Origin of the sequence: Proteus sp. G2675 (assembly GCF_963886535.1) — a bacterium.
GTDB lineage: Bacteria > Pseudomonadota > Gammaproteobacteria > Enterobacterales > Enterobacteriaceae > Proteus > Proteus mirabilis.
Genome location: NZ_CAWPCB010000015.1, coordinates 1 through 57,671 on the forward strand (window position 1 = coordinate 1; position 57,671 = coordinate 57,671).

Below are 57,671 nucleotides of genomic sequence, written 5' to 3' on the forward strand. Positions count from 1 at the left end.
CGCCGTGGCAGACATTGTGTATTCCTGATGCACGTCCATTTGGTCTTTGTCACAAAATACCGGTGAAAAATATTTGATCAGGATGCAATTGAAAAATTGCGGGGCTACTTTGCCAGTGTTTGTGCTGATTTTGATGTTGAACTGGTTGAAATGGATGGGGAACGGGAGCACGTTCATTTACTGATTAATTACCCGCCAAAACTGGCGATATCTAATCTGGTTAACAGCCTTAAAGGGGTATCGAGTCGATTACTTCGACGTGATCGTCCTGATATTGCCCAACGTGATTACTACAAGGGGGTTCTTTGGTCGCCGAGTTATTTCGCGGGGAGTTGTGGTGGCGCACCAATATCCATTATCCGCCAGTACATAGAGCAACAGGAAACACCTAGTTAGTTAAAAAACCGCGCCTTATATCCCCGACCTGAAGGACGGGGTTTTACGGTGCTTTGGATAAAGAATAATTGTGTAATATTAACTAATAACGGATAAGTAATAAATGCTTATCCGTTATTACTATTAGTTTATTATGGCTGGATCAATTACTGACTATTTTGGCGAATAAGCGCAGCTAATTGCGCTAATTCCTCATCATTTGCGCGCTCAAAATCATGAGATGAAAGATAGCCAGGGTAGTTATCAAAGAAAACCTTTTGTTTGTTTTCAATGGGCGCCCATTTTGTCATATCACCCGTGCCGTGCATTGGGCTGAGTTTGCTATGAACATGATCAACGCCAAAACCTTCAAAAAACATTCCCGTGCGTGACACATCTGGGAATGTTTTATCTAGGATTTTTGCCACTTTTTTAGTGGCGATGATCAATAACGCTAAGGCTTCATCGCTTAAATCAAAAGCATAACTTGGATAGTGTTTTTTCGGAATAACAACCGTAAAACCCTTGGTATTAGGGAAGATTGAAAGAAACGCAAGATGATGTTCATCCTCCCAAATTTTATGGCAAGGTGCTTTTCCCGCTACAATTTGACAGAAAATACAGTTATCCATAGTCGCCTCATAATATAGGGTGAAAAATACTTCAAATTATCGTTATAACTTGAAGTATTTAGCGTATCTAACCGCCATGTTTTTAGTGGTGGGGTTAGTCATATACTGAAGATTCCTAGTGATCTATTCACTTGTCATCTAGATACAAGGGTGATTAAAGTAGATTTCTTTCTGCTAAATCAAGCGCAAAGTAAGAGAGAATTAAATCAGCACCTGCGCGTTTAATGGAGCCTAGTGTTTCCATTACCACGCGATCTTCATCGATAGCACCCGCTAATGCAGCAAATTTGATTTGCGCATACTCCCCACTAATTTGGTAGGCTGCTAACGGTAATAGTGTACGTTCACGAACATCACGAATAATATCTAAATAAGCACCAGCAGGCTTAACCATTAACATATCCGCACCTTCTTGCTCATCAATCAATGATTCGCGGATAGCTTCCCGACGATTCATCGGATTCATTTGATATGTTTTACGATCACCAATTAAGCGAGAGCCAGCAGCATCACGGAATGGACCATATAATGCAGAGGCAAATTTAGTTGAGTAGGAAACAATACCGGTATCGGTAAATCCTGCTTGATCTAAGGCAGCACGAATAGCGGCAACTTGACCATCCATTGCGGCAGAGGGAGCAATAAAATCAGCACCAGCTTGTGCGGCGGCAACCGCCTGTAGACCTAAATTATGGATAGTTTCATCATTATCGACATGTTCACCATGTAAAACGCCACAGTGTCCGTGTGAAGTATATTCACAGAAACAAGTATCTGACATAACAATCATTTCTGGTACAGCATCTTTACAAATACGAGACATGCGAGAAACTAGACCGTCGCTTTTCCAAGCATCGCTACCTGTTTCATCAAGATGGTGTGAGACACCAAAGGTCATGACCGTTTTGATACCCGCTTTAGCGATACGCTCAATTTCATAAGCAAGGCGTTTTTCAGGAATACGTACCACACCTGGCATACTTTTGATCGGCTGATAATCCTCTAAGCCTTCTTCAACGAAAATAGGTAGTGCTAGATCATTTTTGCTGAGTGTCGTTTCTTGAAACAGCGCGCGCAGGTTCTCTGACTGGCGTAGTCTTCTTAATCGCTGGATGGATTGTTCGTTGCTCACAATATCTCCTTGTTATGGCCAGTTCTAATGATTATTTACTAAAGTATTATAAACCTTAATCGCAATAGATGGATACTATCATGCACAATAAATAGCGGCAGGGAAAAGTTAGCAGGGTTAAACGTAAGAAATGAAATAGGGGGGTTAATAAAAAAAGAGCAGGATTATTTCTGCTCCTTGGACTCTGCGCTTAATCATTTAAGGCAGTCAATGGATTATTTTTTCTGCTCTTGTAAAACAGAATCCATTTGAATTTTACATGCCGCAACAATTTGCGTTAAGCCTTCTTGGAACTCTTCACGTGAACCAATTTCTGCTTTTGCATCACGTAAAGATTTAACAACTTCAACGGTGCCATTAGAAAAATCAGCTTCCGTTGCATCTAGTTTTGCAAAATCAAAGTTTTGAGATTTCAATGTTGCTAATGCGTCTTTGGCGATTTTCTCAGGCACTTCATTAGTATCATAAGCTTTTACTGAGATATCTTTGAATGTATTGCAATAATCTTCAGCCATTTTACTTGGGTTAGCAAATGCAACAGCAGGAAGTAAAAGCAGGGATAACAGAAGTGGTTTCATTATAAGCCTCATGGTTTATTTTGGTGCGTACACTGTAAGTGTAACATATAAACCCATATAGCGTTAAATCAGAATAGGATTAACATTAGTTATTTATTACAGATAAAAAAATCCCCTCTATAACAATAGAGGGGCAGTTAAATGAATAAAGAATGGTTTATTTCGGAATTAAGTATATAGACTTTTCAGATTTACTTTTTGCTTATTTGTGCAGCACAAAAAGAAGCGACAATAAATTAAAATCATGCGCAATTGCACTTTGATGACGTCAATATCATTATTGACGATAAGCTGTTTTAATTTGGTTTAATGTGTTGCGGAAGGTTTCTGCTTGTTGTTCATCAGCAACTTCGGAAATAGCTCGCTCAATATTTAAGATAACGCGTCCAGCATCTGCTTGACCTAATGCTTTTAACATATAAGTCACAAGCGTTTTTAGGCATGCAACTTCTTGCGCTAATGTTTCAACATCTGCTTGTGTTTTAAACTTCTCATTCATGGTGAATTTCCCTTTATATCGTTTGTTTATTAACCTAAAAATAATGCCTAGTAACAGAATAACATTGTATTCATCTGGTATGAATAGCTTTTCTTATCGCCCATAAAAGAAATAAATGAATAAAACGAATAAACAAATAGTAGATAAGAAATCATTTCCGCTAGCACACTCTTATTATGATTATGTCATCGATATCACGCTATACTTTAAATTACCCATTACCGTTTCATGCGGTTTGATATAAAAATAAACACTCAGCAATAAAAGGTGAGGAATATGAGGAATAATAGATGAACAGAGAGCAACTATTACAAGCAATATCTCACTATCCTGCACTCGCTCAGCGAAATATGGGAAATACACATAAAGGCACTTTTGGTACATTAGCCATTATCGGCAGCTCAGAAGGCATGAGTGGTGCGATTGTTTTGGCGGGAAAAAGTGCGCTTAAAGCAGGGTGTGGTAAAGTCTTTTTGGGCTTTGCACAACCACAATTGCCACTGCCTTTTATTGATAGTGCACCCGAACTGATGCTACAAACAGCCATAACATTATTAGAGCAACCACAAATATCAGCATGGGCGATTGGCTGCGGTTTAGGGCTCTCCTCTGATTCGGAACAATTGCTGACTACAGTACTAGCACAACGTAACGAGAAAATACCTTATGTTTTTGATGCCGATGCGCTGGTGTTATTGGCTCAATTAAACTTATCGCATATTAACACTAAGTTAACCGCTAATTGTGTATTAACACCCCATCCGAAAGAGGCCGCAACTTTACTTCATTGTGATGTTGCTGATATTCAAAATAACCGTCAACAAGCTGCAATAGAAATTACACGCCAATATCATTGCTGGGCCATAGTGAAAGGACAAGGAACGGTGATTGCTTCACCTCAAGGAGATATCACAGTAAATACAACAGGGAACAGTGGATTATCGACAGCAGGGAGCGGTGATGTATTAACCGGTGTCATGGCAAGTTTTTTAGCACAAGGTATGCCAATCGCAGAGGCTGTGCCGAGTGCCGTATGGATACATGGTATAGCCGCAGACCAATTAATAAAACAAGGAATAGGGCCAATAGGATTAACCGCATCAGAGCTTATTGATACCATCCGTGCGGTTCGCAACCAAATGTGGGCAACCCACCAACAGCACAGCACTGATTTATTTTAACTGAGTAGTTTATTTTTTGTAGTAACTCATTAATACTTAAAGCCGATTGATAATTGATATTAGGTTGGTTTTAGTTAATTGACTCACAGTAATCTTGAGGTTATTGCGATACTATTAAGGCAAATGGAGAGTTGAGAGGAGTTATTATGTATAAAACAATTTTAGTGCCTATCGATATTGTAGAAGAAGAGTTAACCAGTAAAGCAGTACGCCATGCGGTTTATTTAGCCAAAGAAACAGGAGCTAATTTACATCTTATCCATGTGCTTCCTATCTCTTCAGCCATTATTAATGCTTATTCACTGGGTTATCCCGAAATTAAAGACAAAGCGACAGTAAAAGCCGAAAATGATATGCAAATGCTGGTGGATTCGGTGGATCTGCCTGCTGAAAAAGTGGCTTACACTGTCACTTTTGGCTCTCCCCGTGATGAAATTTTAACGACAGCAAAAGATATTCAAGCAGATTTAATTGTTATCGGCTCTCGTAGACCCAACATTAGCACACATTTATTAGGCTCTACGGCCGCAGGCGTTGTTCGTTATGCAGATATTTCTGTGTTAGTGGTTCGTTAATTGACACATGCTAATAGGTTATGAGGTTTCATAACCTATTTTTTCTCTTTTAAATTATCTATTTTACCATTATTAAATTATTTTCATTGGGTTGCGCATTAATAGAGTCAATGGGATGGAAAAATTTACACAAGAACTTTTAAGGCTCGACCATTTTATTCTACGTATTCTACGCTACTATATAATAGGTACTGTATTCTTTTTTTTAGGATTATTACCGGGCGTGCTAGGGTTCTATTTTATTGAAGGACATACTTTTATGGAGTCCTCATTAAACGCAATATCAATGTTAAGTGGTCAACCGGTAGAGCCTGCGCCTGCAACACCAACAGGGCGTTTTTTTATTGCGATTTATGGTTTGTTTCTTCAGTGTGTTTTTATTTTATCGATTGGATTAGTGGTGACCCCTTTTATTCATCGACAATTACATAAATGGCATCTTGAAGAGGATTAGCAATCATACTGTTGGTTGAAAAAATCAAAATAACAAACAGACGATAATTAATAATGAGGAGTTGCTATGTATAAGACAATTCTAGTGCCCGTGGATATTTCAGAAGATGAATTAACCGAAAAGGCTTTACAACACGCTGTTTATATTGCAAAGCTTGAAGGGGCTAAGATCCATTTGTTTCATGCTATTCCTGATGTTTCACGTTTTTCAATTAGTTATAGCTACCATTATGATATGTTAAGCTCTTTTGCTAATAAAGCGATTGAACGAGTTCAAGAACAACTGCAAGAATTAGCTAATTCTGTAGATTTACCTAAAGAGCAAGTTGATTTCTCTGCCGCATTTGGCTCAGCAAGAGATAAAGTGTTAGAGCTGGCAGAAAAAATTAAAGCGGATTTAATTGTCGTTGGCTCTCGTCGTCCTAGCATTTCAACTCATTTATTAGGCTCTAATGCATCAGGAATTGTGGCTTACGCCAAACAATCTGTGTTAGTTGTGCGTTAATCCTATAAGCGATGAAATAGGCTAACATCATAGTATAATATGGTATAAAAGGAGATAGAGATAACGCTATCTCCTTATTAATCAAACTAGAATATTTAGTGTTTGATAATAAATTATTTTATCGATACTACTTGCTTAGTATTGGGATCATCAGCAATTGTAAAGGAGATGTGACTATATCTAGCGCCAAAGTAACGGGTAATAATATTCTTGGTGTGCTGGCACCAATAAGATTTTCTTTGTATTGGTAGAATTCAACATTAAAGGGATGGTTAAAAGGTAGTAAATACTCATTTTTTTGTTCTTTATTTTTTTGATGAACTGTTCCAAGTAAATTATCTATTTTTAGTGAACAGGTGTTTATATCTTTTTTACATATAAAACCGTAAGTTAGTGCTGCTTCTTTATCGGTTTGAGTTATCCAGTTATAATTTATTTTAATTTTCCCATTAAATTGCTTCTTTTGATTATCAATAATAAATTCAACTGGATTTTCTACGCTCAATTTATCATGGTGGATAAGCGGATCTCTTAAAATATTTACTGCGTTATCTCCACCTCTTATTAATAAATAATCAAAATGATCACCAATAAATACCCATCCGCTAGTACCGTTACTATCTTTTGCTAGAGAGAGTGCGGTAATTGAATCTCCTTTCCAATGAGAACGATGATAGCCATTATCATTTTTAGTTGATAACATTAACCCGAATGAAAAACAGCCTGATAATAAAAAGAAAATAGGAAAAATAACTATTGATAATAAGACAGCGGACTTTGTTCTCAAAAAACTTACCATATTAATTTTCTCTTAGTTATAAATTAATGAATTCTGTCATGATAATCTTTAAATGACTTTAAATATATTTTCAAATTTATAAAGTGGTCATTTTATGAATAGCTTATTTATTAAAAATAAAATAATTATAAAGAATATATAAAATAATTATAGTGTTTTATATATTAAAAGAATAAATATAATATAAGTCGATAGAAATTTATTGCTGACAAAAATTGTCTATTAATGCGATCAGTGCACTAATAAAGAGCCTTTTTATTGAATGTAAATGATAATTATTCTAATCTAAAGTGAAGATAATAACTGAGAGATAACAATATGTTGAATAATAACAATTTTACAATAATGTCTGTTGACCAATTTCCCATTATTACCATGCAGGTTTTCCCAGAAACGTTAGAGCATGCTAATAACTGGATTGCTGAAATGGACTTAGTGCTTGCTCAAAAACAAAACTTTGTATTGGTTTACCCACCTATCAACAAGAAAAATGAACAAGAGGATATGGAGGGCATGAAAGCCGTTAGACGCTGGCTGAAAACAGGGAAAATGCCATTAAGTCAATATTGTGCTGGAATGATCATGACCGTCAATCAACAAACAAATGATAAAGAGCAACTGATGCAGTTATCTCCCGTTGTTTCTGCGGTGTACGGTGTACCTATCTTTGTTGAAGAAACCCTTGATGGGGCTTATGCTCAAGCTAATAAACTTCTGGGCAATAAATAATAAATAAAGGATTATGAATAATTTAAGTTAGGTATAAAAGCATCCTAAGGTGCTTTTATACTAATTTGAAAGCGTAATAGTCATATTGATGATGTAAGTTAACAATAGAAAGAGAATATTTTATCGTTGTGTGAAAGAGGTAAAGACGCGAGAATAAAGAGATGGTATTTTAGCTATTAAAGTAAACATTTCAGGGCATTCCAATGAGAATTAGTTCAATTTATACACAATCTGTAGGACCATTAGCTGATGGTGTTATTAAGTTAGAAGATGATTGGTCTAATGAGATTGAAGCTCAAGTTTTATTTACCGGTAATAATGGTTGTGGTAAATCGACTTTATTACGGGGCATAGCTATTTTATGGGAAGCATTAGGTATTTGGCTAAGTACTGAACAACCGTTAGCTCCAGCGAGCAATACACGAAAATGGTTAGAACGTTGGGGAGGGATCGCTATTATTTTTGAAGATTTTAATCTTTCTTCTGATGATAAGATTAAAATTGGACTTTTTTATGGTTCAGATGATTTTTTTTCCCAAGTAGTAACAAACTATTTAGATGTAATGTGGATAGGTGAAATTTCAAATAATAAAAAGAAAAATAAATTATATTTTCCATCTAGTGAAAATAAACATAATGATAATCTGATTGAGACCTATAAATATTTAGGGAAAAGACGTATTCAATCACTTTATAATGAATTGGATCCAGAATTATCTATTCCTAATATTGTCTATTTAGATGCAGAAGCGCGTAAATGGGTAAATCCAACAGCAACGAGAAAATCATTATACCCAGACGATCTTAACCAAGCATGGCTCGCGACTTATACGGTGACTAATGATTGGAATGGGCAAATAGAAACTTCACTGTTTAATTTAAAAGCGACACTGCCTAATGAATACCCTAACATGATAAAGAGTTTAAATTACTTTTTTTCAGATAAAAGAATTGATAGTGAAATTCTTCCAGGTACACGTCAACAGATTATTTTATCAAATGGAAGGCAACATACGTTTGATGAGTTAAGTTCTGGCGAACATCAAATACTTATTATGTTATTTACAATCCAACGTTGGCTAAAACCAGGAGGAATTGTATTAATAGATGAACCTGATCTACATCTACATCCTTCTGTTATAGCACCTCTCTTAGCGGCTATCGAAAATATTGTGGCTAATAAGAAAGGGCAGTTAATTTTAACGTCACACTCAACAGAAGTTTGGCAACGCTATGAAAATTTTGGTTCACGTATTGATCTTACTTTGCTAAAAGGATCGGTGAATGTCGAAAATTGATGGAACAATTAATCGAATAAAAGATCAACAAGTAGGTAGCTCAACTAAAAAAGTATTATTAGTTGAAGGCAGTGATGATGAGTTAGCTTTTGGCGCTTTTTTAAGAAAAAAGTTTCCTAGTTGGGAACAGTATTGGGTTATTGCTAGCACGGGCAAGAAACAAAATGTGTTGGATATTTTAGCCCAAGAACAAGATTGGCTTGGTATTGTCGATAGAGATGAATGGGATAATGCTAAAATTGAGGAAAAACAAGAACAATTACCCAATTTATTCATTCTTCCTCGTTTTTGTATTGAGAACTATCTTGTTCTTCCTGATGAAATTTGGTCTGCATTACCTGAAAATAAGAAAAATAGCATAGAAAATGGATGTGAAACATTAAGGAAAGATATCGAGACTCAGCTTGAAAATTGGCGAAATCATGCTGCGGTATGGGCAATCATTAATCCTTTATGGGAAGGATTAAGAAGTTTGGGATTTAAAGAATCGTTATTAGAACTTAATACAAGCAATGATACAGTAAAAATTGAACAAATTTTACAAAAGTGGCATCAATATCTTGAGCCTTCTCAATTATTAGAAAAACTCAAGCATAAAAAGCAAGAAATAAATGCATGCACAGTAGATCAACAATTAAAACAATATATACACGGGAAACATTTTTTTAAAAATGTAGTTTATCCTGTGCTTATTTCTCATATTGGTAATATAAAAGAAAAAGAACTTAAAAAACAGTTATTTAATTCACAACCTATTCCGGAAGATCTTGATTTCCTTTGGCAACATATGATGACTAATATCAATACTATTTGAGAAATATAATCACTATATTTTATATTTATTACAATCATATGATAGTAAGAGAAAACTTTGATCTACTTTCAGCCTTAAATATTTTAATTATTCATAATAGTATAGAAAGACGATAGCGTCATGATTGAACTATACTGATAAGCTTTCAATTGGTTATGGCGCGTTTTTTGATAAATACTAAGGCGTAGTATGGATAATCAGATAATGGCTGAAGAATATGCCATTTCACAAGATAAACAGCGTGAAATTACGAAATTATGTATTCAAACGGCGCTATTGTTGTTACAACATGGTGCTGAAAGTATGTTGGTTGAACAGCTCTCAACGCGACTTGGGCTGGCTTTAGGCGTTCATCAAGTTGAAACGGCCATTTCAGCCAATGCGGTGGTATTAACGACAATAGTTAATGGTCATTGCCAAACCTCAACACGAAAAATTGTTGATCGTGGTATCAATATGCATGTTGTTACCGAAGTTCAGCACATTGTTATTTTAGTTGAGCATCATCTCGCGGATATTGATGAAGCAAGGAAACGTTTTGAACATATCAAACCACTACGTTATCCACGTTGGATAATTATTGTTATGGTTGCACTTTCTTGTGGATGTTTTTCCAAATTGAATGGCGGTGATTGGGATGGCTTTTTAGTCTCTGCTTTGGGGGGAGGAATGGGAATGTGGGTTCGTCAGCTCCTCACTCATCGTCAAGTAAATCCTTTAATCAACTTTTGTATTACGGCATTTGTTGCGACATCAGTATCAGGTTTATTGCTAAAACTCCCTTATTTTCAAGTTACTGCCACTATATCAATGGCCGCGAGCGTTCTATTATTAGTTCCTGGATTTCCTTTAATTAATGCTGTTGCTGATATGTTTAAAGGTCATGTTAATACAGGACTCGCACGCTGGGCGATGGCGACGATGTTAACACTTGCTACCTGCTTAGGGGTTATTTTAGCGATGGCAGTATGGGAGTTAAGAGATTGGGCATAATCAACATTATTCTAACGCTAATTGAAGATATGATTTTAGCGGCAATACCTGCGGTGGGGTTTGCAATGGTATTTAATGTACCGTTACGTGCATTAAAGTATTGTGCGTTATTAGGTGCAATAGGGCATGGCTCTCGTACGGTATTAATGATCAGTGGTATGAATATTGAGTGGGCAAGCTTTTGTGCCGCTATTCTAGTCGGTTGTATAGGTATTCAATGGTCACGCTGGTGGTTAGCTCATCCAAAAGTTTTCACTGTTGCAGCAATTATTCCTATGTTTCCTGGGATCAATGCTTATGTTGCGATGATCTCCGTGGTGAAGTTGACTCAAATAGGCTATAGCGAAGAAATTTTTGAAGCTTTAGTGACTAATTTTCTTAAAGCTTCATTTATTGTGGGTGCTCTTTCTATTGGGCTATCTTTACCAGGATTGTGGTTATATCGTAAACGTCCCAGTGTATAAATGCTTTATACCGCATGTTGTAGCGAATTTAATGTAATATCCAGTTCGTTTTTACCAGAAATAATAATTTGAATTCTTAATTTATTTTCTGACTCTAAATTAGCATGCGCTTTAACATCTTCATTGTTCGCATGCTTTTTGGTTATTTCGACGAGCTCATTCATTAAATTCAGCATATTCTCATTCATTTTATCTATTCCATTAAAATACCAATCTTTAAACCATAGCAAAGATGTTTTTACACAATGACATGAATAGCGCCTTTTTCTAGCACTTTTCATTTGTATTGTTTTAGTAAATCCATCAAAAAATGAATTAAAAAGATATCTTCAAATAAATAAAAAAGGTATGGTAAGCGCAAATAAAAATAAGATTATTAGTTGGTTATTTAATAATAAATCTTATTAGGTTTAATAAAAGAGAGTATAAGGTAGATAGCACTTTGAGAAAAATATTACACTATATTGTTTTAGCGTTAGGTTTATTTATTATTACGCTACATGTATCCGCACAGGCACCGGAAAATTTCACTAAAGCAAAACAGCTAGCCAGAGAACGCATTTATTATGATCAAAATCAAAACAATCAAGGTACGCTGTATTGTGGTTGTCATTGGGAGTGGGTAGGAAAATCGGGGGGACGTGTTAATTTAGCCAGTTGTGGTTATCAAGTGAGGGCACAAGCCACCCGAGCTTCACGCATTGAATGGGAACATATCGTCCCTGCTTGGGTTTTTGGTCATCAACGTCAATGCTGGCAAAATGGTGGGCGAGCTAACTGTGTTAAAAACGATCCTATTTTTGGCAAAATTGAGGCTGATTTACATAATCTAGCGCCTTCGATTGGAGAGGTGAATGGTGATCGCAGTAATTTTAGCTTTGGTCAATTATCATCTCAAGCGCCTTATCAATATGGCCAGTGTCGCAGTCGGGTCGATTTTGCTTCTCGCACCTTTGAGCCTCGTAATGAGGTGAAAGGCCAAGTTGCACGTGTCTATTTCTACTTACATGATCGTTATAACCTCTCAATGTCACGTCAACAACAACAGCTTTTTATGGCATGGGATAAAGCTTACCCACCAACACCGTGGGAAAGAGAGCGAGATAATCGAATTGCTAACATTGTTGGGCATCATAATCCCTTTGTTACGGGACAAATGAAGTGGCAGTTAGGACATAAAAATAGTGGTGCAGGATTAACTGCAACATATCGTCCTACAACTGACAAAATAGAAATGCCTAAAGCGCCCACAGTCTCCCAAGATGAGCAGATCAAAGGTAATCTAAATAGTAAAATTTATCATTTTTCACACTGTACTGGTTATAGAACCATGTCAGATAAAAATGCGGTATATTTTAAAACCGAAAATGAAGCAACTAAAGCGGGTTACCGATTAGCAAATAACTGTAAAGCGCTTTAGTCTACATCTGTTATATCCAGCGTCGAACGTGGCGGCAATATTGTCGCCACGCTTGTGGAAACCGCTCACTTAATATTTTCTCTTCTTGCACAATAGTATAGCGATCGGTAATAAAGTAGAAGGCAAGCGCAGCCCCTAAAAATCCCCAGTTACCAAAAATAAAAAACAGCCCAATACTAATATCGAGAAAGCCAAGATACATAGGATTTCTACTTATTTTATATGGACCTGTGGTGACTAAATGGCGCGGTGTCTGGTGAGGGTTAGGAGATGTATTATGTTTGATAAAAAAGTAAAGGCAGAAAAATAGCCAAATCCCTGAAGTGATGATCGTTAGAGCACCTAAATAGAAAAAAACACCGGGTTTTATATTGCCTGAGTGTAGTTCAAAGCCAATAAATGGGATGCAATTGAGTAGCAGCCAATAAATAAAAGGTAATTTTAAAAAACGCATTTTATTCCCCTCAATAGCGCTCTTTGTTAGCAAAATGTTAACTTAATCGCGTTATTAATGACTTAAATATTGAAAAAATTTTTGTTCTGTCATTATACTGTCATAAAGCTTCGTTAATTTTCACTCTAACTCCATGATGGGGAATATGAATGACAGAAGCAATCAAAATTTTAAATCACCAAGACAAAGCTGGTAGCAACTGTGCATTGATGTTTAATGCTCAAGTTTGTGACCGGCTTTTTTGTTTTCTACAGCGCAATAGAGTCTGAGGGAGGCTCACCTTATTTTCTAGTCAAACAATGATTGTTCTGATGACTTTTTGAGACTAACAAAGGTAAATACCATTATGAGTAGACAAAAAGTAGCAACACGTTTACGTAGAGAAAATAAACGTACATTACGTAAAGAGCAACGTAATGCCGCCCATCGAGATAATGTTATGGTTTTACCAGGATTTGGGGATCTAGAAACAATTGGTATGGCGAGAGAGAAACGTGATCAACGAACACTCTCTCCTCGCAATGAAGTTCAACGCCAATATATGAACGCTATTAAACATCAAAATTTGGTTTTTGCAACAGGGGAAGCGGGGTGTGGTAAAACGTTTTTAAGTGCAGCAATGGCTGCTGATGCCCTTATTAATAAAGAGATAGAGCGAATTATTGTTACTCGGCCTGTATTACAAGCTGATGAAGATTTAGGTTTTCTTCCTGGCGATATAGCAGAAAAATTCGCGCCTTATTTTCGTCCTGTCTATGATGTATTAGTTAAACGTTTAGGCGCCTCTTTTTTACAATATTGTTTACGGCCTGAAATAGGCAAAGTTGAAATAGCCCCATTTGCCTATATGCGAGGACGTACTTTTGAAAATGCATTTGTCATATTGGATGAAGCGCAAAATGTCACCATTAATCAAATGAAATTATTTTTAACGCGAATGGGAGAAAATGTGACAGTGATTGTTAACGGTGATATTACTCAATGCGATTTACCTGCCAATGTAAATTCAGGATTAGCAGATGCACTAAGTCGTTTTCAAGCTAATGAGCGTGTTGGTGTCATTAAATTTAATGAAGAAGATTGTGTGCGTTCTAGTCTATGTCAGCATGTATTAGCAGCATATAGTGATTAAAATATTTCTTTAGCATAGCAATAAAAAAGGCAGCATATTAAATAAGAGTATTAATATGCTGCCGATAAAAAACATTCATGTTATTTAAATTACTATATGGCATACATGAGCATAATAGTATGTGGATAATATTACTTAAAATAATCAGGTATAAAATCCTATGCTAATAGGGGATAAGAGAAGTAACTGTAAGAGAAAGGAGAATCAACACAGTAAGTAAATTATATAAATAGTTTACTCACTGTATTAAGATAGAAATTAATTAGCTATTAGGCTTTAGGATCAAGACCAAATCTATTTTCACCTCTAGTACCATCTAAACACATAAAAATAAACAGGATCAGTCCGCCAACGAAAGGAATAAATGATAATAAAACCATCCAACCAGATCTATCTTGGTCATGAAAACGGCGCACTGTCACGGCAATATTAGGAATAATAGTTGCTAAAGAGTAGATACCGATAATAATCAAAGCAGCAAAGCCTGTGCCACTCATTTCACCAGTATAACTGTCGATAGAAGAGAACATGATCCCATATAACACAGCTAAAATAATGGTATTTACCACTATAAACATCCAATATTCTTTTCGACGCGCACGACCTGAAAAATTAGCATAATTATTTTTAATAACCTCTAAGTACCAATTCATTTTTCATCCTTAATTCAATAGTAAAAATACATAGATTTAGGTTAATCTCTATTATTTTTTGACTCAGTCAAATCCTAATAATCAATTGAAGATAATAAAATTATTATTTGCTATTGTTTTTGAACTCTTCACTCTAAAAATATAAATAAATTAAGTTCAATATGTTATTTTTAGCTAATAAAGAGTAACGTCAAGCTGCGGTATAATAATTAAATTACTGTTCTGTTTCAATAATAATTAAATATTATTTTAGTGAAAACTTTTGATTGGCTTAATGGTTTATATTTTTTTGTTTAAATTGACTGTGTAAATTGGGTTTTATTTCTGTTATTTATTTAATTTTGATGAGTTGATAGTTTTTTTGTTTGTTTTGTCAGGAGTTGTGTTAGGTGAATTATTGTTTATATAAGTTAAATATTAAAGATTTCTTCGCTATTATCATTCCTATAAAAAGGCAGCATATTAAATGAGGGTCTTAATATGCTGCCGGTACAGCCAACTCGTTTTATCTAAAATACGCTTAGCTTACATCTTCATTATCCATAACATGATGACGCTCTGCATGATAACCTTCTTCATTAAAGCCAAAACGCCAATAAGGGATAGCATAAATCTGTCCGCGCTCATAGCCTTTATCACGACGAATATAACGTCTTAGTGCACGGATAATTTTATCTTCTCCGGCGATCCAAAATGCCACATCTTCCTTTGGTAACGACCAAGAGATAAATTCATCAATCAGAGGCTGAGTTTGTGTTTCAACAGAGCCGACTAACCAAACAATTTCTAGTCCCTGAGGAGCATCAATAATTTGGCGATCGGATTCATTTTCTATGCGGATCACCGCTTTACCCTGTACATCGGGTGACATTGTTTCAATTAATGCCATTAAAGCGGGTAATGAGCTGGGATCGGCTGCCATATAGTAATGAGAGGCGGGAGCCAATAGGGGATCAGGCCCTCCAGGATTAGTAATGCCAATATAATCACCTACCTTGGCATTTAAAGCAAAATTAATGGCTGGACCTGCATCTTCATGAACCGCAAATTCAATATCAAGCTCTTTTAATTCAGGACGAATAGCTCGCACACTGTAAGTTCGTACTATCGCTCTTGGTTGGTTTTCGGGCCAACTAGGGCCTTTGTCAGTGAGTGTTGGAATTGTTGGTTTAGTTTGGCCTTCTACAGGTAAAAATATTTTTAAATGGGCACCCCCTGTGTGACTTGGATAATTGTCCAAGTCATCGCTAGTAAAGGTAATAGAGCGCATGCCCGGCGTGATATCTACTATACGTTTTACTTGCACCAAACGAGGTGGTGCAGGACGATAAATATTCTTTTGTTGCGTGCTGTCTTGATTACTCACGTTTATCCAACCCATCTAAGCTATTTATTACTTGTTATATATTATCATTTACAATCAATAATGATAGTCATTATCACTATTAACACTAATTTAGTAAAGCCATGAATAAGATTGACTTGTCGAAGCGTGATGTAGTTCAAATAAGATGTAAATAAAGAAAATAAAAATCAACAAATTAAAGCGCTTGTATTTTTATGAGGGGAGAGTCACTAACAGTAACGCGAGTTAAAAAGAGGAATTTTTTTAACTAAAATAAAGCGGGAATTTATCCCGCTTTATTTTTGTATTACCTGATTGATTTTTTACTTTACTTTCATTCCCGCTGCCGTCATTAAAAAACGAAATAGCGAAGAAACGGCAAATAGCGCTAAAACACTACAAAACCAAATAGTAATTAACCAACCCCATTTTTTCAGTAATGAGGGTTTTGTTTCAGGGTTCGGATCAGTGATAGCCTTCTTCATAATTGGTTTTTCCTCTGAATACGTAATAACTCCAGAATGTATAAACGAGAATAATGGGAATGATAAATAGCGCACCAACGAGCATAAAACCTTGGCTTTCCGGTGGTGCTGATGCATCGATAAAACTAATTGCCGGCGGTATAATATTTGGCCAGATACTAATCCCTAGCCCAGTAAAACCAAGAAATATAATCGCTAGAGAAGCAAAGAAAGGTAAGTAATGACCTTTTTTCTTTACTGCGCGAATAATCAACCAAGCGCTATATAACACTAGCAGTGGTACAGGTAAGAAAAAGAAAATATTGGGTAGTGAAAACCAACGTTCAGCAATCGCCGGTTGTGCTAATGGTGTCCATAAACTGACTATGGCTATCACTGCTAGCATAACGAACGTTAATGGCAAGATCACTTTATACAAACTCTGTTGTAAATGGCCTTGAGTTTTCATAATGAGCCAGCCACACCCTAACAGTGAGTAGGCAATGACTAGACCAAAGCCACAAAACAGGGCAAAGGGTGATAGCCAATCAAAATAGCTTCCAGCAAAAGTACGGTCAATAATGGGTAAACCTTGAACAATACTACCGACGACTATACCTTGCATAAAGGTGGTTAATAGAGAGCCGACAATAAAGGCGTTATCCCAAAAAAATTTATGAGTGTCATCGGCTTTAAAGCGAAATTCAAAAGCAACGCCCCTGAAAATAAGCGCAACTAGCATGATAGTTAAAGGCATGGCTAAAGCATCAAGGATCACTGAATACGCTAAAGGAAACGCACCAAAGAGCGCTGCACCACCTAAAACTAGCCATGTTTCATTGCCGTCCCATACCGGGGCGACAGTATTCATCATTAAATCGCGATCTTCTCTCTCTTTTATAAAAGGATAGAGCATGCCGATGCCGAGATCGAAGCCATCCATCACAATATACATTAATGTGCTAAATACGATGATGATGAACCAAATAACGGGTAAATCAATTCCCATCTTGAACCTCCGGCGCACCTTTCCGGATAAGTTTTAACATATAGGCATATCCAATTCCGAATACAGATCCATAAACGATAAAGAAAATCAGTAGGCTAATGCTCATATGCATTTCACCATGAGCAGATACCGCATCTCGTGTTCGTTGTATCCCATACACAACCCAAGGTTGTCGACCTACTTCTGTAGTAAACCAACCCGCTAAAATGGCAATTAATCCTGAAGGTGCCATTAGAAAAGTGAATCGCAAGAAGAGGTTAGATTGATATAATTTTTTCTTATAACGTAACCATGTGCCCCATACACCCACTAAAATCATCAGCATGCCAAGGCCGACCATAATACGAAATGACCAAAAAACAATCAGTGAATTTGGCCTATCATCTTTAGGAAATTCTTTTAGTGCTGGTACTTGTTTATCTAAACTATGAGTTAATATCAGGCTACCTAAATAAGGAATTTGAAGGGCATATTTGGTTTTTTCTTCATCCATATCCGGTATACCAAATAGAATTAACGGTGTAGCCTCACCAGGATTATTTTGCCAATGCCCTTCAATCGCGGCAATTTTGGCGGGTTGATGTTTTAACGTGTTTAAACCATGCATATCACCAATAAGTGCTTGAATAGGCGCTAAGATTAAGATAATCCATATAGACATCGAGAGCATCTTCTTCATTGCAGATGTCTTGTTGCCTTTTAATAAATGCCATGAAGCCGAGGCGGCAATAAAGAATGCCGAAGCAAGAAATGCAGCAACGCCCATATGAGCAAGACGATAAGGGAAGGAAGGATTAAAAATAACCGCTAGCCAATCAACGGGAACTACTTGATTGTTGACGATTTCGAATCCCTGTGGTGTTTGCATCCAACTGTTGGAGGCTAAAATCCAAAATGTTGACATTAATGTACCCAATGCCACCATGCAAGTGGCGAAAAAGTGTAATTTTTCACCTACTTTGTTCCAGCCAAATAACATCACACCTAGAAATCCAGCTTCTAAGAAGAATGCTGTAAGTACTTCATAAGTCAATAGAGGGCCGGTGATAGAGCCGGCAAAATCGGAGAAAAAGCTCCAATTAGTACCGAACTGATATGCCATAACGAGACCAGAGACGACGCCCATAGCAAAGTTAACAGCGAATATTTTTGACCAAAAATGGAATAGCGCTAAGTAATCCTTATTGCGAGTTTTTAGCCATAAGCCTTCCAAGACAGCTAAGAAGCTGGCTAGCCCTATAGTAATTGCGGGGAAGATAATATGGAAAGAAACGGTAAACGCAAATTGGATACGCGCCAAATCAAAGGCACTTAACCCAAACATAAACAACCTCATTATTTTGATATACAAATCGCGCTGATCTGTAAATAGCAGGTAAATCGTGTGGATAAGTAGACCATATGACAGTAAACTATAATAGTGACAATAAGTTTAAAAATGACTATAACAGTTTGAGGGTGAATAGGTGAATATGACTCGATATGAACAGCTTGCGGCACAGATACGCCAACAAATTGAAGATAATATTTGGCAATCAGGCGATCGTTTACCCTCATTACGGGATACGGTTAAACAATCAGGTTTGAGTTTAATGACCGTTTTACAATCTTATCAACTGTTAGAAAGTCAAGGGTGGATCACCGCTCGTCCGCAATCAGGTTATTATGTTGCACATCGCAATACCGGTTTTGCTCAAGTAACTGCCAGCAAAGGGCTACATATGAGTGAAAATGTTGAGATAAGCGCCTCTATATTCAATGTTCTTCAAGCCTGTAAAGATCCCAATATCATTCCGTTCGGTTCCGCCTTTCCAGACCCCAGTTTATTCATTCAACCTAAATTAAGCCGAGCATTAGCCTCTGCCGCTAGACATTTAGCCCCTCAAAGTTCAGTGATTAATTTACCTCCTGGTAATGAAAAACTACGTCGTAATATAGCCCAACGCTATGCACTGCAAGGTATTCATGTATCGCCTGACGATATTGTGATCACCGCAGGTGCGATGGAATCATTAAGTTTTAGTTTACAAGCTGTTACTGAGCCAGGAGATTGGGTTGTCATAGAATCTCCTGCTTTTTATGGCGCATTACAGGCGATAGAGCGTTTACGATTAAAAGCGATTGCCATCAAAACCGATCCGGTGACAGGCATTTGTTTAGATGAGTTAGAGAAGGTGGTAGAACAATACGACATTAAAGCGTGTTGGTTGATGAGTCATTGCCAAAATCCATTAGGTGGCACTATGCCTGATGAAAATAAAATCAGACTAGTAGAAATTTTAGCGGCAAAACAGATAACCTTAATTGAAGATGATGTCTATGGTGAACTGTATAATAGTCCAAAGGCGCCAATGCCTGTGAAAGGCTTTGATAAATCCAATAGCGTATTGCACTGCGCTTCTTTTTCTAAATGTTTAGCGCCAGGATTTCGAGTCGGGTGGGTCGCAGCCGGAAAACATGCGACTAAAATACAGCAGTTACAAATGATGAGTACTGTATCAGCGAGTATGCCAACACAACAAGCTATCGCTGACTATTTATCACAAGGGGGGTATGACGGGCACCTACGTCGCTTAAGATTATTATTAGAGCAGAGACGTTATCGTATGTTACAGGCCATACAAACGCATTTACCTAAAGATGTTAAAGTGAATATTCCTGTCGGAGGCTATTTCCTATGGTTAGAATTCGAGCCAAGCTTTGATGCTAATACATTGTACCATTTTGCTCTCGAAAGAGGGGTGAGTATTGCACCAGGTGCTATGTTTTCGACCAGTTCACAGTTTAATCATGCTTTTCGTTTAAACTCTTCTTTTCAATGGAATGGTCAGACTGAAAAAGGAATGCAAATTATTGGTGAAGGGTGTCGAAAATTACGTCGTAAATAGAACATTAGCGTACGTATTCATCAGTTAAATGGTCATATTGCACGGCATTGAGCAAATATCACTATAAAGTGATGCTAGCCCTCTAATTAAGGGCTAAATTAACGGCTGCAAAGGTAAGTAAACTGCCGGCAATGCCATCATTATAACGGCGTCCTTTATCACTTAATCCGCCTTTTAAACCAATATAAGCGAAAATCGTACCTAAAAAGCCATAGATAAATAGACAAATAGTGATAAATATCCCAGATAAAAGCAGAGATTGCATAGCGATATCATTCTGGTTATTGATAAAATTTGGTAAAATAGCCAGATAGACGAGTAAGCCTTTCGGATTAAGAAAACTCGTTAAAAAGCCCTTGCGAAAGAGATGTGTTTTTTTATCTGCATGTAGTGTGAGTTGGCCTTTTTGGCAGGCAGATATCAGCATTTTGATTGCTAAGTAGGTAATATAAATCACACCTAGCCACTTTAGTAGATAAAAGAAAATGGGAGAAGTTGCCATTATCGTTGCAAGACCCAAAGCACTAAGAATAGCATGTGTGATATAACCTGAAATGACACCGATATTGGCAAACCACGCTGATTTTATTCCTCCCGCTAATCCTTGTGAGGAGATAAAAAGAATATCGGGGCCAGGTGTGCAAATTAAAGGCAGTACTGTAAGGGCAAAGAATAACAAAGTGTTAAATTCCATATTTTTCACCTGATTGAGCAATTGAAGAAAATATCGTTTTTGCTGTGCAATTTAGCTGAAAAATTATATGATATTTTCGTAAAAATCGGGTTGCTTTGTTGCTAACAAAAATAATTAATTGGCAATAAAATTCCACAAATAGAACTAAGGTTAATCTTTGATGTCAATAAAATTGGATAAGATAGACAAGCATATTTTGCAAGTGTTACAGCGCGATGGCAAAATTCAAAACATCGAACTGGCAAAAGAAGTGGGACTCTCACCATCTCCTTGTTTACGTCGTGTACGTTTACTTGAAGAGTCAGGTGTGATCACGCGTTATGTTGCCGTATTAGATGGTAGTAAAGTTGATGCAGGATTATCTTTATTTGCGCGAATTTGGTTCAGAGCACAAGATGCTGAAACTATTGAAGAATTTGTAAAGGCGATAAAAGTATTACCCGAAGTGGTTGAATGCCATTTAATGGCGGGAGAATGTGATGCACTTATTCGCATTGTGACAAAAGATCTCGCCACTTATCGCCGTTTTCACGCTGATTATTTAACACAAATTCCTAGCATTCAAAGCATAAAAACAGAAGTACCCATGGAGACGGTAAAAGTGAGTTTTGCTTTACCATTGCAGTAATACTCTATTTGGTGAAGGTAATAATCATCCAATAGAAATTATATTATTAAGCGTCTTTTAAGGACTGAGCTCTGTATTCAACAGGGCTCAGCCCTTTCTCTTTTATTATTTATGGGCGTAAAAAAACTTGAGGTTGAGATAACTCAGGATGAGTATTAATACTGACCTCGGCGCCATACCATTTTTCAATATTCTCAGCGGTGAGCACATCTTGAGGTGTACCTTCGCAAACTAATTTTCCCTGATGCAGTAATAAAATACGATCAGCATAAAGGGAGGCGAGGTTGAGATCGTGCAGAACACAACACACCATCAAATTTTGCGTTTTGACCAGTTGCTTTAATAAACGCAAACTTTGTTGCTGGTGGTAGAGGTCAAGTGCCGATGTGGGTTCATCAAGAAATAGCGCAACATTCTCAGGTGTCGGTTGCCAAAGTTGAGCAAGCACTCTAGCAAGTTGCACTCTTTGTTGTTCTCCACCTGATAATTGACGGTAATCTCTTGTTTTGAGCTTTAAACAATTGGTTTGTAATAGCGCGGTTTCTATTGCGATTTGTTTATGTTTTTGCCCATGTGGTGCTCTTCCCATAGCGACGACTTCTTCTACAGAAAAAGAGAATGATAGCTGGCTGTTTTGTCGCATAACAGCACGGTTTTGCGCTAATAATTGACTATTCCACTGTGAGTAAGTTTTCCCTTTAAAAAAACATTCTCCTTGTGTCGGAGGCGTATAGCCGGTCAATAAACGTAATAATGATGATTTCCCAGCACCATTCGGACCAATGATTGTGACAAGCTCACCGGTATTAAGTGCAATAGAAACATCCTCAAGAATAGTTTTATTGCCGATTTTATAGCTCAAGTTATTGCCATATAATAATGGAGTGTGTTGATTTTCCATCATGACATGCGTCCTGCTGGTTGTCGTAAAATAAGCCAAAGAAAATAAGGTCCACCAAGAAGTCCGGTAATAAGTCCTACAGGAATTTCCGCAGGGGATACCAAGGTTCTTGACAGGGTATCTGCGGCTAATAAGAGTATTGCTCCCCCTAATAGGGTGGCCGGTAATAACCAAATATGGTTACTGCCTAATCGCATACGAATAAGGTGGGGCACCACAAGACCAACAAACCCAATAACACCACTTAATGCAACGGCACAACCGATTAAAATGGCACTGAGTAGTAGTAAAATAAATTTTGTTTTTCTTACATTTAACCCTAAATAATGTGCTTCTTCATCACCGAGTTGTAATAGGTTAAGTTTATGACCTTGCCAACAGGCTAATGCACTAATGGGAATAATCACGAGAGTTGCAATCGCCAAGGTGTTCCAGTCTATTTTACTTAAAGAGCCCATCATCCATAGTGAAAATTGGCGCAGTTGCTGATCTGTGCTGATATAGCTCAATACACCAATAAAAGACATACAAAGTGCATTAATGGCAATTCCCGCTAGGAGCAATCTTGCCAAGTTACCATCACTTAATTGATGCAATGAAAAAATAATCATTGCCACTATTAAGCCGCCAATAAAGGCGGCAATAATATGACTGTAGAAAGAAAATACGGATAAAAAAGAGAAGGGTAAAATAATCACAATAGCGACCATTAGCGCAGCACCACTGCTAATACCTAGTAATCCAGGATCGGCAAGTGAGTTTCTAAATAATCCTTGCATGATGGTGCCTGATATGGCTAAAGCGCCACCGACGAGAATAGCTAATAGTACTCGAGGTAAACGAATATCAAGCCAAATTTGCCACTCTATATCATCAAAAGAGCGATCCCATAAAGTACTAAATGAGAGTGCTAGCGGGCCGCTATTAACAGAAATAAGCGTAATGATGGTAAATAAGATGAGTAAAATGGCAATACTCATCCACGGTGAGCGAAAACGAGACATTATTGCTCCAATGCTTGACGAATTTGTTGCATAACTTTGGGGGTTGATAAGGTAAAGCCTAATAAACCCATATCATCAACAACGATATAGCGCTTATTTTTACCTGCGGGGGTGTACTTTATGCCGGGCAAGTCCCACAGTTTTTCGATACCTCCAATACCTTTTATTCCCTCTTTAGTGACCAACAAAATATCAGGCTGGCTGGCAATAACCCCTTCTTGTGACAGTAAGCGGTAACTACTAAAACCTTGCATAGCATTTTTTCCGCCTACCAGTGTGATAATCGTATCTGCAGCAGTATTTTGACCGGCAGCCATAGGGGCAACACCACCATGGCTCATGATATAAATAATTTTTTTATCAATAGGCGTCGTGGCAATTTGATTAATAGATTGAGTGAGCTTTTCTTTTAATTGCTGACTCTCTGTTTCTTTTTGTAAGAGGGTTGCAATGGCATCGATTTTTTCATTAATGGCTTCTAATGAACGTGTACCCGTAATAGTTTCAACAGGTACACCTGCTTTTTCGATACGACGTAATGCAAAAGAAGGGCGAGCTAATTCGCTAGCAATAATCAGCGTCGGTTTAACCGAAAGAATACCTTCAGGATTGAGCATGCGCATATAACCCACATCGGGTAATGATTTAACTTGCTCTGGTACTAAACTCGTACTATCTCTAGCAATGACCTGATCACCTGCACCTAATGCAAAAACAATTTCAGTAATATCACCACCAATAGTGACAATACGTTGTTTAGCGAGGCTGGTGAATGTCATCAAACTACACAGGATCAAAAGAAGCCATTTTTTCATTGAGCTATCCTTCTATTAAGCTATTTTAGCAAGAGCGTTGAGTTGCTCACGCCATTGTTGTTGTTCTTTTGTTCCCTCAGTGCGTTGTCCATAGAGCTGAGCAATCTGTTGACCTTTGCTATCAAATAGTTCAAGACTTGTGACAAAACCATCTTGGGTTGGCTTACGAGTGATCCAGCTTTCCACAATTTCACTCTCAATTAAATGCAGTGTAAATGCAGGATTAAAAATGTTAATCCATACTTGTTCACTATTTTCAAATTGATGAGGTACTAAACGATCAATTTTACCGGTAAAGATCTGTACACAACCTCGATTTCCCACGAAAATCATAATTTCATTTTGTACTTCTTTCGCCAGTGCTAATAATGTTTTTAAGGCACTATTATCTACTTGATAAGCTAAATCATCACTGACCGCTTTGAACGCTTGCTGGCGACTGAGATTATTTTCTTGCAGGATTTTAAAGAATTGATGAACGTCAGTCATCGATCGCCATTGCTGTTCTAACTGTTGTGCTAATGCCGTTGTTACCGGTGCATCAGTAAAAGATTTAGCGGGGGTAATCTCTAATACGGGATTTTCTGGTGATAAATAAGTATCGATTAAGGTATTCCATGCGTCCATATGAGTATTATCAGTGGTATACACTTTATGGAGAGAATCACCATGAAGATCAAAGAATTGAATACTATGACGAATGCCACGAGCCGTCTCTTCGGTTAATGCAAAGATACTTGCCCAATGAGAGAAGAAAAAGCGTAAATCGAGGGCTCGAGGGTTTAAGATCAATCCTGCATGATCGTTAAAACGAGCATTGGTATATTCACCAAGATGTTCATGAACCGCAATTTCATTACGAGTAATGGCTTTCACTTCGCCTACGGTTGCGAGAGCGGTTAAAATATCACGAACATCACCATGTAAGCGTTTAGCATCGTGCCCAACACGCGCGTGAGTAAGCTCAGCTTCACTTACATTAAGGTAAGTTGCTAAATCACGCGCATAAGATGCTTTTTTTTCATTTTTTGCTTGCAGGTAGCTCTCATAAAGAGGTTTAGTCACGGAAACTCCTATTGTTTCGTTTATTTTATTGTTAATTACCATTGATAACTCACCAGTACTTTTGCATTGCGCCCCTCTTGAGGAATACCCGCAGAAGAGTAGTATTTTTTATCAAATGCATTACCCAGTACCAGTGAGGTTGTTAGCCCTGTTAATGAAGCACTACCTTCATAACGGAGGTAGAAATCATTGACACCATAACCCGCTTGTTGGCGATTGGTCGGGCGATTAAAGCGATCATGTTTTGTAAAATCTGTTTTTTTAGTGAATTGTCCCACCCAACCTACAGAAAAATCACTATTGGGTACGGGAATATCGAGGCGACTGGTTAATGTATCTGGCTCAATAGAGGTAATAGAGGCATTACTGGCATTATCTTTTCCTTTTGTATGGTTATAAGCCAAATCCCAACTAAAGAACTTCGATTGATAATTCATCTCGATATCCCAACCCCAAATAGTTGCTCTTGGAATATTCGTCGATTGTGTATATCCCTGAAAAATAGCGACATCTGTATCAATATAATCTTTTGCACGCGTATTGAAATGGGCAGCTTTAATTTTCAGATTATCATTATTAGATAATAAGTCGTCGAATTGAAAACCGAACCCGTATTCAGTTGTTGAATTGGTTTCGGGCTTTAAATTAGGGTTAGGGCGCCAGTAATTGGTTGGTGCTCCGGGGAATGGGGCATCAAAATGTTTAGCATCGTTATACATCTCGCCAATTGTTGGTGCTCTAAAAGCTTGAGCATAAGAGGTATAAAGCATTAACCAATCTGTGGGTGTAATACTAACAGCTCCTTTTGATGACCATTTATCAGCGCTGATGTCATCATAACGATCATTTTGACTGCTATATTTATCAAACCTTGTACCGACGATGAATGAAATGGGTACATCACGTAAAGTCATTTCATCTTGTAACCAGCCTGACATAAAACGAATATCTGCTTTAGGGAAGCTTTCGGCATTTGCACTGGGTGATTGCTTTTGCTTATAGATCTCACCGCCATAAGTTAAAGCGTGAGCAGCAAAGGGGTAGGTGGCTAATTGAGTACGATTTTCAAGTTTAATGCCATAGGTTTTTTGCTCTCTACCTTCAAATCCTTTTTGTTGTGTTTTCGCATTAATATCTACCTCGCTGTAATAGGCTTGTGTTTTTAGGTTAATCCATGACATATCACTAGGATGATATTGATAGGTTAACTGTGCATCTTTTTGTGTTGTAGTACGATTTGTCGCTACATTAGCCGGTGTTGGGTTATTGGCGAGTTGTGGATCCTTAGGCTGTTGTGCGTTGTTATGATAATAGCGTAATTGGCCACTTAACGTATTGCTATCATCAATAAACCAACGTCCTTTAGATAATAAGTTAATGATTGTTTCATCGTTTTGCGCACGATAACCGCCTCCATAGCGAGTTGTACCTTTATCACGAGCGGAGAGGGCGAGTAATCCATCGAAATTGTCTTGTTGACCAAAAGCGGTAATGCCAAATCCTTGACTCTGTTGTGCCGTATTACCAAGGGCGGTAACACGCACACCACCATGTTCATTTTTTGCAAGCAAGTCGCTGGCATCAACGGTATCATATGCCACAACCCCACCGAGGGCACCGCTTCCATATAAAAGTGCTGAAGGGCCACGAACCACTTCAACTTGTTTAATGAGTAGAGGATCGACAAAAATACTGTCAATATGACCTGTATCAGTACCTTGGCGTATGCCATCTACTAGTGTCAAAACACCGTTACTACTGTAGCCACGCATACTGATAGTTTCACCGTTTGTGCGGCCAGCTCCTGATATTGAAATGCCCGGTATATGACGCAACAACTCCGTGGCACTTCCAGCCGTTTCTGTCAAAGCACTGTTATTTTTTATGACGGTCGACATCATTGGTAATGTAAAGCTATCTCGCTCGTTACCTGTTGCATAAACCGTTATTATTTGTGTGTTTCTCTCCCCGCTATTTTTTTCTCCATAGATTTGATTTTTATTTTCAGCGAATGCACTGCTAATCGCTGTTGCAACAACTAAAACACTCACCTTTATGCATCGCGATGATTGAGACATACAGGTCGATCTCCGTTATTAAAATGGGCTGCTAAACTCAACAGCCCGTTATGATAAAAATCATTGCTCTTTTTATTGTTTACCAGCGATAACTGACAGACATTTTGATATTTCTAGCTTCTTGAGGCACACCTACCGTTGAGTAATACACTTTGTTGAATGCATTATCGAGTACCAATGAGGCTTGTATATCTTTATTATTGGATTGATAGTTGACTGCAAAACTATGCACACCATAGCCAGGGTATTGCTGAAGATCTTCTTTTAATCGAGTAGTCACTTCCTCTGAACCAGGGTATTTATGTGTGCCTTTTTTGGCCGTTGGACCGGCAAACTTTCCTGACCAAGCAACAGAAAATGGTGTTTTGATAATGGGTACATTTATAAAAGCGGTTAATGTTTCAGGACGCACCATTGAAATAGTCTCTAGAGACGACAGTTCCAAGGTTTTAGTTTGATTGTAATTTACCCCCATAGCGATGTATGGATGAGAATATAGCAATCTTAAATCAAAGCCGTGAATAAGCGCTTTAGGCAAGTTAACTGATTGAAATAATAAAGGTTCACGAGCATCTTTAATGGGAGATAACGCAATATGACTATTTTTTAATTGGATAGGCTTACGACTATGATACCACTGTTGATAAGTAATGTGGTCAATTGATTCAGTGCTGTAATATGAAGCTTTAATGTTTAGCTGGTCATTGGTAAAAAGCAACGCATTTTTTTGTAAATTGATACCATGTTCCCATGTTCTATTCGTCTCTGGTTCTAATGTGGAATTTGGAACCCAACGAGCATCATAGCTTTTCTTATTAAAAGGGGAAATTATAGTGAAATGTACTGAGTCATTATACATTTCGCTTAAAGTCGGCGCCCTAAAGGCAACAGAATAAGAAGAATAGATCTGTAACCATTTGGTCAGTGTGAGACGTAACGCAATATTTTTAGAAATATTTTGATATGTTTCTTGATATTTGTCGGCGGAGGTCATGTCTCCTTTTTTATTTAAGTCTTTGTAGTAATCTAAAGTTTTACTGTTATCAGGGACATTTTGATAATAGTTGTAACGAAGACCCGCAATTAAAGTAATGGGTAATAGAGGGGTATTGAACGTGTTATGAACCCAACCTGAGGCATTATCCATATGTGATAAAGGGAAATTTTTAGCCTTATTATTCGATACCATCTTCTGTTTTTCAGCATCAATGCCGATAATCACAGATTGAGTCAACCTATCTTGAAAGTAATTTAAATTAAAGGCGTTTTCTACTTTCATACCATAGGTATATTGGGTACGTTTTTCAGAATTACCTAGCACACTTTCTATGTCTGGATATATTTCTTTGCGTGTATCCGTCAGAAACGTATGCGCAATTTTAAACTGAGAATAATAAAGTTGAGTGCTCAGATCGAGCCAATCATAATTATTTGGATTTAAATGATAGGTGAGTGAGATATCATTTTGTTTGGTGGCTCGATACATATTATTACTGTCTCTTTTTCCAAACCCTCCCATTCGATTTAAAACTTCTCTTTGCTCTCCTGCATTATTATATTGACGGGCAGAAAAAATAACGGTTTGTTCCTCTGTAGGGTAAACATAGGCTTTTGCAAAATAATTTTTGATACGTTCGTGGTTATTTAATATTGAGTCATCAGCAATACGTATCGGGCCACGCTCTCTTTGGCTATAAGCCAATAACCCTTCCACTAACTGATGTCTACCTGCGATCACACCACCATAAGAAAAATGTTTATCCGCAGAAGAGAATGAGCTAAATAATTTAGCACCAAGGTTTTTATTGGCGTCTAATAATTCATTTGGATGGAGAGTTGAGAACGATACAACGCCACCTAGCGCGCCACTTCCATGTTTAACCGAAGAGCCACCATGTTTGACTTTAACGCGCGAAATAAGTGAAGGTTCAATAAAAAGGCCACCAAGCTTGTTCATAGTATTATCAATAGGTTGATGAATACCATCCACAAAGATTTTGACACCTCTTTGATCGTAACCACGCATCATAATATTGCCACCATTGGTGATCCCCGTTCCTGATACGGTGATCCCCGGGATTTGTTTTAACAATTGCCCCGTGGTAGATGCGGTTTGAGCTTGTGCTGAACGGGTATCGACGACAGATTGAAAATCCGTTATTTGATTGTCTTGTTGCCCAATAACAGTCAATGTATCTGTCTCTACTTTTTCAATATGAGCAAAAGTAGTCGGCGCGTATAACAGACAAATTGCTGTAGCTAATGTGGAGTATTTGAAATTTCTTTTCAGCATAGACATACCATTAATATCCATAAAAGTCCTTGTATATGGAGTGAATTAGCTGGCTGCCTAGCAAAATAGGTGGCTTGCGAAAAGGGATTAAATATTTATTTTGTTAGGATAAGTTTTCCTGTTTTTGTTTGGCGTAACTGATACAACTCTCCGTTATGTTGAATATAAACCACGCCCGATTTACCCAGTAATTCTATGCTATTTATAGATTGAATGACTGGGGAGCTTGTTTCACGTGTTATCGATGAATCGTTTAAATTATGAACATTTTTATTCATTTCAATAGCAATACTGATAGAGGTTATGATTATGATAATCATTATCGTTATCAGAGTATTTTAGACAAGCTTTTTTTAACGTAAACGTCTAAATTTAAGATGATTAGTAACAAAAGAACAACAAAAATAGGGTGTTAGAATAAAAATCATACAGTTGATTAGCGTGGGAGAAGATAAAGCTTAATCTTAATGAAGATGGATAACGACTTTTTGTGTAAGTTAAAAAGGAGAGGTAACACTCTCCTTTTTGGCGATATTATTTAAATCGACTTTCAACCGCTTGAGCTAATAATTCCAGTAATTGTTCGGTATCTTCCCAACTGAGACAAGGATCAGTGATAGATTGTCCATAGGTCAGCACCTTATCTGCTGTGACTTTCTGTGATCCCTCTTGTAAAAAGCTTTCTGCCATAACACCGACAATAGCTTGTGAACCATCCGTAATTTGTTGAGCGACATTGCGTGCAACTTCAAGTTGGCGACGATGAATTTTTTCACAATTACCATGGCTAAAATCGATGACCAAGTGTTCAGGTAAATCAAGTTGTTTCAGTGCATCAACAGCATCTGCTACATCACTGGCATGATAATTAGGCTTTTTACCGCCACGCATAATAATATGACCGTAGGGATTTCCGCTAGTTTGGTAAATTGTCATACGTCCCGTTTTATCAGGTGATAAAAAAGTGTGACTGGCACGAGCGGCACGAATGGCATCTATCGCAATGCGTATATTACCGTCAGTGCCATTTTTAAATCCCACAGGGCAAGAGAGGGCGGAGGCCATTTCACGGTGAACTTGACTCTCTGTTGTTCTTGCCCCGATTGCTCCCCAGCTGATTAAATCTGCAATATATTGCCCCGTGACCATATCAAGAAATTCAGTGGCTGTGGGGAGTCCTAATGCGTTGATCTCAATTAGCAGTTTCCTTGCAATACGAATGCCTTCATTAACATTACAAGAGTTATCAAGGAAAGGATCAGAAATAAGGCCTTTCCAACCAATAACGGTACGCGGTTTTTCAAAATAGGTTCTCATCACGATTTCTAGACGGTCATGAAAACGCGCTTTTTGTTGATTTAGTTTTGTTGCGTACTCTTTAGCCGCCTTGGGATCATGTATAGAGCAAGGGCCAATAATAACTAATAGTCGTTTATCTTCACCAGTGAGAATAGCTTCAATGCGTTGACGGGCAGAAGTGATATTACTGATAATCTCTTGTGAGATGGGTAACTCATTAGCTAACGTTTCCGGCGTTACTAGGCTGGCTAAAGCCTTTGTCCGTAATTCGTCTGTTTTTAACATAATTTATCTCAATAAAAATACAGGGTAAGTCTACCCAGTGATTAAGATCACAATAAACGAAATTCAGCTAATTTCAACACTGTTATTGGTGAAAAATAAATAAAAAATGACTTACGGTCTCTAGAACATTCTTCTGGCTAATCCCATAGAATCAATTACCTTAGTGGAAATTTCTTCAACAGAGTAGTTTGTCGTATTTAGGTAAGGAATGTTATTTTTCCTAAATAGCGCTTCAACTTCCGCTAATTCAATACGACATTGACGAATAGATGCATAACGACTGTTTTCACGACGTTCGCTACGGATAGCAGCAAGGCGTTCTGGGGCAATGGTTAAGCCAAACAATTTATGTTGATACTCTTTTAATTCAGGAGGCAATTTTAAAAAATCCATATCATCAGCAGTAAAAGGGTAATTAGCCGCTTGAATGCCAAATTGCATCGCTAAATATAAACTGGTAGGGGTTTTACCGCAGCGTGAGACACCGATTAAGATCACTTGCGCCTGGTCGAGATTGCGTAAAGAGATCCCATCATCATGAGATAAAGTGTATTCAATAGCAGCAATTCGAGCATCATATTTGCTGAGATTTTTTTCTGTTAAACCGTGCGTTTTATTTAATTGAGGTAGCGCTTGAACGCCAATTTCTTTTTCTAAGGGGAGAACTAATGACTGCACAATATCCTGACAGAATCCTTCACTACTATTTATTATTCGTTTTACGTCAGGACTAATAATAGAGTAGAAAACCAGAGGCTTGGCGCCACTTTTTTTATAAATTTCATTAATCTTATTTTTTATTTCTTCCGCTCTTTCTACAGAAGATACAAAAGGTAAGGTATAGCTTTTCATTTTTAATGGGAATTGTGAGAGTACCGCATGGCCTAAGACTTCTGCGGTAATAGCGGTGCCGTCAGAGATAAAAAAAACAGTTCTATCAACAAGTTCATTATTATCACAGTTAATTGAATTCAAACTTAATATCATTCCTCTCACCTTTTTTTTAGCTGAATTAGCAATTCAGACAATATTATCTATAGTATTTTTAGTGATTATAAAGGATAAAAAAATAAAGTTTTCTGGTTGATCGATTCACCTTTCTATATTCTCCATAACATTGTGATAGGCTTATTTATGTTGTCGTTTTGACAGCGGGTTTTTCTTTTTTTTCTCTCTCTCATTTGTTTAAAAAAGGATTGTTCTCAATGTCCAGCAATAGCCTCACCCCGTGCAATGTACTTTGGTATAACCAATTGGGTATGAATGACGTTGATCGTGTTGGTGGGAAAAATGCTTCCCTCGGTGAAATGATCACTAATCTTGCGGAACTGGGTGTGTCTGTTCCTAATGGATTTGCCACCACAGCGCAAGCGTTTAATGATTTTCTGGAACAAAGTGGTATTAATCAGCGTATTTATGAGCTGCTCGATAGTATTGATGTTGATGATGTTAATCAATTAGCACAAGCGGGTAACCAAATTCGCCAATGGGTGATTGATACACCTTTTACCCCTCAGTTTGAGAAAGATATTCGTGATGCTTATCAGACCTTAAGTGAAGGTGAATCTGAAGCCTCATTTGCAGTACGATCATCAGCAACCGCTGAAGATATGCCTGATGCTTCTTTTGCCGGCCAACAAGAGACATTTTTAAACGTTCAAGGTATCGATGCAATTTTAGTTGCGATTAAACACGTGTTTGCTTCACTGTTTAATGATCGCGCAATTTCTTATCGTGTTCACCAAGGCTATGATCACCGCGGTGTTGCTTTATCTGCAGGTGTCCAACGTATGGTTCGCTCTGATTTAGCTTCATCAGGGGTGATGTTTACTATTGATACTGAATCAGGCTTTGATCAAGTAGTCTTTATTACCTCTGCTTATGGTTTAGGGGAAATGGTGGTTCAGGGGGCAGTTAACCCAGATGAATTCTATGTTCATAAACCAACTTTGGCGAAAGGTTTACCGGCAATTGTGCGCCGTAACCTAGGTTCTAAAAAGATCCAAATGGTTTATGCCGATAGCATTGAGCATGGTAAACAAGTCCGTATTGAAGATACGCCAGAAGCATTGCGCAATCGTTTCTCTTTAACTGATGATGAAGTGCAAGAGCTAGCAAAACAAGCGGTATTGATTGAACAACATTATGGACGTCCAATGGATATCGAGTGGGCTAAAGATGGTCATAATGGTCGTCTATATATTGTTCAAGCGCGTCCAGAAACAGTTCGTTCTAACCAACAAGTTATGGAACGCTATCAGTTAAATGAAACAGGCACTGTGATTGTAGAAGGTCGTGCAATTGGTCATCGTATTGGTAGTGGTACGGTTAAGGTTATCCATAACTTAAGTGAGATGGATAGAATAGAGGCGGGTGATGTGTTGGTCACCGATATGACAGATCCTGATTGGGAGCCTATCATGAAAAAAGCCTCTGCGATTGTGACTAATCGTGGTGGAAGAACATGTCATGCGGCAATTATTGCTCGTGAATTAGGTATTCCAGCAGTGGTAGGTTGTGGCGATGCGACGGAGTGTATTAGCGAAGGGCAAGTGGTCACCGTCTCTTGTGCTGAAGGGGATACCGGATTTGTTTATGATGGGAAACTCGATTTTTCTATTCAAAGCTCCGCAATCGATAACATGCCAGAACTTGGCTTAAAAATCATGATGAACGTCGGTAATCCTGATCGCGCCTTTGACTTTGCTGGGTTACCAAATGATGGGGTAGGCCTTGCGCGTTTAGAGTTTATTATCAACCGTATGATTGGTGTGCATCCTCGCGCTTTACTCGAATACGAAGATCAAACAGATGCACTAAAAGCTGAAATTGATGAAATGATGGCGGGTTATGCATCACCTGTTGAATATTATATTGGTAAATTAACCGAAGGTATCGCAACACTCGCTGCAGCATTCTGGCCAAAACGTGTCATTGTTCGCTTGTCTGATTTTAAATCAAATGAGTATGCAAACTTAGTCGGTGGCGATCGCTATGAGCCTGATGAAGAAAACCCTATGTTAGGTTTCCGTGGTGCGGGTCGTTACGTATCGGATGATTTCCGTCGTTGTTTTGCACTCGAGTGTGAAGCAGTGAAACGTGTGCGTAATGAGATGGGATTAACTAACGTGGAAGTGATGATCCCATTTGTACGTACGGTGCGCCAAGCAGAAGAAGTGATAGATGAGTTAGCACGTAATGGTTTAAAACGTGGTGAGAATGGCTTAAAAGTGATTATGATGTGTGAAATTCCATCCAATGCTTTATTAGCCGATCAATTCTTGGCTCATTTTGATGGTTTCTCTATCGGCTCTAATGATATGACTCAGTTAACATTGGGCTTAGATCGTGATTCTGGTGTCGTCTCATCACTGTTTGATGAACGTAATGATGCGGTAAAAGCGCTATTATCTATGGCAATTCAATCAGCGAAACGTCAAGGTAAATATGTCGGGATCTGCGGACAGGGCCCTTCTGACCATGAAGATTTTGCACAATGGTTAATGGAAGAGGGTATTGATAGCTTATCTTTAAACCCAGATACCGTTATTAAAACCTGGGTGAAATTAGCACAACAATAATTATATTATTATTGAATAATTAAAAGCTCACAAAATAATGTGAGCTTTTTTTATACTATTTATAAATAATAGATAAAAAAAAAGCCTATCATGGGCTGACAGGCAAAGACTACACACAGCAATATTTTATATACTTTGGTCTCGCCTTTTAATCTATTAATAAAATAGGCAAAACCATTAATTAAATGAAACATTCGTTTCGATGAGATTTATATTAAGAGAAATGAGTTAATTATTCTCTAAGAATTATCTCAATCAAAAAAATATTAGGATATTAAGAAGTGAATATAACTCGCTGGTAGCAAACAGGTTTAAAAAAATAAGAATTGTTTCAAATTGTAAATTTCAAGATATAAAAATAATAAAATACTCATAAATTGATAATCTTTATTAAAGTTTTAAGTAATACTTATAAAGCATGTAAGTGTTGATACTTACATGCTTTTATATTATTTACTCTTTTTCTATAAAGTTTTTATTCATAAATTCTACAGTTTCTGTTAAATCTGGATCGGGTTTAGGAACTTCATTGATCCACGCATTCAATAAACTGTGTGCTACGGCTAATACAACAGGGCCAATAAACAGACCAATCATACCGAGTGTTAAAATACCACCGATAACACCGGTCAAAATCAGTACCATAGGTAGGTCAGCTCCCATTTTGATGAGGAATGGACGTAGTACACCATCCATCGTCGCCACAATCCCACCCCAAATGATCATGACGATACCCCATGTAGTATCACCGGTCCAAAATAGCCATAGAATAGAAGGAACCAGAACGAACAAAGGTCCTAATTGCGCAAGGCAGCAAATAAACATCAATACCGTTAACACTGTGGCATAAGGCACACCCGAAATACCTAAGCCAATACCACCAATAACGGCTTGGATCAGCGCAGTTAACACCACACCCAGCGCCACTGCGCGAATTGACATGGAGGCTAATAAAATGGCTGCATCACCCCGTTGTCCGGCAAGACGCACAGCAAAATGGCGTAACCAAGCAACAACATTTTCACCTTGTAAAAAGAGTAATCCTGAAAAAAGTAACATGACAACTAAGTGAAGCGCAAAACGGCCAATATTTAAGGCTTGTGCAAAGAACCAATTTGCTGCTTGTCCAATATAGGGTTGGATCTTCGCCATTAAGGCATTACCACCAGAAACGAGAATAGAGTGCCAAGTTTCATAGAGCGTATTACCAACCATGGGGATCTCTTTTAACCATAGTAGTTGTGGTGGTTGAATATCTGAAGGTGATTTTGCTAGTTCAATCAATGGAGCACTGTTATCAATAACACTACTAATTAACAAAATAATCGGAATGACGAAAATCAGTAATATTAAAATCATCATGATCATGGTTGATAGCCAGCGATATTTTACTCGTTTTTCTAAAATAATGAGTAAAGGCCAAGTGGCAACCACTATCATGCCAGCCCAAATAAAACCAACGATAAAAGGATTCAGGATCCAAAAACTACCGATAATAAAAAAAGAAATAAAAAGAACGGTGAATAAAATTTTGGGTATATCTGTATGGATCTGCGGTTTTTCCATGATTTTAAATCCCTACACGAATAAAATGCTAAAAGCAGATGAATAAACATGGCAAATATCATGTTGTTTATGTCACTACGCAATTTGCCAGAATTGTATGATAAGGTGAACAGGTATCGGTCTGAAAGTGCAAATTCAAATTATTGCACCTCTTGGCATACATTGAGATAGTTTTAATAAAGCAATGTGGATAAATTAGATTAAAGAGCTATAACAAATGATCCCACGTATATCGCAAGCACCGCAAGTCAGTGAACTCACAACCGAATTTTTAAATACACTCCGACAAAATGGTTTTACAGGTGATATATCGAGCACTTATGCCGATAGACTCACTATGGCAACAGATAACAGTATTTATCAGTTGCTACCACAGGCGGTTATTTTTCCTCGTTCCACAGCGGATGTGACTATTGTAGCACGTTTAGTGGATGAACCTCGTTTTCATTCCCTCTCTTTGACACCAAGAGGTGGCGGAACCGGCACTAATGGTCAAGCGTTAACCGAGGGGATCGTGGTGGATTTATCTCGTTATATGAAACGTATTATTGAGATAAACCCAGAACAGCGATGGGTAAAGGTAGAAGCCGGTGTGATAAAAGATGAACTTAATCTGTTTTTAAAACCCTATGGCTTCTTTTTTGCGCCAGAACTGTCTACCAGTAATCGTGCGACATTAGGGGGAATGATCAATACCGATGCCTCAGGGCAAGGCTCTATGGTATATGGCAAAACCTCCGATCATGTATTAGGCGTCAGAGCCGTTTTGCTAGGCGGAGAATTGCTTGAAACTCGCGCGATGGACAGCGCTTTAGCTGAAACTATTGCGAAAGAAGATTCTGCTGTTGGTCGGATATATCAAACGGTATTATCCCGTTGCAAAGCACAACGTCAGCTTATTCTCGAAAAATTCCCTAAACTGAATCGCTTTTTAACGGGCTATGATTTACGCCATGTGTTTAGCGATGACATGAAGCATTTTGATCTTACGCGTATTCTAACCGGCTCAGAAGGGACTTTGGCCTTTATTACCGAGGCAACACTCGATATTACCCCCATTCCAAAGCAGCGCAGTTTAGTGAATGTGAAGTATGACTCATTTAATTCCGCATTGCGTAACGCGCCGTTTTTAGTAAAAGCAAAGGCGCTTTCTGTTGAAACTGTTGACTCCAAAGTATTAAACCTTGCTCGAGAAGATATTGTCTGGCATTCCGTTAATGCATTGATTACGGATGTGCCCGATAAAGATATGCAAGGGCTAAATATTGTTGAGTTTGCCGGTGATGATAAAACACTGATTGCCTCACAAGTGGAGGATTTATGTCAGCGCTTAGATAAGCTGATGAATAATGGCGAAGGGGGCGTTATCGGTTATCAGGTTTGTGATAACCTCGCCGATATTAACCGTATTTATGCCATGCGTAAAAAAGCAGTAGGGCTATTAGGTAATGCTAAAGGGCATGCTAAACCCATTCCTTTTGTTGAAGATACCTGTGTGCCACCAGAGCATTTAGCGGATTATATTACTGAATTTAGGGCATTACTTGATAGTTATCAGCTCAATTACGGCATGTTTGGTCATGTTGATGCTGGCGTATTGCATGTGAGACCTGCTTTAGATATGTGTGATCCGCAACAAGAACAACTCATGAAAACCATTTCTGATGAGATTGTTGCATTAACGGCGAAATATGGTGGCTTACTATGGGGGGAGCATGGAAAAGGCTTTAGAGCGCAATATAGTCCAGAATTCTTTGGCGAAACCCTTTATCACGAATTACGTCAAATAAAAACGGTGTTCGATCCTCGAAATAGACTTAACCCAGGGAAAATATGTCCTCCTCTTGAGGTTGAGGCGCCAATGAAACAGGTCGATGCTATTAAACGCGGCACATTTGATCGCACCATTCCTGTATCGGTTCGCGAAGATTTTCGCGGTGCATTAGAGTGTAATGGTAATGGATTATGTTTTAACTTTGATGTTAAAAGTCCAATGTGTCCTTCTATGAAAATAACTGGACAACGTATTCATTCACCTAAAGGCAGAGCGACATTAGTCAGAGAGTGGTTACGTCTACTTACAGAGCAAGGAGTAAGCCCTCAGCAGTTAGAAACAAGTCTTACAAATAACAAACCTAGCTTACGGGGATTGATTGAAAAAACACGCAATACATGGAAAGCTAAACGTGGAGAATATGATTTCTCTCATGAGGTTAAAATAGCAATGAATGGTTGTTTAGCCTGTAAAGCGTGCTCTACACAATGCCCGATTAAAATTGACGTGCCATCATTTAGAGCCAAATTTACTCAGTTATATCATCAACGCTATCTACGTCCGCTAAAAGATCATATTGTGGCAAATGTCGAACTCACCACACCGTTAATGGCAAAAGTACCAAGTCTGTTTAATTTCTTTATTAAGCAACCATTGGTGCAATCGTTGAGTAAACGTACTATTGGTATGGTAGATCTGCCTCTATTGTCATCTCCGACATTAAAGCAGCAGTTAGCTGGACATAGCGCGTTAACGATGACCTTGGAAGAGTTAGAGCAGTTATCAGAAAAGCAACGAAGCCATTATGTTATCGTGGTACAAGATCCATTTACCAGTTATTACGATGCTAAAGTAGTTGCTGACTTTATTAAATTGATTGAAAAAATTGGTTTTAAACCTGTGCTATTGCCTTTTTCACCTAACGGAAAAGCACAGCATATTAAGGGATTTTTACAGCAATTTAGTAAAACTGCACAAAAAACAGCAACGATGCTTAATCGAGTTGCACAGTTGTCCATTCCAATGGTAGGAGTCGACCCCGCTTTAGTCCTTTGCTACCGCGATGAATATCGGGAGATATTAGGGGATAAACGCGGTAACTTTAAGGTTCAACTGGTTCATGAGTGGCTAAATCAGTTAGTCAGTGAGCCGATTGAGATCTGCGAAGATGCTGAAAAATGGTATCTTTTTAGTCATTGTACTGAGTCAACGGCATTACCGCAAAGTATGCAACAGTGGCAAGCGATATTCCAACGTTATGGTCAACCACTTGAAGTGGTAACTACGGGGTGCTGTGGTATGGCGGGTACTTATGGGCATGAAGTGAATAACTATAAAAATTCATTGGGAATTTATCAACTGTCATGGGGAAATGCATTGAAAACACTCCCTACAGCACGTTGCTTGAGTACCGGATATTCTTGTCGTAGCCAAGTAAAACGTATTGATAATATTGAGTTAAAACATCCACTACAGGCGCTTTTGGAGATTATGCAATGATATGGAAACGAAAAACAACATTAGGACAACTTAATCATATTAGCCCAAATAATATGGTGGGGCACCTTGGTATAGAACTCACCGCACTGGGTGAGGACTATCTTGAAGGCACCATGCCAGTAGATCAGCGTACTAAACAGCCTTTTGGTTTATTACATGGTGGGGCCTCTGTGGTATTAGCTGAAACCTTAGGGTCAATTGCTGGCTATTTATGCACAGAAGGTGAACAAAAAGTGGTGGGTTTAGAAATCAATGCCAACCATATGCGAGCAGTAAAAGAAGGGGTTGTAAAAGGTGTCTGTAAACCTATTCATTTAGGTCGTACACATCAAGTATGGTCAATAGAAATTTTTGATGACGCTGACCGTAAAGTCTGTATTTCACGTTTAACAACTGCGGTTATTGTTTAATTCGTTAATCAATAATAAACGTCTAAGGTTATTATTTCACTTTAGGCGTTTTTTATTTATTGAAATGAGGTCATGTGAAAAAATTATCTTTATTTAAGTTTAAATTTTAATGATAATTATTATCTTCATTATTATTAATAGTAAGAAAAAATGACATCAACCATTCTAAATTATAAAAGCGTTTTTATTTTAATCGGTAGTTTATTACTTACAGCATGTGATAACGAATCAACTCACAATAAGAGTGAAGAGATAATAAATTATCCTGTACGTACTATGTCGGGGTTTAATATCGCGTATCCAACTTCATTCTCATTAAATAGAGATGATACAGAACACTATTTTCAATTATTACCTGATCATGTCCAAGATGTCACATCACAGATGTTAGTTTATCAAGCCAAACCAGTATGCCAGTTATCAGAAGTTCGTTTAGTTTATTTTAAACTTGACGATATGATGAGTTATGATATTGATACTGGAGCACAGGGTATCGTTGATAATATTTCCACTATTGATGGCATGAAAGAAACTTCAACAACAATAAAGCCTTTCACAGTGTCAGAAATGCCAGCTCGACAAATTTTCTTTGAAGGAAAGTTGTCTAATCAGAAAGTGAGCTATGAAGGGGTATTAATTGCGGATACTAACACAAATCGTGTATGGCAATTACAATTTATTGCTGAAAATAAAAGTAATAATAATCAAGAAGTTATTGATTGCACTAATAGGTATGTGAATTCAATTAGTATCAATCAATAAGTCATAAAAGCACACAATACAATAAGAAGTTATCACAAAAGTGGTGCTATCTTACCTATCAGTATAAGCATAAAAAGAAAATATTTTGCGATTATCAATTGTTGATTTTTTATGCTTTTTCTCTACATTTCAGTGACAAAGGTATAAAATGTATTTGCTTTGCAACTTTTATGCGTATTGTGCGAAATAAAGGAATTTAAAAAAGTTTTATTTTTGTAATGAAAAAAGATAAAAATTGTTACATTTCAATTTATTAAGCGCTATATTTAACAATTAAAAAGCAAAAAAAGAGCAATTTTTAAACGATTTTATAATATCCTTTCAAAAGACAGGGTTGAAGTGATAAGGGTTATCATTACCATTAGAGTCAGGAAAGATATTAATCTCCTTTCGAAATGAGGTCAGTAATGACAAACAATGTTGAAACTTTTTCTCTAAATGATACTGCTTGGCAAGGCATTGTGCTGACTGATAGTGCAGCGAAACATATTTGCCAATTAGTGGAGAAAAACCCTGAAAGTCAGGGACTTTCCTTAAGTATTAAGCCATCAGGTTGTACGGGCTATGGTTATGTTATTGAGCTTGCAGCAGGCCCCTCAGAGGACGATCTTGTCTATGAACATAATGGTGCCAAGTTATTCGTTGCATTAAAAGCCATGCCATTCATTGATGGTTTAGTTGTTGATTATGTCCGTGAAGGACTTAATCAGATGTTTAAATTTAATAATCCTAAAGCTCAGAACGTCTGCGGATGTGGTGAGAGCTTTGGGGTATAACATAGTGAAGTCAGATTATGTCTCAGAGCAATGTTGAAATTGGTGATGAAGTTCAAGGCTGGCTCAGTGATCATCACTATAAAGAAGGGTTCTATACCGATATCTCAACCGATACGTTAGATAAAGGGTTGAATGAAGCGGTTGTGCGAGCTATTTCAGCTAAAAGAAATGAGCCAGAGTGGATGCTAGAGTTTCGTCTTGATGCTTATCGTCATTGGCTAGAGATGGAAGAGCCTCATTGGCTAAAAGCAGATTATCCATCGCTGAATTATCAAGATTATAGTTATTATTCAGCGCCATCTTGCGGTGCTTGTTGTGCCAATGGCAGTTGTGCTAGTGGTAACAATGAAGCTGTCTCAACACAAGAAACCCAAGATTATTTAACTAAAGAAGTTGAAGACGCATTTAATCAGTTAGGCGTGCCAGTAAGAGAAGGGCAGTCAGTGGCTGTAGATGCTATTTTTGACTCAGTATCGGTTTCTACCACTTATCGTGAAGAGCTAGCTAAACATGGTGTTATTTTCTGCTCCTTCGGTGAAGCGATTCAAGAATATCCCGAATTAGTACGCCAATATTTAGGTACAGTTGTTTCTAGCCACGATAACTATTTTGCGGCACTTAATGCGGCGGTCGCTTCTGATGGTACCTTTGTTTATATTCCTAAAGGTGTTCGCTGCCCTATGGAATTATCCACCTATTTTCGTATTAATGCGGCACAAACAGGCCAATTTGAACGTACGATTTTAATTGCGGATGAAGGAAGTTACGTCAGTTACATCGAAGGGTGTTCAGCACCTGTACGTGATAGCTATCAGCTGCATGCTGCCGTTGTTGAAGTTATCATTCATAAAGATGCCGAAGTGAAATATTCCACGGTACAAAACTGGTTCTCTGGCGGTGATAGCGAAGGCGGAATTCTTAACTTCGTCACTAAGCGTGCCCTTTGTGAAGGTGAGAACGCTAAAATGTCGTGGACTCAATCTGAAACAGGTTCAGCGATCACTTGGAAATACCCAAGTGTTATCTTAAAAGGAGATAATTCAACGGCTGAATTTTTCTCAGTGGCACTGACCAATGGTAACCAACAAGCTGACACGGGAACCAAGATGATCCACATCGGTAAAAATACCAAATCAACTATTATTTCTAAGGGTATTTCTGCGGGTAAAAGTCAAAATAGTTATCGCGGTTTGGTGAAAGTGTTACCTGGTGCGCAGAATGCACGTAACTACACACAATGTGACTCAATGTTAATTGGCACAGAGTGTGGTGCTCACACCTTCCCTTATGTTGAAGTCATGAATAACTCAGCACAATTAGAGCATGAAGCGACAACGTCACGTATTGGTGAAGATCAGTTATTTTACTGCCGTCAACGTGGATTAAGTGAAGACGATGCAATCTCAATGATTGTCAATGGATTTTGTAAGGACGTGTTCTCAGAATTACCGCTGGAATTTGCTGTAGAAGCACAAAAATTATTAGCAATCAGCTTAGAACATAGCGTTGGTTAACCATTAACCAAATTCTGGGTATAAAAATACCGAAGGCATATATTATGTTAGATATTAAAAATTTACATGTCAGTGTTGAAGGCAATGAAATTCTTAAAGGATTAGATTTGCAAGTACGTGCCGGCGAAGTGCACGCTATCATGGGGCCAAACGGTTCAGGTAAAAGTACATTATCCGCAACCTTAGCAGGTCGCGAAGAGTATGAAGTTGATGAAGGTAGTGTGACTTTTAAAAACAAAGATCTACTGGAATTAGAGCCTGAAGAGCGAGCGGGTGAAGGTATCTTTATGGCATTTCAATACCCAGTAGAGATCCCCGGTGTCAGTAACCAGTTTTTCTTACAATCCTCAGTCAATGCGGTAAGAGAATATCGAGGCCAAGAGCCGTTAGATCGCTTTGATTTTGAAGATTTTATTGAAGATAAAATCAAACTATTGGATATGCCTCAAGATTTGTTAACTCGTTCTGTTAACGTAGGTTTTTCCGGTGGTGAGAAAAAACGTAACGATATTTTGCAAATGGCTGCCCTTGAACCTGAACTGTGTATCTTAGATGAAACCGACTCAGGACTTGATATCGATGCGTTAAAAATTGTCGCTAATGGTGTCAATAGCTTACGTGATGGTAAACGCGCCTTTATCGTGGTGACTCACTATCAACGTATCCTTGATTATATTAAACCTGATTATGTGCATGTGCTTTACCAAGGAAAAATCATTAAATCAGGTGATTTTTCATTAGCACAAAAATTGGAGGAACAAGGTTATGGCTGGCTTATTGACCCTCAATGAGAAACGTGAAAAACAGCATCAAGTAGAACAGCGTAATCAACAGGCATTAAAACAATTCTCTGCGCTATATCAACAGCGTAAAGGGGAAGATAATTTAAATGCACGTAATCACTGGCTACAAGTGGAAAAAGTGGGTTTTCCAGCTTATCGACACGAAGATTGGCATTATACGCCATTAGATGAGACGCTCAGTCAGCAATATCAAATGTTGCCACCTTTTGAGGTACAAGATTTAATTGAGCAACGGGCGCTCTCATTTGATTGCTACCGTATCGTGATGGTTAATGGTGCATTTTCACCGGCTGAAAGTAGTCAAGATTTTGGTCCATACCAAGTGACATTACTGGATAACCAAAGTGAATTACCGCAAGCCATTAATGGTGAAGTGTTCTTGCATTTAGTTGAAAGTTTAGCGCAACAGCCGCTATTCATTACCTTGAAAAAAGGCGTAGTGGCAGATAAACCGCTTTATATCCTTAATATTACACAAGGTCATGCAGGGCAAGAAGTTAACAGTGCTAACTATCGTTTCCATCTTGATGTTGGCGCTAATGCTCAGATGCAAGTGATTGAACACTATATTAGCAGTGATGGTGAAAACCGCCATTTTACTGGGGCGAGATTAACCGCCACTATTGGTGATAATGCCTCGTTCAACCATATTAAACTTGGTTTTGAAAATGACATTAGCCAACATTTTGCCCATAACGATTTAAGCATTGGACGAGATGCTCGTGTTAATAGTTACGCATTCTTGTTGGGGAATAAACTGAGTCGTCACCATACTAGCGCTGCACTGACGGGTGAGAACAGTGAGCTATCAATGAATAGTGTGGTATTACCCAAAGCGAACGAAATTGCCGATACTCGTACTTGGCTCGTGCATGGTGAGAAAAATTGCCTAAGCCGTCAATTACATAAAAGTATTGCAATGGATGCAGGGAAAGCCGTATTTAATGGCATGATCACAGTCACCCCTCAAGCGCTGAAAACAGATGGTCAAATGACCAATAACAACTTGTTATTAGGTGATAAAGCACAAATTGATACTAAGCCACAACTTGAGATCTATGCTGATGATGTGAAATGTAGTCATGGTGCAACGGTTGGGCGTATTGATGATGAGCAACTATTTTATCTACGTTCACGAGGTATTGCGTTAAGTGAAGCTCGCAAAATGATCATTCATGCATTTGCTGCCGAATTAACGGAATCATTAGAAAATAGTGTGATCAAAACTCATGTTCTAGAGAGAATAAATCAACGCTTATCAGAGGTATAAAAAGGCATGATGACACATTCCATTGAAAAAGCGCGGGATGACTTTCCTATTCTCTCCCAACAGGTGAAAGAAAAACCTTTAGTCTATCTCGACAGTGCCGCAAGTGCGCAAAAACCCGCTTGTGTCATGGAGCGTGAAAAACAGTTTGCCTTAACACAATATGCCGCGGTTCACCGCGGCATTCACACATTAAGTGCAAACGCCACCACCTTAGTGGAGAATGTTCGTAAGCAAGCAGCACATTTCTTAGGTGCAAAGAGTGAAGAAGAAATCGTTTTTGTAAAAGGAACGACAGAAGGGATCAATTTAGTCGCTTACAGTTATAGCCATCGTTTCCTAAATGATGGTGATAACATTATCATTACTGAAATGGAACACCACGCGAATATAGTGCCGTGGTATATGTTAGCAAAACAGTATGGTTTTCATGTCCGTGTTATTCCTCTGCTCGCTAATGGGCAACTCGATTTAGCGCAATTACCCCAATTAATTGATAACAGAACTAAGTTACTGGCGATCACTCATCAGTCTAATGTACTGGGAACCGTCAATCCTATTGCTGAAATTATTTGCCAAGCTAGAGAGTATTCGGCTCAGCAAGGGGGCGAGTTACATATTTTAGTTGATGGGGCACAAAGTGCGATGCATCAAGCTATCAATGTTAGTGCGTTAGATTGTGATTTTTTTGTATGTAGTGGCCATAAACTTTATGGTCCGACAGGGATTGGTTTGCTATATGGCAAAAAAGCGCTACTTGATGAATTACCTCCATGGGAAGGGGGTGGCGCTATGATAAAACATGTGCATATCAATGGTGATATTACCTACGCGGATGCGCCGTGGCGATTTGAAGCTGGAACGCCTAATATTATCGGTATCATTGGCTTAGGGGCAGCATTGGAATATCTTGCTCAATTTGGTATGGATAAGATTGCTGCATATGAAAATAGCTTAATGCAATATGCACAACAACAATTAACCAAAGTAAAATCATTAACGCTTTATGGTAATGAAGCGCGTCAAGGTGTGATAGCATTTAATTTAGGTAAGCATCACGCTTATGATGTGGGAACTTTTCTTGATAACTATGGTATTGCTATTCGTACGGGTCATCACTGTGCGATGCCAATTATGGACTATTATCAGGTTCCTGCCATGTGTCGCGCTTCGTTGGGATTATACAATAATAAAGCGGATATTGATGCACTGGTTAATGCGTTGTTACGCATTGAAAAACTATTAGGCTAACAATTAAAAAAGAGGTTATTCATGGCAATTGCGGCTTTGCCTGATGAAGCAAAATTATTACGCAATTTTTCTCGTTGTCAGGATTGGGAGCAACGTTATCTTTATATGATGGAGCTAGGAGAACGCTTACCACCATTAACAGATGAACAAAGAACGGCGGCTAATTTTATTGAAGGTTGTCAGAGCCAAGTCTGGATAGCGGTTGAATTAGATGAGCATAAGCAGCTGATTTTAGCCGGTGATAGCGATGCAGGTATTGTTAAAGGATTAGTGGCATTAGTGATTATTCTTTTTCAAGGTAAAACGGTAGAGCAAGCTCTCGCCACTGATGTTAACCACTATTTCTCGACATTAGCACTGGAAAGTCATTTGACGCCATCTCGTACTCAAGGGCTACACGCTATGGTAACACGGTTAATGAAACGCTTTTCGGAATACACTGTAGCATAAATGTTACCCGATCCCATATTAATGTTCTAAACTGACTTATTATATGATAATCATAACGATGAGAATGTTATCATGATAATAGTCAGTTTATTTTATTGCTAACACACGGGATCAACAATGAAGAAATGGTTAACCTTATTGGGTGCATCGCTGTTAGGGATGAGCAGTCACTTAACTTATGCACATGAATACCTGCTACCTACGGATGGCTCACGTATCATTGGGGAAAATGTTTCTTACACCGTTCCTGATGATAAACGTTCTTTAGAAACGATCGCTGCACAATATCAAGTAGGTTTGCTAAATATGATGGAAGCCAACCCAGGTATTGATCCTCTATTACCCGAAGCGGGTAAAACACTACAAATTCCCTTACAGATGATCTTACCTGATACCGTGCGTAAAGGTATTGTCATTAATCTGGCAGAATTGCGCCTCTATTACTATCCCAAAGAAGGGGGAACCGTTGATGTCTATCCTATCGGTATTGGCCAATTAGGGCGGGAAACGCCTGAAATGGTGACATCTGTTTCTCAATTGATTAAAGATCCGACTTGGACGCCGACAGCCAATATTCGTAAAAATTATGCGGCTAAGGGGATCACATTACCGGCAGTGGTACCAGCAGGGCCAGATAATCCAATGGGGGCATATGCGTTAAGATTAGCGCACAGTCGTGGTGAGTATCTTATTCATGGTACTAATGCCGATTTTGGTATTGGCTTAAGAGTGAGTTCTGGCTGTATTAGATTACGTCCTGATGATATTGAAACACTGTTTAATGTGGTACCCAAAGGCAGTCGGGTTCAAGTGATCAATAAACCAATTAAATTTACTGAGACTGCAGATGGTAAGCAATTTATTGAAGTGCACCAACCACTCTCACAAAATGAAGATGACGATCCCCAGACGATGCCCCTAACGTTTACTAAACAATTTACGGCTTGGTATGAAAGTGGCAAAGTGGATAAAGCAAAAGTGGATGCAGAAATTATTCGTCGTTCAGGTATACCGGTCGATGTAACCGCATATTGATGATAGATATTCAATGATGAAAAAAAGCAGATACTTCATAGGTATCTGCTTTTTATTATTAATTAAAGCTGACTTTACGTTTTCAGCTTATTAAGCAGTCAAATTATTTTTTATAAGTAGTTACTTGGTTATCTAGACGCTGATTAGCACGAGCTGCTTCATCATAAGCGGCTTTTGCTTGAGCGTTAGCTGATTGAACATCACTACTTAGTTGTTGAACTTGCGTATTTAAACGGTTTACATCAGAAGAGATTTGGTCTAATTGTGCGTTGTTGCTAGAAGAACAACCTGCTAATAGGCCTGAAGCCAGAATTACCGCACCTAGTACAATTTTTGCTTTCATTGTGACAACCTCTATTATTAGTTTGTTTAAAGGAACAAGTAGCATTTTGTATGAAGCCACTAGTAAGTATGGCACAGTTATAAGAAAATACAGAATTTATTTATAACTAGCTATAACTACTTACTCTTTATATGACAATATGAAAAATAACCTACAACAAGCAAATAACCAGTATAAAAAATGCGTGTTATTTCACAAAAGATTTTTATTCGTAAAAGTCTGATATAAAAAAATTTTCTCCGTGCTAAACTATTTTAGTTTCTATCTAAAGCATTTTACAATGCCTCTTCCAAATTGACCTTAATAAAAACCGCGCTACTTTCATTTTTAAATGACTCAAGTGTGAACTTTTGAAAGTTTAAGTTGTTGTAGCCTCTGAAGAAAAAGATCCCCCGTTCTAAATCAGTTAGCGCCGTCCAGACAGAAAATTCACTAGTATGAAGTTTAGTTAGCGTATCATTACCTAATAGTGGATCAATGGTTGCATCTTTAGGGCGATCGAAGCGATTCATGATATGGGCAAGCTCAATAAGCTGTTTATCAGGATCAGAAACTTTGTGGTAATAGGTTGAATAATAAACTGCACGAATAAATCTATCTACAGAAGTATCTGAGCTAGGTAATGTTGCTAATGCAATACCACTATCAGGTTGGTTGATTTTAATACGACCTAATGTGCTACTGGAAACGTTGATATTAGAAAGATGAGTGTAGTTGTTTAAATTAGTTAAATGCCACGGGAAAATAGGGCCATTGGTCATGCAATAGGTAGGATTATCATAAATATGTAATTTACCATCAGAGACTTCGACAACAATACAATCACCGGTTTTATCATAAAATGCGTAATGGAAAGGGCTTGGTAAGTTACGTAACAATAATAGCTTTTGTGACCAAAAATGGGTTTGGGGGATAATCTCTTTTAACTCTTTAACCGTCGCATATTGTCCTAATGCCCACTCACCAATAGCAGCAATAGGAACAGAGCTTGCGTAATATTGGGGATCGAGATCATCTAACTTAGAGTTAGGTAGCATATTTAAGCTAAAAGAGAGTCCCTGACTATTTACACCTTCAAGTACATCTTTGGTACCCGATAAGTTAATAGGAGCGGTAATAGCCATAAAAGGATATTTAACGCTGTACTTTAATCCGGGGGTTCCATCAGGGGCATTTTGCTGAAAAGTATGACCTTGTGGATAATAAGCTAAGATAGACGTTGGCTCATCAGAAGAAAACTCCATTGTCCGACCATGATAAACACGTTTTTTCTTGTCAGTAATCGCAAGTGTTGTGCAAGCGAAGGGGTGTCGGTTATTTTCTATCATCTTTTTTTGTTCCTTATTAAATCAAATCTAAATTAAATAATTATTAATTTTAAAACTTAGATTTAAAATTTCATTTACATTTATATTTTAAATTAAGTGTTATTACTTAATGCTATAAAGGTTATTTCTCATAATTCAAGTTTTATTATAGTACAAATATTTTATTCTAAATGTACATAAATAAATTAACATAAAAGCAAGTGGAATATTATTAATATCATTTAAAATCAATGAGTTGTTATTTCTTGTGGAGTGTTAAAGCTGATTTGATAAATATACTCTCGTTGTTTTCATAAAATATAAAAAATTTTTCATTACTGGAATTATTAGACTATCTTTTAAAGTAGGTATTTAAAATCATTTAGTCACTAATGTAATAATAATTAGTAAAGGTAATTTCAAGATGAATAAAAAAACGCCAAGTTATAGCTCACTCGATGATGTTTATGCATCGGTTGATTTATCACAATCCTTACCGAAAACACATTTTCCGCAACAAGAGAGCCATCCTCGTCATGTTTTTGATGCTGTAAGGGATGAGCTGATGCTAGATGGCAATTCAAGACAAAATCTGGCCACATTTTGTCAAACCTGGGTAGATGATGAGATCCGTGATTTGATGAATTTATCTATCGATAAGAACATGATAGATAAAGATGAATATCCACAAACGGCAGAAATTGAAAACCGTTGTGTTCATATGCTTGCTGATTTATGGCACTCACCCGATCCACTCGATACCCTAGGTTGTTCAACCATTGGCTCCTCTGAAGCGGCAATGCTGGGGGGACTTGCATTAAAATGGCAATGGCGTAAAAAACGCCTTGCTGCTGGAAAAGCGACAGATAAACCAAATCTTATTTGTGGGCCAGTTCAAGTCTGTTGGCATAAATTTGCCCGTTATTTTGACGTTGAACTCAGAGAGATCCCGCTTGAAGGTGATCGCTTGATGATGAGTCCTGAAGAGGTCATTAAACGTGTTGATGAAAATACTATCGGTGTAGTGCCAACATTAGGGGTGACCTTCACCTGTACTTATGAGCCAGTAAAAGCGGTACATGATGCACTCGATCAACTACAAAAAGAGACCGGACTTGATATTCCTATTCATGTCGATGGTGCGAGTGGTGGCTTTTTAGCGCCTTTCTGTGCACCTGATTTAGAATGGGATTTCCGTTTACCGCGTGTTAAATCCATTAACTCATCAGGCCATAAGTTTGGTTTAGCGCCATTGGGCTCTGGTTGGGTAGTATGGCGAGAAGCTAAAGACTTACCGGAAGAGCTTATTTTTAATGTGAACTACCTTGGCGGTAATATGCCAACCTTTGCGCTTAATTTCTCACGTCCCGGTGGGCAAATTATTGCTCAATACTATAATTTCTTGCGTCTTGGTAGAGAAGGGTATGCGAAGATCCACAATGCCTGTTATCACACCGCGCAATACCTTGCTCGAGAAATTGAAAAGCTAGGGCCTTTTGAAATGATCTTCAGTGGTGATAGTCAAAAAGGAATACCTGCATTAGCGTGGAAACTGAAAAAAGAGGCTAAGGTAAGCTACTCCTTATATGACATCGCTGATAAATTGCGTAGCCGTGGCTGGCAAGTACCCGCTTATTCTATGCCTGCTGATCGCCAAGATTTAGTTATTCAACGTATTCTTGTTCGTCATGGTGTGAGTTTAGATTTGGCGACATTACTGATAGAAGATATGAAACGTACTCTCGATTATTTCGAAAAACATCCTGTCAGCACACCTTTATCTGAAGAGGATGGCGGTGGCTTTAACCACAGCTAAACAGGCTCTTTTATTTGGTAATAGGTTGGAGAAATAGACTCTTTTTCTCCAGCCTTGATTATCTGCACACCATTATTTCATTGTATACACGTAGGAGAATGAGCATGGCGACATCTGCAACAAGTTCTGCCTCAAAACAGCTCACATTATTAGGTTTTTTTGCCATAACTGCATCCATGGTGATGGCGGTCTATGAGTATCCAACTTTTGCAACTTCCGGCTTTAGTCTAGTCTTTTTCTTATTACTAGGCGGTTTGTTGTGGTTTATTCCTGTTGCATTATGTGCAGCTGAAATGGCAACCGTTGAAGGATGGCAAGAAGGGGGCGTATTTGCTTGGGTATCTAATACGCTAGGGGAGCGCTGGGGATTTGCGGCGATCTCTTTTGGTTATTTACAAATAGCGATTGGTTTTATTCCAATGCTTTATTTCGTATTAGGAGCATTATCTTATATTCTTGATTGGCCTGAGTTAAATACCGATCCGCTCACCAAAACGATTGCCGCATTAGTGATTTTATGGGGATTAGCTTTAACTCAATTTGGCGGAACTAAATACACGGCTACTATTGCTAAATTAGGTTTCTTCGCGGGGATATTATTACCAGCAATCATTTTAGTGCTTTTAGCTATTAGTTATCTGGTCAGTGGTGCGCCTTTAGCAATAGAAATCAGCAGTAAAACCTTTTTCCCTGATTTTACTCAGATTGGTACTTTAGTGGTTTTTGTGGCCTTTATTTTAAGCTATATGGGCGTGGAAGCCTCAGCCACTCACGTCAACGAAATGAAAAATCCGGGCCGTGATTATCCGCTTGCCATGTTTTTATTAATGATTGTGGCAATATGCTTAAGCTCTATTGGCGGTTTATCTGTTGCTGCAGTGATCCCTCATAACGAAATCAACTTATCTGCGGGGGTGGTTGAAACCTTTAGTGTTTTAGTCAGCCATTTTAGTAGCGGATTAGTTTGGGCGGTTAAAATTATTGCTGCACTATTATTGCTTGGCGTCTTGGCTGAAATTGCGTCGTGGATCGTTGGGCCTTCACGGGGAATGTTTGTGGCTGCACAACAAGGTATTCTTCCGCCAACACTGGCTAAAGTAAATAAAAATGGTGTACCGGTAGCTTTAGTGATCACTCAGCTAATTATTACTACTATTGCTATAGTGGTGCTGACTAACACCGGTGGTGGGGGCAATATGTCATTTCTTATTGCTTTAGCGCTGACGGTGGTGATTTATCTATGTAGCTACTTTATGCTGTTTATTGGCTATATGCATTTGGTTTGCAAGCAAGCTGATAAAAAACGTGCATTTAATATTCCCGGTGGTAAAGGTGTTAAATTATTAGTGGCCGTTGTCGGTCTGATTGTGTCTATTTTAGCTTTTGTTGTTTCATTCTTCCCACCTAGCTCTTTACCCGGTGGCAGCAGTGATACAACGTATGTTTCATTGCTAGTGGTGAGTTTTATTATTATTTTTGCTTTACCTTTTATTATTTATGCGTGCTCTCGCAAAGGTAATAAAGCCAATGTATCGATGATCCATATTAAGAGTCATAATGCACCGAAAGGACACTTTTTTATCCATCCTCGTGCTCGTTCAACGCATTATTTAGTGCCAATAGATAAAACAGATCATGATAGTCAGCAACAGAAATAATCTCTTTGGCAGTAGTTCAATGTGATGTTTTTTATAAAAAGTAGCGATAAAAAAGCCATCCGTTAAAACGGATGGCTTAAATTTTTTAATTACAAATTAGCTATAATCGAGTATTACAGAACGTGTACTGATGAAGTATTTGTCGTTCCACTATCAACCAGTGCACCTGTAACCATAACAACACGATCACCTGCATGGGCTAAGCCACTTGATAATGCTGCATCTTTACCGATACGGTAGAAGTCATCAGTAGAAGCAATTTTATTAACTAATTGTGTTGTCACACCTTTCACTAACAGTAATTGGCGTGCGGTCTCTTCATTATTTGTTAATGCTAAGATAGGCGCTGTTGGGAAATATTTACGGATAGAGCGCGCTGATTTACCGCCATAAGTTGCTACAACGATAAGAGGAGCATCTAATTTCTCCGCCATTTCTACAGCACCACGACAAACAGCTTCTGTTACACGTAATTTAGCACCTAATTGGTAAGACTCTAAACGTGATTTCATGATGCGATCAGTACGATCACAGATAGTCGCCATAATAGTCACAGCTTCTACTGGATATTTACCTTTCGCACTTTCACCGGATAGCATAACAGCATCAGTACCATCTAAAATAGCATTGGCAACGTCACCTGCTTCTGCACGAGTAGGCCGTGGATTTTTGATCATGGAATCTAACATCTGTGTTGCAGTGATAACCACTTTACGCGCAGCGTTACATTTTTCGATCATCATTTTTTGTGCAAAGATAACTTCTTCAACAGGGATCTCAACACCTAAGTCACCACGTGCAACCATGATACCGTCAGAAGCTTCTAAAATTTCGTCAAAGTTATTTAAACCTTCTTGGTTTTCAATTTTAGAGATGATCATGATGTTTTCGCCACCGTGTGCTTTTAAGTGAGCACGCATCTCTTCAACATCTGAACGTTTACGAATAAAAGAAGCGGCAACAAAGTCAACGCCTTGTTCGCAACCAAAGATAAGATCTTGTTTATCTTTTTCTGCTAATGCCGGTAAGCCGATAGAAACACCTGGTAAGTTAACGCCTTTATTTTCGCCTAAATCACCGTTGTTGAGTACTTCACATACCACTTCAGTATCAGTGACTTTAATGACTTTCATACCGATAAGGCCGTCATCGACTAATACGGTATTGCCGACAGTTAAGTCTCTTGCGAAACCGTCATAAGTGACCGCAACGCGATCTTTATTACCAACAACAGAAGTATCTGTTGTAAAGGTAAAAGTCTGACCTGCAACTAAAGAGACATCGTTACCACCTTCTAATTTAATGGTGCGGATCTCAGGTCCTTTAGTATCTAATAAAATGGCTGCTTTTTTGCCTGTTTTTGCGCAGACATTACGCAGGTTTTTGATACGGTTGCCATGCTCTTCATAGTCACCGTGAGAGAAGTTTAGACGCATTACGTTCATGCCTGCGTCCAGTAATTGAGTCAGTTTTTCTTCAGATTCGGTTTTTGGCCCGATGGTGCAAACAATTTTTGTCTTTTTCATGGCAGTCTATTAATGATTCTATTGTAATGGATGAATAAGGATTAATGTTGTTGGGTTATATCAATCATCTTAACAGTGCGAAACACGATAAGTGCATTCATTTCTAGCTAATAAGTTGCGCAACATGTGAGTGGCTCCAACAACATGATAAAAATTTTGTCACTATTTTGTATAAAAGATTGCTAGACATCTTACATTATAGTCTATCATGATTCATTTGTTCTGTTTTCTAAAGATGCCTGTAAATCAATACGCTGAAACCTTTCAACAAAATTATGTTTTGTATTATAGAGGTTAATTTCCATGAAGAAAATCGAAAAAAGGTAAATTTAAGTGATGTGATCAAAATAGGGCTCTGATTGCTTGTTTTTTAAGCGTTTTGTTGCGCAATTAAATTTTGCGTAATCATTTTGTTGTGGTGTAGGGGAGGTAACACGAAATATAACAAGAATTAAGAAAGAGAAATGGTGCGTCCAAGTGGACTCGAACCACCGACCCCCACCATGTCAAGGTGGTGCTCTAACCAACTGAGCTATGGACGCACTGTATTGAAATGTTGTTCAGAGTAAATGGTGCGTCCAAGTGGACTCGAACCACCGACCCCCACCATGTCAAGGTGGTGCTCTAACCAACTGAGCTATGGACGCATTCTTTATTCTGGGTGACAACGGAGACGAATATTAGCGAGATGATTTGCTTCTGGCAAGAGGAAAAACACAAATTTGTATTCAACTGCTCGTATTTAAAGCTATTTGTTGATATTTGTGTCATTCCTTTGCCAAAAAATAACGCTTTTTAACGCTTTAATGGAAGTATTAACGCTCCGAGCGTAATAAGACAACCTCATCAGATTGACGCTGGATCCACCAAATACGTGTTCCCATCATAATTGCAGAAGCGGTTAAACCTAAAATAAAACCAATCCAGAACCCCGCAGGCCCCATTGCTTCAACAATATAATCCGTTCGTCCCAAGAGATATCCGGAAGGCAAACCAATTACCCAATAAGCGATAAAGGTAATAAAAAAGATAGAGCGAGTATCTTTATAACCCCGTAATACCCCTGAACCAATAACCTGTACGGAATCTGACAACTGATAAAGTGCGGCGAATAACATAAGATGAGAGGCTAATGTCACCACTTCAATATTATCGTTATACATTAAAGCAATTTTTTCTCTAAAAATAATAGAGAAAATAGCGGTACAACTTGCCAGCATTAATCCGACAGCAAGGGCTGTAATGGCTGAAGTACGAGCTTGCTCTGTAGAACGTTGCCCAAGGTTATAACCCACACGAATTGTTGCAGCTATTCCCAAGGAAAGAGGGAACATAAACATTAATGAGCTAAAATTAAGGGCTATCTGGTGACTTGCAACAGCCGTTACACCTAATGGTGAAACTAATAATGCCACAACAGCAAACAGTGTTACTTCAAAAAATAGTGCTAGCCCTACAGGTAACCCTAACAATGTAATACGTTTTATTGTGTGGAATTCAGGTAACACTAGGCGTTTTTTGGGCATAACATCCCGTTGTGTTGGTGCTCGACGCACATAGTAGCGCATCATTAAGAACATCGCCCAAAAAACAGAGGCGGTTGCCACACCACAACCAATCCCACCTAATTGTGGGGCACCAAATTTACCGTAAATAAAGGCGTAGTTAACAGGAATATTAATTAATAATCCAATAAAGCCGATGATCATGCCTGGTTTTGTTTTTGATAATCCCTCACATTGGCTTCTCAGCACTTGATAATAGAGACAACCAGGAGCACCCCACATAATGGCATGAATAAATCCAATGGCTTTTTCTGCTAGCTCAGGCTCGATATCATGTTGCGCTTCAATAATAAAACGGCTGTTATAAAGAATGGCAATGACCATGATGGATAAAAAAGTGGCAAGCCAAAAACCTTGCTGTGTACGATTAGCAATATGCTTTCGTTGTCCTGAACCATTTAATTGTGCAACGATGGGGGTCAATGCCATTAATATACCTTGACCTAATAAAATCGTTGGCAACCAAATCGACGTACCTACAGCAACCGCAGACATTTCTGTGGCATTGACAGCACCTGCCATCACGGTATCAACTACTCCCATAGCAGTTTGGGAGAATTGAGCGATGATAACAGGGATACCAAGAGCAAGTAAGCTACGCGCTTCTTTTATATACTTCTGCACGCATACACCTTTATTCATTATAATAAGACGGAAGGGAGGAAAGAACGTCACATGTTAATATGGCGTAAAATAATCCTTAAGCAAACATATTCTAATGATAAATGTTTAATTATCAATGAAAGATATGACGTTTTTCAACCACAGAATTTTGATAAGTAAATAAGTGGTTTTACGTTATATTTGATGGCAAACATCATAAGGGGAGAAGGCAATAATGATCCCTTTGTGTAATATCACTTATGTTATCCTGATTACACTAAATTAATTAAGATAAACTCGCTTATCAGTCCAAGGAGATGTGAGATGTTTACAGGTATTGTTCAGGGAAAAGGACGTGTTATTGCCATTGAAGATAAAGGTGATTTCCGTACCCATATCATTGAATTACCTTCCGAGTTAGTCAATAACTTAGAAACAGGAGCTTCGATTGCTAACAATGGTTGTTGCTTAACCGTCACAAAAATCGATGGCAATAAAATTAGTTTCGATTTAGTGAAAGAGACGCTGCGCTTAACTAATTTGGGCGAGTTAACGGTTGGTTCAGAAGTTAATATTGAACGAGCGGCCAAATATGGCGATGAAATTGGTGGTCATGTGATGTCTGGTCATATTGTCACTACGGCTGAAATTGCGAAAATTATTACTTCAGAAAATAACTTACAGATCTGGTTTCGTATTTTTGATCAGAC

At 38.1% G+C, this 57,671-nt stretch carries 54 protein-coding genes, 2 tRNA genes and 1 pseudogene (1 of these 57 running past the window's edge); 28 read left to right on the plus strand and 29 right to left on the minus strand.

Annotated elements, in window-relative coordinates; genetic code table 11:
• Positions 1 to 396: pseudogene (gene tnpA, locus AACQ49_RS04335) on the plus strand (IS200/IS605 family transposase); the annotation flags it as partial.
• A gap of 146 nt (positions 397 to 542) precedes the next feature.
• Here tnpA and AACQ49_RS04340 read toward each other — a convergent pair.
• The 4 genes from AACQ49_RS04340 to AACQ49_RS04355 all read right to left on the minus strand — a co-directional run bounded on the left by AACQ49_RS04340 (position 543) and on the right by AACQ49_RS04355 (position 3,216).
• On the minus strand, positions 543 to 1,007 hold the full coding sequence (locus AACQ49_RS04340; protein WP_004243211.1) for an HIT family protein: 465 nt from the start codon (positions 1,005 to 1,007) through the stop codon (positions 543 to 545).
• 154 nt (positions 1,008 to 1,161) lie between these two features.
• Complete coding sequence (gene hemB, locus AACQ49_RS04345; RefSeq protein ID WP_012368000.1) at positions 1,162 to 2,139, minus strand: porphobilinogen synthase; 978 nt, start codon at positions 2,137 to 2,139, stop codon at positions 1,162 to 1,164.
• Between the two features lie 215 nt (positions 2,140 to 2,354).
• Positions 2,355 to 2,717 carry a hypothetical protein gene (locus tag AACQ49_RS04350; protein WP_237612798.1) on the minus strand — a complete coding sequence of 121 codons (363 nt, stop codon included), beginning with the start codon at positions 2,715 to 2,717 and terminating at the stop codon, positions 2,355 to 2,357.
• A gap of 277 nt (positions 2,718 to 2,994) precedes the next feature.
• On the minus strand, positions 2,995 to 3,216 hold the full coding sequence (locus AACQ49_RS04355) for a DUF2594 family protein (protein WP_012367999.1): 222 nt from the start codon (positions 3,214 to 3,216) through the stop codon (positions 2,995 to 2,997).
• A gap of 290 nt (positions 3,217 to 3,506) precedes the next feature.
• Between AACQ49_RS04355 and AACQ49_RS04360 the strand changes: the two genes are divergently transcribed.
• The 4 genes from AACQ49_RS04360 to AACQ49_RS04375 all read left to right on the plus strand — a co-directional run bounded on the left by AACQ49_RS04360 (position 3,507) and on the right by AACQ49_RS04375 (position 5,930).
• Positions 3,507 to 4,397, plus strand: a complete 891-nt coding sequence (locus AACQ49_RS04360; RefSeq protein ID WP_004243206.1) for an NAD(P)H-hydrate dehydratase — start codon at positions 3,507 to 3,509, stop codon at positions 4,395 to 4,397.
• 146 nt (positions 4,398 to 4,543) lie between these two features.
• The gene (locus AACQ49_RS04365; RefSeq protein ID WP_004243205.1) at positions 4,544 to 4,972 is read left to right on the plus strand and encodes a universal stress protein; all 429 of its coding nucleotides are present in this window, start codon (positions 4,544 to 4,546) and stop codon (positions 4,970 to 4,972) included.
• 115 nt (positions 4,973 to 5,087) lie between these two features.
• Positions 5,088 to 5,426 carry a hypothetical protein gene (locus tag AACQ49_RS04370; RefSeq protein WP_004243204.1) on the plus strand — a complete coding sequence of 113 codons (339 nt, stop codon included), beginning with the start codon at positions 5,088 to 5,090 and terminating at the stop codon, positions 5,424 to 5,426.
• A gap of 66 nt (positions 5,427 to 5,492) precedes the next feature.
• Positions 5,493 to 5,930 carry a universal stress protein gene (locus tag AACQ49_RS04375; protein WP_004243203.1) on the plus strand — a complete coding sequence of 146 codons (438 nt, stop codon included), beginning with the start codon at positions 5,493 to 5,495 and terminating at the stop codon, positions 5,928 to 5,930.
• A gap of 127 nt (positions 5,931 to 6,057) precedes the next feature.
• Here AACQ49_RS04375 and AACQ49_RS04380 read toward each other — a convergent pair whose 3' ends face one another.
• A complete protein-coding gene (locus AACQ49_RS04380; protein WP_004248200.1) occupies positions 6,058 to 6,729 on the minus strand; it encodes a YidX family protein in 672 nt (223 codons plus the stop codon).
• Positions 6,730 to 7,047: 318 nt separating this feature from the next.
• Here AACQ49_RS04380 and AACQ49_RS04385 point away from each other — a divergent pair, with 318 nt between their 5' ends.
• From AACQ49_RS04385 to AACQ49_RS04405, 5 genes are all read left to right on the plus strand, one after another.
• Positions 7,048 to 7,458: a hypothetical protein gene (locus AACQ49_RS04385; protein ID WP_004243201.1), complete on the plus strand. Its 411-nt coding sequence runs from the start codon at positions 7,048 to 7,050 to the stop codon at positions 7,456 to 7,458.
• A gap of 203 nt (positions 7,459 to 7,661) precedes the next feature.
• Positions 7,662 to 8,756 carry an AAA family ATPase gene (locus tag AACQ49_RS04390; protein ID WP_004248199.1) on the plus strand — a complete coding sequence of 365 codons (1,095 nt, stop codon included), beginning with the start codon at positions 7,662 to 7,664 and terminating at the stop codon, positions 8,754 to 8,756.
• The gene (locus AACQ49_RS04395) at positions 8,743 to 9,570 is read left to right on the plus strand and encodes a DUF4435 domain-containing protein (RefSeq protein ID WP_049202927.1); all 828 of its coding nucleotides are present in this window, start codon (positions 8,743 to 8,745) and stop codon (positions 9,568 to 9,570) included. Before AACQ49_RS04390 ends, AACQ49_RS04395 begins: the two co-directional genes overlap by 14 nt.
• A gap of 189 nt (positions 9,571 to 9,759) precedes the next feature.
• The gene (locus AACQ49_RS04400; protein WP_004243198.1) at positions 9,760 to 10,563 is read left to right on the plus strand and encodes a threonine/serine exporter family protein; all 804 of its coding nucleotides are present in this window, start codon (positions 9,760 to 9,762) and stop codon (positions 10,561 to 10,563) included.
• Entirely contained in the window at positions 10,539 to 11,027 is a 489-nt protein-coding gene (locus AACQ49_RS04405; RefSeq protein WP_004243197.1) for a threonine/serine exporter, read from the plus strand. The genes AACQ49_RS04400 and AACQ49_RS04405 overlap by 25 nt, the downstream gene beginning before the upstream one ends.
• Positions 11,028 to 11,032: 5 nt before the next feature.
• Here AACQ49_RS04405 and AACQ49_RS04410 read toward each other — a convergent pair whose 3' ends face one another.
• Entirely contained in the window at positions 11,033 to 11,215 is a 183-nt protein-coding gene (locus AACQ49_RS04410) for a hypothetical protein (RefSeq protein WP_004248195.1), read from the minus strand.
• A 254-nt stretch (positions 11,216 to 11,469) separates the two neighbouring features.
• Between AACQ49_RS04410 and AACQ49_RS04415 the strand changes: the two genes are divergently transcribed.
• Positions 11,470 to 12,447, plus strand: a complete 978-nt coding sequence (locus AACQ49_RS04415; RefSeq protein ID WP_115286795.1) for an endonuclease — start codon at positions 11,470 to 11,472, stop codon at positions 12,445 to 12,447.
• A 10-nt stretch (positions 12,448 to 12,457) separates the two neighbouring features.
• Here AACQ49_RS04415 and AACQ49_RS04420 read toward each other — a convergent pair whose 3' ends face one another.
• Positions 12,458 to 12,901 carry a methyltransferase family protein gene (locus AACQ49_RS04420; RefSeq protein WP_012367996.1) on the minus strand — a complete coding sequence of 148 codons (444 nt, stop codon included), beginning with the start codon at positions 12,899 to 12,901 and terminating at the stop codon, positions 12,458 to 12,460.
• Positions 12,902 to 13,247: 346 nt separating this feature from the next.
• Between AACQ49_RS04420 and phoH the strand changes: the two genes are divergently transcribed.
• On the plus strand, positions 13,248 to 14,033 hold the full coding sequence (phoH, locus tag AACQ49_RS04425) for a phosphate starvation-inducible protein PhoH (protein ID WP_012367995.1): 786 nt from the start codon (positions 13,248 to 13,250) through the stop codon (positions 14,031 to 14,033).
• A gap of 269 nt (positions 14,034 to 14,302) precedes the next feature.
• Here phoH and AACQ49_RS04430 read toward each other — a convergent pair whose 3' ends face one another.
• The 5 genes from AACQ49_RS04430 to AACQ49_RS04450 form a co-directional block, all read right to left on the minus strand.
• Entirely contained in the window at positions 14,303 to 14,686 is a 384-nt protein-coding gene (locus AACQ49_RS04430) for a DUF805 domain-containing protein (protein WP_004243189.1), read from the minus strand.
• Positions 14,687 to 15,206: 520 nt separating this feature from the next.
• Positions 15,207 to 16,067: a siderophore-interacting protein gene (locus AACQ49_RS04435; protein ID WP_004243188.1), complete on the minus strand. Its 861-nt coding sequence runs from the start codon at positions 16,065 to 16,067 to the stop codon at positions 15,207 to 15,209.
• Between the two features lie 287 nt (positions 16,068 to 16,354).
• Entirely contained in the window at positions 16,355 to 16,516 is a 162-nt protein-coding gene (locus AACQ49_RS04440) for a DUF2474 domain-containing protein (RefSeq protein ID WP_004243187.1), read from the minus strand.
• On the minus strand, positions 16,497 to 17,504 hold the full coding sequence (gene cydB / locus AACQ49_RS04445; protein ID WP_161778904.1) for a cytochrome d ubiquinol oxidase subunit II: 1,008 nt from the start codon (positions 17,502 to 17,504) through the stop codon (positions 16,497 to 16,499). The genes AACQ49_RS04440 and cydB overlap by 20 nt, the downstream gene beginning before the upstream one ends.
• Positions 17,494 to 18,828 carry a cytochrome ubiquinol oxidase subunit I gene (locus AACQ49_RS04450; RefSeq protein ID WP_012367992.1) on the minus strand — a complete coding sequence of 445 codons (1,335 nt, stop codon included), beginning with the start codon at positions 18,826 to 18,828 and terminating at the stop codon, positions 17,494 to 17,496. The genes cydB and AACQ49_RS04450 overlap by 11 nt, the downstream gene beginning before the upstream one ends.
• Before the next feature lie 148 nt (positions 18,829 to 18,976).
• Between AACQ49_RS04450 and AACQ49_RS04455 the strand changes: the two genes are divergently transcribed.
• Positions 18,977 to 20,392 (plus strand): aminotransferase-like domain-containing protein, encoded by a 1,416-nt coding sequence (locus AACQ49_RS04455; protein ID WP_004248187.1) that lies wholly within the window; start codon positions 18,977 to 18,979, stop codon positions 20,390 to 20,392.
• Between the two features lie 82 nt (positions 20,393 to 20,474).
• Here the strand turns inward: AACQ49_RS04455 and AACQ49_RS04460 are convergent, their stop codons facing one another.
• Positions 20,475 to 21,086, minus strand: coding sequence for a LysE family translocator (locus AACQ49_RS04460; protein WP_004250963.1), 612 nt, complete (start codon positions 21,084 to 21,086; stop codon positions 20,475 to 20,477).
• Positions 21,087 to 21,246: 160 nt separating this feature from the next.
• Between AACQ49_RS04460 and AACQ49_RS04465 the strand changes: the two genes are divergently transcribed.
• Complete coding sequence (locus AACQ49_RS04465) at positions 21,247 to 21,714, plus strand: Lrp/AsnC family transcriptional regulator (protein WP_004243182.1); 468 nt, start codon at positions 21,247 to 21,249, stop codon at positions 21,712 to 21,714.
• 109 nt (positions 21,715 to 21,823) lie between these two features.
• Here AACQ49_RS04465 and AACQ49_RS04470 read toward each other — a convergent pair whose 3' ends face one another.
• The 9 genes from AACQ49_RS04470 to ppsR all read right to left on the minus strand — a co-directional run bounded on the left by AACQ49_RS04470 (position 21,824) and on the right by ppsR (position 32,441).
• Positions 21,824 to 22,618, minus strand: coding sequence for a heme ABC transporter ATP-binding protein (locus AACQ49_RS04470; RefSeq protein WP_036918417.1), 795 nt, complete (start codon positions 22,616 to 22,618; stop codon positions 21,824 to 21,826).
• Positions 22,615 to 23,619 (minus strand): FecCD family ABC transporter permease, encoded by a 1,005-nt coding sequence (locus AACQ49_RS04475; RefSeq protein WP_004248185.1) that lies wholly within the window; start codon positions 23,617 to 23,619, stop codon positions 22,615 to 22,617. Before AACQ49_RS04475 ends, AACQ49_RS04470 begins: the two co-directional genes overlap by 4 nt.
• Positions 23,619 to 24,434 carry a heme/hemin ABC transporter substrate-binding protein gene (locus tag AACQ49_RS04480; protein WP_004243179.1) on the minus strand — a complete coding sequence of 272 codons (816 nt, stop codon included), beginning with the start codon at positions 24,432 to 24,434 and terminating at the stop codon, positions 23,619 to 23,621. Before AACQ49_RS04480 ends, AACQ49_RS04475 begins: the two co-directional genes overlap by 1 nt.
• Before the next feature lie 15 nt (positions 24,435 to 24,449).
• The gene (locus AACQ49_RS04485) at positions 24,450 to 25,499 is read right to left on the minus strand and encodes a hemin-degrading factor (RefSeq protein WP_036907935.1); all 1,050 of its coding nucleotides are present in this window, start codon (positions 25,497 to 25,499) and stop codon (positions 24,450 to 24,452) included.
• 35 nt (positions 25,500 to 25,534) lie between these two features.
• Complete coding sequence (locus AACQ49_RS04490) at positions 25,535 to 27,577, minus strand: TonB-dependent hemoglobin/transferrin/lactoferrin family receptor (protein ID WP_004248181.1); 2,043 nt, start codon at positions 27,575 to 27,577, stop codon at positions 25,535 to 25,537.
• A 79-nt stretch (positions 27,578 to 27,656) separates the two neighbouring features.
• Complete coding sequence (locus tag AACQ49_RS04495) at positions 27,657 to 29,891, minus strand: TonB-dependent receptor domain-containing protein (RefSeq protein WP_049202923.1); 2,235 nt, start codon at positions 29,889 to 29,891, stop codon at positions 27,657 to 27,659.
• A gap of 74 nt (positions 29,892 to 29,965) precedes the next feature.
• Positions 29,966 to 30,190 (minus strand): hemin uptake protein HemP, encoded by a 225-nt coding sequence (gene hemP, locus AACQ49_RS04500; protein ID WP_004243175.1) that lies wholly within the window; start codon positions 30,188 to 30,190, stop codon positions 29,966 to 29,968.
• A 214-nt stretch (positions 30,191 to 30,404) separates the two neighbouring features.
• A complete protein-coding gene (locus AACQ49_RS04505) occupies positions 30,405 to 31,454 on the minus strand; it encodes a 3-deoxy-7-phosphoheptulonate synthase (RefSeq protein WP_004243174.1) in 1,050 nt (349 codons plus the stop codon).
• A gap of 120 nt (positions 31,455 to 31,574) precedes the next feature.
• A complete protein-coding gene (ppsR, locus tag AACQ49_RS04510; RefSeq protein ID WP_004243173.1) occupies positions 31,575 to 32,441 on the minus strand; it encodes a posphoenolpyruvate synthetase regulatory kinase/phosphorylase PpsR in 867 nt (288 codons plus the stop codon).
• Positions 32,442 to 32,659: 218 nt separating this feature from the next.
• On the opposite strand from ppsR, the gene ppsA reads away from it, so the two are divergent.
• Entirely contained in the window at positions 32,660 to 35,035 is a 2,376-nt protein-coding gene (gene ppsA, locus AACQ49_RS04515) for a phosphoenolpyruvate synthase (protein ID WP_004243172.1), read from the plus strand.
• Between the two features lie 453 nt (positions 35,036 to 35,488).
• On the opposite strand, the gene ydiK is transcribed toward ppsA, so the two are convergent.
• Positions 35,489 to 36,601, minus strand: a complete 1,113-nt coding sequence (gene ydiK, locus AACQ49_RS04520; protein WP_004243171.1) for an AI-2E family transporter YdiK — start codon at positions 36,599 to 36,601, stop codon at positions 35,489 to 35,491.
• 217 nt (positions 36,602 to 36,818) lie between these two features.
• Here ydiK and ydiJ point away from each other — a divergent pair, with 217 nt between their 5' ends.
• The 10 genes from ydiJ to AACQ49_RS04570 all read left to right on the plus strand — a co-directional run bounded on the left by ydiJ (position 36,819) and on the right by AACQ49_RS04570 (position 48,143).
• Positions 36,819 to 39,875, plus strand: a complete 3,057-nt coding sequence (gene ydiJ, locus AACQ49_RS04525) for a D-2-hydroxyglutarate dehydrogenase YdiJ (RefSeq protein ID WP_161778905.1) — start codon at positions 36,819 to 36,821, stop codon at positions 39,873 to 39,875.
• The gene (locus tag AACQ49_RS04530) at positions 39,872 to 40,285 is read left to right on the plus strand and encodes a hotdog fold thioesterase (protein WP_004243169.1); all 414 of its coding nucleotides are present in this window, start codon (positions 39,872 to 39,874) and stop codon (positions 40,283 to 40,285) included. The genes ydiJ and AACQ49_RS04530 overlap by 4 nt, the downstream gene beginning before the upstream one ends.
• A 150-nt stretch (positions 40,286 to 40,435) precedes the next feature.
• Positions 40,436 to 41,047 (plus strand): hypothetical protein, encoded by a 612-nt coding sequence (locus tag AACQ49_RS04535; RefSeq protein WP_020945721.1) that lies wholly within the window; start codon positions 40,436 to 40,438, stop codon positions 41,045 to 41,047.
• Between the two features lie 407 nt (positions 41,048 to 41,454).
• A complete protein-coding gene (gene sufA, locus AACQ49_RS04540; protein ID WP_004248176.1) occupies positions 41,455 to 41,823 on the plus strand; it encodes a Fe-S cluster assembly scaffold SufA in 369 nt (122 codons plus the stop codon).
• Positions 41,824 to 41,840: 17 nt separating this feature from the next.
• Positions 41,841 to 43,337: a Fe-S cluster assembly protein SufB gene (gene sufB / locus AACQ49_RS04545; RefSeq protein ID WP_004243165.1), complete on the plus strand. Its 1,497-nt coding sequence runs from the start codon at positions 41,841 to 41,843 to the stop codon at positions 43,335 to 43,337.
• Between the two features lie 44 nt (positions 43,338 to 43,381).
• Positions 43,382 to 44,128, plus strand: coding sequence for a Fe-S cluster assembly ATPase SufC (gene sufC / locus AACQ49_RS04550; RefSeq protein WP_004243163.1), 747 nt, complete (start codon positions 43,382 to 43,384; stop codon positions 44,126 to 44,128).
• Complete coding sequence (gene sufD / locus AACQ49_RS04555) at positions 44,103 to 45,410, plus strand: Fe-S cluster assembly protein SufD (RefSeq protein WP_004250980.1); 1,308 nt, start codon at positions 44,103 to 44,105, stop codon at positions 45,408 to 45,410. The genes sufC and sufD overlap by 26 nt, the downstream gene beginning before the upstream one ends.
• Positions 45,411 to 45,416: 6 nt before the next feature.
• Positions 45,417 to 46,658: a cysteine desulfurase SufS gene (gene sufS, locus AACQ49_RS04560; protein ID WP_004243160.1), complete on the plus strand. Its 1,242-nt coding sequence runs from the start codon at positions 45,417 to 45,419 to the stop codon at positions 46,656 to 46,658.
• A gap of 21 nt (positions 46,659 to 46,679) precedes the next feature.
• Positions 46,680 to 47,108 carry a cysteine desulfuration protein SufE gene (gene sufE / locus AACQ49_RS04565; protein WP_004243158.1) on the plus strand — a complete coding sequence of 143 codons (429 nt, stop codon included), beginning with the start codon at positions 46,680 to 46,682 and terminating at the stop codon, positions 47,106 to 47,108.
• 117 nt (positions 47,109 to 47,225) lie between these two features.
• The gene (locus tag AACQ49_RS04570) at positions 47,226 to 48,143 is read left to right on the plus strand and encodes a L,D-transpeptidase family protein (RefSeq protein ID WP_004243156.1); all 918 of its coding nucleotides are present in this window, start codon (positions 47,226 to 47,228) and stop codon (positions 48,141 to 48,143) included.
• 103 nt (positions 48,144 to 48,246) lie between these two features.
• Here the strand turns inward: AACQ49_RS04570 and AACQ49_RS04575 are convergent, their stop codons facing one another.
• A complete protein-coding gene (locus tag AACQ49_RS04575; RefSeq protein WP_004248171.1) occupies positions 48,247 to 48,486 on the minus strand; it encodes an Lpp/OprI family alanine-zipper lipoprotein in 240 nt (79 codons plus the stop codon).
• 275 nt (positions 48,487 to 48,761) lie between these two features.
• Positions 48,762 to 49,814 (minus strand): linear amide C-N hydrolase, encoded by a 1,053-nt coding sequence (locus tag AACQ49_RS04580; protein WP_004248170.1) that lies wholly within the window; start codon positions 49,812 to 49,814, stop codon positions 48,762 to 48,764.
• Between the two features lie 403 nt (positions 49,815 to 50,217).
• Here AACQ49_RS04580 and AACQ49_RS04585 point away from each other — a divergent pair, with 403 nt between their 5' ends.
• Both AACQ49_RS04585 and gadC read left to right on the plus strand, forming a co-directional pair.
• Positions 50,218 to 51,609 carry a glutamate decarboxylase gene (locus tag AACQ49_RS04585; protein ID WP_161778906.1) on the plus strand — a complete coding sequence of 464 codons (1,392 nt, stop codon included), beginning with the start codon at positions 50,218 to 50,220 and terminating at the stop codon, positions 51,607 to 51,609.
• 104 nt (positions 51,610 to 51,713) lie between these two features.
• On the plus strand, positions 51,714 to 53,267 hold the full coding sequence (gadC, locus tag AACQ49_RS04590; RefSeq protein ID WP_036907938.1) for a glutamate:gamma-aminobutyrate antiporter: 1,554 nt from the start codon (positions 51,714 to 51,716) through the stop codon (positions 53,265 to 53,267).
• Positions 53,268 to 53,380: 113 nt separating this feature from the next.
• Here gadC and pykF read toward each other — a convergent pair whose 3' ends face one another.
• The 4 genes from pykF to AACQ49_RS04610 all read right to left on the minus strand — a co-directional run bounded on the left by pykF (position 53,381) and on the right by AACQ49_RS04610 (position 56,982).
• The gene (gene pykF / locus AACQ49_RS04595; RefSeq protein WP_004248168.1) at positions 53,381 to 54,793 is read right to left on the minus strand and encodes a pyruvate kinase PykF; all 1,413 of its coding nucleotides are present in this window, start codon (positions 54,791 to 54,793) and stop codon (positions 53,381 to 53,383) included.
• Between the two features lie 465 nt (positions 54,794 to 55,258).
• Positions 55,259 to 55,335 (minus strand) — tRNA-Val (locus AACQ49_RS04600).
• A gap of 28 nt (positions 55,336 to 55,363) precedes the next feature.
• Positions 55,364 to 55,440, minus strand: a tRNA-Val gene (locus tag AACQ49_RS04605).
• A 168-nt stretch (positions 55,441 to 55,608) separates the two neighbouring features.
• Positions 55,609 to 56,982 carry an MATE family efflux transporter gene (locus AACQ49_RS04610; RefSeq protein WP_004248167.1) on the minus strand — a complete coding sequence of 458 codons (1,374 nt, stop codon included), beginning with the start codon at positions 56,980 to 56,982 and terminating at the stop codon, positions 55,609 to 55,611.
• A gap of 303 nt (positions 56,983 to 57,285) precedes the next feature.
• On the opposite strand from AACQ49_RS04610, the gene AACQ49_RS04615 reads away from it, so the two are divergent.
• Positions 57,286 to 57,671 carry the 5' portion of a riboflavin synthase gene (locus tag AACQ49_RS04615; protein ID WP_004243145.1) on the plus strand. 271 nt of this gene lie beyond the right edge of the window, so only the first 386 of its 657 coding nucleotides appear in the window; the start codon lies at positions 57,286 to 57,288; its stop codon lies beyond the right edge, outside the window.

Bases quoted from the DNA above. Each gene is read 5' to 3' on its own strand.
- AACQ49_RS04455 (WP_004248187.1), top strand. From the start codon at position 18,977: ATGACTCGATATGAACAGCTTGCGGCACAGATACGCCAACAAATTGAA.
- AACQ49_RS04460 (WP_004250963.1), bottom strand. From the start codon at position 21,086: ATGGAATTTAACACTTTGTTATTCTTTGCCCTTACAGTACTGCCTTTA.
- sufD (WP_004250980.1), top strand. From the start codon at position 44,103: ATGGCTGGCTTATTGACCCTCAATGAGAAACGTGAAAAACAGCATCAA.
- ydiK (WP_004243171.1), bottom strand. From the start codon at position 36,601: ATGGAAAAACCGCAGATCCATACAGATATACCCAAAATTTTATTCACC.
- phoH (WP_012367995.1), top strand. From the start codon at position 13,248: ATGAGTAGACAAAAAGTAGCAACACGTTTACGTAGAGAAAATAAACGT.
- sufE (WP_004243158.1), top strand. From the start codon at position 46,680: ATGGCAATTGCGGCTTTGCCTGATGAAGCAAAATTATTACGCAATTTT.
- AACQ49_RS04390 (WP_004248199.1), top strand. From the start codon at position 7,662: ATGAGAATTAGTTCAATTTATACACAATCTGTAGGACCATTAGCTGAT.
- AACQ49_RS04535 (WP_020945721.1), top strand. From the start codon at position 40,436: ATGACATCAACCATTCTAAATTATAAAAGCGTTTTTATTTTAATCGGT.
- AACQ49_RS04530 (WP_004243169.1), top strand. From the start codon at position 39,872: ATGATATGGAAACGAAAAACAACATTAGGACAACTTAATCATATTAGC.
- AACQ49_RS04570 (WP_004243156.1), top strand. From the start codon at position 47,226: ATGAAGAAATGGTTAACCTTATTGGGTGCATCGCTGTTAGGGATGAGC.
- AACQ49_RS04585 (WP_161778906.1), top strand. From the start codon at position 50,218: ATGAATAAAAAAACGCCAAGTTATAGCTCACTCGATGATGTTTATGCA.
- sufC (WP_004243163.1), top strand. From the start codon at position 43,382: ATGTTAGATATTAAAAATTTACATGTCAGTGTTGAAGGCAATGAAATT.
- sufA (WP_004248176.1), top strand. From the start codon at position 41,455: ATGACAAACAATGTTGAAACTTTTTCTCTAAATGATACTGCTTGGCAA.
- AACQ49_RS04355 (WP_012367999.1), bottom strand. From the start codon at position 3,216: ATGAATGAGAAGTTTAAAACACAAGCAGATGTTGAAACATTAGCGCAA.
- AACQ49_RS04435 (WP_004243188.1), bottom strand. From the start codon at position 16,067: ATGGGTTGGATAAACGTGAGTAATCAAGACAGCACGCAACAAAAGAAT.
- ydiJ (WP_161778905.1), top strand. From the start codon at position 36,819: ATGATCCCACGTATATCGCAAGCACCGCAAGTCAGTGAACTCACAACC.
- AACQ49_RS04580 (WP_004248170.1), bottom strand. From the start codon at position 49,814: ATGATAGAAAATAACCGACACCCCTTCGCTTGCACAACACTTGCGATT.
- AACQ49_RS04340 (WP_004243211.1), bottom strand. From the start codon at position 1,007: ATGGATAACTGTATTTTCTGTCAAATTGTAGCGGGAAAAGCACCTTGC.
- AACQ49_RS04475 (WP_004248185.1), bottom strand. From the start codon at position 23,619: ATGTCTCGTTTTCGCTCACCGTGGATGAGTATTGCCATTTTACTCATC.
- AACQ49_RS04450 (WP_012367992.1), bottom strand. From the start codon at position 18,828: ATGTTTGGGTTAAGTGCCTTTGATTTGGCGCGTATCCAATTTGCGTTT.
- AACQ49_RS04365 (WP_004243205.1), top strand. From the start codon at position 4,544: ATGTATAAAACAATTTTAGTGCCTATCGATATTGTAGAAGAAGAGTTA.
- AACQ49_RS04505 (WP_004243174.1), bottom strand. From the start codon at position 31,454: ATGTTAAAAACAGACGAATTACGGACAAAGGCTTTAGCCAGCCTAGTA.
- AACQ49_RS04470 (WP_036918417.1), bottom strand. From the start codon at position 22,618: ATGATGGAAAATCAACACACTCCATTATTATATGGCAATAACTTGAGC.
- pykF (WP_004248168.1), bottom strand. From the start codon at position 54,793: ATGAAAAAGACAAAAATTGTTTGCACCATCGGGCCAAAAACCGAATCT.
- gadC (WP_036907938.1), top strand. From the start codon at position 51,714: ATGGCGACATCTGCAACAAGTTCTGCCTCAAAACAGCTCACATTATTA.
- ppsA (WP_004243172.1), top strand. From the start codon at position 32,660: ATGTCCAGCAATAGCCTCACCCCGTGCAATGTACTTTGGTATAACCAA.
- AACQ49_RS04410 (WP_004248195.1), bottom strand. From the start codon at position 11,215: ATGAATGAGAATATGCTGAATTTAATGAATGAGCTCGTCGAAATAACC.
- AACQ49_RS04440 (WP_004243187.1), bottom strand. From the start codon at position 16,516: ATGAAGAAGGCTATCACTGATCCGAACCCTGAAACAAAACCCTCATTA.
- AACQ49_RS04400 (WP_004243198.1), top strand. From the start codon at position 9,760: ATGGATAATCAGATAATGGCTGAAGAATATGCCATTTCACAAGATAAA.
- hemP (WP_004243175.1), bottom strand. From the start codon at position 30,190: ATGATTATCATAATCATAACCTCTATCAGTATTGCTATTGAAATGAAT.
- AACQ49_RS04405 (WP_004243197.1), top strand. From the start codon at position 10,539: ATGGGAGTTAAGAGATTGGGCATAATCAACATTATTCTAACGCTAATT.
- cydB (WP_161778904.1), bottom strand. From the start codon at position 17,504: ATGGGAATTGATTTACCCGTTATTTGGTTCATCATCATCGTATTTAGC.
- AACQ49_RS04490 (WP_004248181.1), bottom strand. From the start codon at position 27,577: ATGTCTCAATCATCGCGATGCATAAAGGTGAGTGTTTTAGTTGTTGCA.
- AACQ49_RS04370 (WP_004243204.1), top strand. From the start codon at position 5,088: ATGGAAAAATTTACACAAGAACTTTTAAGGCTCGACCATTTTATTCTA.
- AACQ49_RS04350 (WP_237612798.1), bottom strand. From the start codon at position 2,717: ATGAAACCACTTCTGTTATCCCTGCTTTTACTTCCTGCTGTTGCATTT.
- sufS (WP_004243160.1), top strand. From the start codon at position 45,417: ATGATGACACATTCCATTGAAAAAGCGCGGGATGACTTTCCTATTCTC.
- AACQ49_RS04480 (WP_004243179.1), bottom strand. From the start codon at position 24,434: ATGAAAAAATGGCTTCTTTTGATCCTGTGTAGTTTGATGACATTCACC.
- ppsR (WP_004243173.1), bottom strand. From the start codon at position 32,441: ATGATATTAAGTTTGAATTCAATTAACTGTGATAATAATGAACTTGTT.
- AACQ49_RS04465 (WP_004243182.1), top strand. From the start codon at position 21,247: ATGTCAATAAAATTGGATAAGATAGACAAGCATATTTTGCAAGTGTTA.
- AACQ49_RS04420 (WP_012367996.1), bottom strand. From the start codon at position 12,901: ATGCGTTTTTTAAAATTACCTTTTATTTATTGGCTGCTACTCAATTGC.
- AACQ49_RS04360 (WP_004243206.1), top strand. From the start codon at position 3,507: ATGAACAGAGAGCAACTATTACAAGCAATATCTCACTATCCTGCACTC.
- AACQ49_RS04430 (WP_004243189.1), bottom strand. From the start codon at position 14,686: ATGAATTGGTACTTAGAGGTTATTAAAAATAATTATGCTAATTTTTCA.
- sufB (WP_004243165.1), top strand. From the start codon at position 41,841: ATGTCTCAGAGCAATGTTGAAATTGGTGATGAAGTTCAAGGCTGGCTC.
- AACQ49_RS04385 (WP_004243201.1), top strand. From the start codon at position 7,048: ATGTTGAATAATAACAATTTTACAATAATGTCTGTTGACCAATTTCCC.
- AACQ49_RS04380 (WP_004248200.1), bottom strand. From the start codon at position 6,729: ATGGTAAGTTTTTTGAGAACAAAGTCCGCTGTCTTATTATCAATAGTT.
- AACQ49_RS04495 (WP_049202923.1), bottom strand. From the start codon at position 29,891: ATGGATATTAATGGTATGTCTATGCTGAAAAGAAATTTCAAATACTCC.
- AACQ49_RS04395 (WP_049202927.1), top strand. From the start codon at position 8,743: ATGTCGAAAATTGATGGAACAATTAATCGAATAAAAGATCAACAAGTA.
- AACQ49_RS04575 (WP_004248171.1), bottom strand. From the start codon at position 48,486: ATGAAAGCAAAAATTGTACTAGGTGCGGTAATTCTGGCTTCAGGCCTA.
- AACQ49_RS04375 (WP_004243203.1), top strand. From the start codon at position 5,493: ATGTATAAGACAATTCTAGTGCCCGTGGATATTTCAGAAGATGAATTA.